This window comes from Rahnella laticis (assembly GCF_015644585.1).
GTDB classification, from domain to species: Bacteria; Pseudomonadota; Gammaproteobacteria; order Enterobacterales; family Enterobacteriaceae; genus Rahnella; species Rahnella laticis.
On record NZ_JADOBI010000012.1, the window covers coordinates 1 to 57671 of the forward strand.

Sequence of the window (57671 nt, forward strand, 5' to 3'; positions counted from 1 at the left end):
GAAACATAGCCAGCGAGCGGAGCGCGTGTTGAGAAAAAGCGTGGGAGATCAAAGAGGGAGGCGCTTTCCTCCCTCTTTGTCGGTTTCGGCGTCAGCCGCTGAGCGATCACTGCTACTAAAAAAACCGAAATATTCTCGATCCAGCCCTCACGGCGAGTGAGAAACCGAAATTTACTCAGTCAGCGGCCAGCCCTCACTGCTTATTTAATATTCATTGCTTCCCGCATGGTATAGAACAAATCCGTCTGGTCGGTCAGCCCGACGACGTTCGCGGCGTGTGGCCCGAACGCGGCGATCCGCAACTGAGTCCCGGTGTGACCCTGCGAGTCATCCTCGGAATTCCCGTAGCTGATGGTCATCGGCGCGCCGTCTTTGGTGGTCAGCGTTTGCGTGAGGCCGGGGGCTTTGGCGTCGGCTTCGATAATCTGGCTGGAATGTGCGTGGTCGGCGGTCACAATCACCAGCGTATTGCCATCCTGACGGGCAAATTCGAGGGCTTTCTGCACCGCTTCGTCCAGATCTACCGTCTCACCAAACTGACCGCACGGATTGGCAGCGTGATCTTGCTTATCAATCGACGCACCTTCGACTTGCAGGAAGAAGCCGTTCTGATTGGTTTTCAGCAGGTCGATCGCTTTTTCGGTCATCGCGGCCAGCGTCGGGATTTCTGCGGTGCGCTGCGGATTGGCTTCGCAGGTAACGGCCGGTTTATCGATATTGCCGTGATACGTGGCTTTCGGACCCTGCCAGCGTACCGGCATGTTGCCGTCGGCGAATAAGCCCAGCAGCGGTTTTTTCTGGTCGGCCAGCGTGATAGCGTTCAACTGGTCGGCGTTTTCTACCCACACATAACCCTGCGCCAGCGCCTGGTCTTTCAGGGATTTACCGCTGAATTCGCCGGCTTTCGCCAGCTGACTGAAGGATTTTTTGCCACCGCCCAGAGTGACGTCGGCGCGGGCCTGCAACAGCTGTTCAGTGATGGAACCGCGTCCGCCATTTTCCAGCGCGTTGCTGGCGCACTTCTCCGCTGTTTCTTCCGGGCCGTAGCATTTACGCGACGTAACATGCGCGATTTGGGCGGCTGGCGTGGCGTCCTGTAATTCTGCCGTCGAGACGTTGCCGGTCGCTTTGCCTGCGGCTTTGGCGATCTCGAGAATGGTCTGGTGATCTTTACCGTTTACGTCCACCCCGATCGCGCCGTTATAGCTTTTTACGCCGGTCGTCCAGGCTGTGGCTGAAGCGGCGGAATCTGTCACATAGCTTGGTTTCTGTGTCTTTTTATCCAGAGAATAATGCGTGTACTGACCGGTCAGCGGCAGGGCATCGATGCCTTTGAAATAACCGCCTGCGCCTTCTGCATAATTTCGTGCGGAAGTGATTTCTGAATCGCCCATTCCGTCGCCAATCAGCAGGATTACGTTCTTCACCGTTTTATCCGAAAGCGAAGCTTTCAGCGCTGCTGTCTGGTCACCGCTCAGACGACGTGCGCCACCCGGTTCAGTCAGCACGCCTTTTGCTGCGCGGTCTGTCAGGGCATCCGGCTCAGCGGCGAAAGCGCTGGCGGATGCGGAAACCAGCAGGGCAGCAGAGAGTGCGCGGGCAAGCAGGGAGAGAGGTTGTTGCATGGTCAAAACTCCTTTTGATAAACCGTCAGAAATAAAAAAACACAGATTGTTGTATTTTGTTACCGGCAGGTTAAGTCAGAGTTATGACGTTTTAATGACAGTTTAGGATGGTGATTAGAGGATTGGGTGATCACGAGTGGAAGGCCGGGATGTGTGTTGGTTTTAGCAACCCAGTGGCCTGCTAAACCCCCTCCCAACCTCCCCCTTCGCAGGGGGAGGAGCAAACCAACCGTTCGCAAATGTTTGCACATTTAGAAAGCTTCCGGCCGCATTCAGAAAGCTTGCCGAGCGAAGTGTTTCGAGACCTGTGGCTCGAAACCGAGTAAGGGAACCGCGCAGCGGCAAGTTTTCGCGGCAATAGCGTTGGCTGCTGAAACATAGCCAGCCAGCGGTAGCGCGCAGTAAAAAAGACGTGGAGATTCAAAAGAGGGGCCGTCTTGCCCCTCTTTTGTCGGTTTCGACGCAGTGAGTTAGGTGAACACAGTTATTGAAAAACCGAAACCTTCTCGATCAAGCTTCGGCTCAAAAAGCGCCAGTGCGGCGCTTCCCGCACAAACACTCACCCGATTGTCATCAGACTCGCATTCCCACCCGCTGCTGCGGTATTCACACTCAGCGAACGCTCATGCAACAGACGCTCCAGCAGGATGTTATCTTCGCCGCGCGCAAACCCTTGTACAGAAATAATCGCGCCCGGGCGCTTGGCGATAAGCTGGCAAAGTTCGCGCAGCTGATCGGCGTCGCCGTGGTAAATCACCGCGTCAAATACCGGTGCATCGTTCTGCCAGTCTTTGGCGAAATCGACACGTTCCTGTACTGCTTTCGGTAACTGGCTGAACAGTTCGCGCTGTAACGGCGCATCTGGCCAGAGAATACGGCAACCGGTCGCGGTGACGGCGGCGAGCTGGGTCAGGGCATCGTCCTGATTGTCTGACAACGCCAGAACACGCTCACGCGGCAACAATGCGTAAGTGTTACGTTCTCCGGTTGGCCCCGGCAGGGTACGCAAAGTGCCGCCCTGACTGGTTTGTGCGAAGCGCTCGCACACGGCAATCAGGTCTTCGCGATGTTTCTGTTCCGCCGCCCATTGTTGCAACGCGCGGTGCGGTGCCAGTAACGCTTCGCGAACAGACGTGTCGAGCGGCAGTTCGCGATCCTGACGCAATAACGTTTGCTGCACGGCGTCCTGCGGGCGGCTGCTCAGCAGGCGGTAAAGGTACAGCGGACCACCGGCTTTCGGACCGGTACCTGATAAGCCTTCACCGCCGAACGGCTGCACACCCACGACAGCGCCGACCATATTGCGGTTCACGTACATGTTGCCGACGTGCGCCTGTTGCGTCACGCGGTGGATGGTTTCGTCGATGCGGGTATGAATACCCAGCGTCAGGCCGTAACCCGCGGCATTAATCTGACCGATCAGCTTATCCAGATCCTGACGGGCATAACGCACCACATGCAGTACCGGGCCGAAGATTTCTTTCTTCATTTCATCGAAGCTTTCCAGCTCGATCAGCGTCGGTTTGATGAAGGTTCCGCGCGTCCATTCCTGCTGATCGGCAGCAAATTCCTGCGTGGCCTGATACACCGTGCGGCCTTTGGCGCGCATGGCATCGATGTGTTTCTCGATACCGGCTTTAGCTTCGGCGTCGATCACCGGCCCGATGTCGGTGCACAACCGCTCAGGGTTGCCCATGCGGCATTCGGCCATCGCGCCGCGCAGCATTTGCAGCGTATGGTCGGCGACGTCGTCCTGAATACACAGAACGCGCAGGGCGGAACAACGCTGACCGGCGCTGTCGAAAGCAGAGGCCACGACATCCGTCACCACCTGTTCGGTGAGCGCGGAGGAATCCACAATCATCGCGTTCAGGCCGCCGGTTTCGGCGATAAGCGGCGTCGGACGCCCCTGCGGATCCAGACGACCGGCGATGTTGCGTTGCAAAATTCCCGCCACGTCGGTGGAACCGGTAAACAGCACGCCGCGAACGCGTTCGTCATTCACCAGCTGTGAGCCCACGGTTTCACCCTGGCCCGGCAACAGTTGCAGCACGCCAGTCGGAACACCGGCTTCATGCAAAATGCCCACGGCCAGCGCGGCAATCAGCGGCGTCTGCTCAGCCGGTTTTGCCAGCACGCTGTTGCCTGCGGCGAGCGCGGCGGCAATCTGGCCGGTGAAAATCGCCAGCGGGAAGTTCCACGGGCTGATACACACAACCGGCCCGAGCGGACGGTGCGAGTCATTGGCAAAATCTTCGCGGATCTGGCCTGCGTAATAGTGCAGGAAATCCACCGCTTCACGCACTTCAGCGATGGCGTTATTAAAGGTCTTTCCGGCCTCACGCACCAGCACGCCAAGCAAGCTTTGCAACTGCGCTTCCATCAATTCTGCGGCGCGTTGCAAGATTGCGGCGCGCTCTTCGGGAGGCGTCGCAAACCAGATGGCACCGGCGGCGGTGGACGCATCCAGCGCACGGCTGATTTCATCCTGCGTGGCTTCACGCACGTAACCGACGATATCGCTGTTTTCAGCCGGGTTAATGACCGGCAGGAATTCGCCTTCATCGGTCTGCGCATCAATCATCGGCTGGGCTTTCACCGGATGGCTGGCACTTTGCAGCAGGGCGCTGGAAAGCGACGCCAGACGGTGTTCGCTCGACATATCCAGCCCGGCAGAGTTCACGCGTTTGTCGCCGTACAAATTGCGCGGCAGCGCGATACGCGGATGCGGCAATCCGACCTGACCTTCGCCGGCGGCCAGCGCTTCGACGGCCAGAACCGGATCGGCAACCAGTTCGTCAATCGGCAAGGTGGCGTCAGCGATACGGTTAACAAACGAGGTGTTCGCGCCATTTTCCAGCAAGCGGCGCACCAGATACGCCAGCAGCGTTTCATGCGTGCCGACCGGGGCATAAATGCGGCAAGGGCGGTTCAGTTTGCCCTCGCTGATTTTGCCGACAACCTGTTCGTACAGTGGTTCGCCCATGCCGTGCAGGCACTGGAATTCGTACTGGCCGGGATAATAGTTGTTACCGGCCAGCTGATAAATTGCCGCCACGGTGTGCGCGTTGTGTGTCGCAAACTGCGGATAAATCAGGTTGGGCACCGCCAGCAGTTTGCGGGCGCAGGCCAGATAGGAAACGTCGGTGTAAACCTTGCGGGTATAAACCGGATAATCTTCCAGGCCGTCCATCTGGGCGCGTTTAATCTCGCTGTCCCAGTACGCGCCTTTCACCAGGCGGATCATCAGGCGGCGACGGCTGCGCTGCGCCAGATTAGTCAGATAATCGATGACCATCGGGCAGCGTTTCTGGTAAGCCTGAATAACGAAGCCGATGCCGTTCCAGCCCGCCAGTTCCGGCTCAAAGCAGAGTTTTTCCAGCAGATCGAGGGAGATTTCCAGACGGTCGGCTTCTTCGGCGTCAATGTTGATGCCGATGTCATAACTGCGCGCCAGCAGTGTCAGGGAAAGCAGGCGCGGATAAAGTTCATCCATCACGCGTTCGTACTGCGCACGGCTGTAGCGCGGATGCAGGGCGGAAAGTTTGATGGAAATCCCCGGCCCTTCATAAATGCCACGCCCGTTTGAGGCTTTACCAATCGCGTTAATCGCCTGCTGATAAGACTGCAAATACGCCTGCGCGTCTTTTTCGGTCAGCGCCGCTTCACCCAGCATGTCGTAGGAGTAACGGAAACCTTTTTCTTCATGTTTACGCGCGTTAGCCAGCGCTTCCGCGATGGTTTCGCCGGTCACGAACTGTTCGCCCATCAGGCGCATCGCCATGTCCACGCCTTTGCGGATCAGCGGTTCGCCGCTTTTGCCGATAATCCGGTTCAGGGATTTCGACAGGCTGGCTTCATTGTGTGTCGCCACCAGTTTGCCGGTGAACAGCAGACCCCAGGTCGCGGCGTTGACGAACAGTGACGGGCTGCGGCCAAGATGTGAATGCCAGTTGCCGTTGCTGATTTTGTCGCGGATTAACGCATCGCGCGTTGGCTTATCGGGAATACGTAACAACGCTTCGGCCAGACACATCAGCGCCACGCCTTCCTGCGAGGAGAGGGAGAATTCCTGCAACAGGCTTTGCACCATACCGGCGCGGCCGTTTGCACTTTTCTGGTTACGCAGTTTGGTGGCGATGTCGGCGGCCAGTTTCAGCGCCGCGTCGTTGAGCGGGGCAGGCAGACGGGCCTGTTCGAGCAGCATGGAAACGGCTTCCGGTTCCGGGCGGCGATAGGCGGCGGTAATGGCTGAGCGGCTGACCGACTGCGGCAAAATCTGCTCGGCGAAATCAAGGAATGGCTGATGCATTTCCTGCACCGGCTGACCGGCGGGATCTTCCGCGTCGCCCGCTGCTGCGCCGTTCAGCGCCGGGATCTCCGGCAGCGAATCGCCATTTTCCAGACGTTCCAGATAGGAAAAAATCGCCTGTTTGATCAGCCAGTGCGGCGTACGGTCAATCTGCTGTGCCGCAATTTTTAGCCTGTCGCGTGTGCCTTCGTCCAGCTTCACGCCCATCGTCGTCATACCCATGCGCAACCACTCCATATGAAAAGGTTCAGGTGAATTCATTATCTTTATGGCAAGCAATATCTTCTATGTTGCAACCTTGTGCAACCCTGTTAATGCACGAAGTATGCCTGATGTGATTTATTTGGCATTTTTAACATTGAATCAACGCAGGAAAGGCGGTTTTTTCCCGGTAACCGCCTTAATAACCTCAACGTTAAAGGTGCAACTTTTAAAAATGTAACGTGCAACCCGCTCTCATCATAAGTGTGATGTGCCGTAAATTTTACGTATCCAAAATGTTAAAACATTTGAAATGTGGCGATCACTCAACCAGTATCGCGACCGACAGTTAATTTGAATAAAAACCACATTAAGTACGCTGAAAAAGAAAAAAAATGGAGAGTCATGCTGCATCCTTCGCGGGTTTCAGCCATCATCTCGCCCCGGCATGATTTTGGCCGCCTTTTAAAAAAGGCGTGTCAGGACAGACAGATGCCGGCCTGCATTGCAAACACGTATCGCAAAAAATAAGAAAGTGGAGAAGGACATGACAATGAACACACCGATGGTGGTGACGTTTTGTGTTTATATTTTCGGGATGATTTTGATAGGGCTCATCGCGTATTTACGGACCAAAAACTTTGATGATTATATTCTGGGTGGCCGCAGTTTAGGCAGCGTGGTGACGGCACTTTCCGCCGGAGCCTCTGACATGAGCGGCTGGTTGTTAATGGGTTTACCGGGCGCGATTTTTCTTTCCGGTATCTCCGAAAGCTGGATTGCCATCGGCCTCACGATTGGCGCGTATCTGAACTGGAAGCTGGTGGCGGGGCGCTTACGCGTTCACACCGAGGCCAACAATAATGCGCTGACGCTGCCGGATTACTTCACGCACCGCTTTGAAGATTCCAGCAAATTGCTGCGTATTATCTCGGCGATTGTGATCCTGGTGTTTTTCACCATTTACTGTGCTTCCGGCATTGTGGCCGGCGCGCGTTTGTTTGAAAGCACCTTCGGGATGTCTTATCAGACCGCGCTGTGGGCGGGTGCCGCGGCAACCATCATTTATACCTTTATCGGCGGTTTTCTGGCAGTCAGCTGGACTGACACCGTGCAGGCCAGCCTGATGATTTTTGCGCTGATCCTCACACCGGTGATTGTCATCCTCGCGGTCGGCGGCATTGACAGTTCAATGATGGTGATTCAGGCGAAAAACCCCGAATACACCGACATGTTCAAGAATATGAATCTGGTGGCGATTTTGTCCCTGCTCGGCTGGGGTTTGGGGTATTTCGGTCAGCCGCATATTCTGGCGCGTTTTATGGCCGCCGATTCGCATCACACTATCCGCAGCGCACGCCGTATCAGCATGACGTGGATGATTTTGTGTCTGGCAGGCACCATCGCCGTGGGCTTCTTCGGGATTGCATATTTCAGTAATAACCCGGCAGTGGCGGGCAATGTGACGCAAAACGGTGAGCGCGTGTTCATCGAGCTGGCGAAAATCCTGTTCAACCCGTGGATTGCCGGGATCTTGCTGTCGGCCATTCTGGCGGCGGTGATGAGCACCCTGAGCTGCCAGTTGCTGGTCTGTTCGAGCGCGATTACTGAAGATTTGTACAAAGCGTTCCTGCGCAAAGGCGCAAGCCAGCGTGAGCTGGTGTGGATTGGTCGTGCGATGGTGCTGGTTGTCGCGCTGGTGGCGATTGCGCTGGCCGCCAACCCTGAAAACCGCGTGCTCGGTTTAGTCAGCTACGCCTGGGCAGGTTTTGGTGCGGCATTCGGTCCGGTGATCCTGATTTCCGTAATGTGGAAACGCATGACCCGCAACGGCGCGCTGGCCGGAATGGTCATCGGCGCCGCGACGGTGATTCTGTGGAAAAGCTACGGCTGGGCAGAATTGTACGAAATCATTCCCGGCTTTATCTTTGCTTCGATCGCCATCTGGGTGGTCAGCCTGATGGGGCGTAAACCTTCCGTGGCCGTCGAAGAGCGCTTCAACGCTGCCGAAGCGGAATACAACACCATCTGATTTTCCCCGCGTTATCGTGATAAACCGGGATCGTCCTGATCCCGGTTTTCTGTTTTTTTGTGCGCATTTCCCCGACAGGTTTCAAAAAAGAGCCCGTCACCTCTTGTATTTCTTTTTCCAGGAATGATAATCAATATCGTTTCTTTTTACCTTTCTTTACAGAGTCCTTACACATCTGTAAGTCTTCAGAATTCAGGGTTCGGGAGTTTCCGCTATGTTCGTTCCGTTTCTCATTATGTTTCGCGAAGGGCTGGAGGCGGCGCTGATTGTCAGCCTGATCGCCAGTTACCTTAAACGGACGCAGCGCGGGCAGTGGCTCGGTGTGGTCTGGATTGGCGTGTTCATTGCTGCGGCACTGTGTCTGGCGCTGGGGCTGTTCATCAACGCCACCACCGGTGAGTTTCCGCAAAAGCAGCAGGAATTGTTTGAAGGCATCGTGGCCGTCATTGCGGTGTGCATTCTGACCTACATGGTGTTCTGGATGCGCAAGGTGTCGCGTTCCATCAAAGTGCATCTGGAAGGCGCGATTGATAACGCGCTCAATTCCGGTCGCGGTCAGGGCTGGGCGCTGGTAGCGATGGTGTTTTTCGCCGTCGCGCGTGAAGGGCTGGAATCGGTATTTTTCCTGCTGGCGGCGTTCCAGCAGGATGTTGGCATTGAAGCGCCCATCGGCGCGTTGCTCGGTCTGGGCGCAGCCATCGTGCTGGGTTTCCTGATTTACTACGGCGGCGTAAAGCTGCATCTGGCGAAGTTCTTCAAGTGGACCAGCCTGTTTATTCTGTTCGTCGCGGCAGGTCTGGCGGCCGGCGCTATCCGCGCTTTCCACGAAGCCGGTTTGTGGAACAGCATGCAGGATATCGCGTTTGATTTCAGCGGCACGCTGTCCACGCATTCCCTGTTCGGTACCTTGCTGGAAGGGATGTTTGGTTATCAGGAAGCGCCGACCGTCAGTGAAGTCGCGGTGTATTTCCTGTACCTGATCCCGGCGCTGTTCCTGTTCTTTATGCCTCAGGGAAAATCAGCCGTCACGGCTCCGGCCGGACAAAAAACACAACGCTGATTTTTAACAATATTGTTGTTCATACATTCTCTATTCACACAGTTTGTCACGGAGTGGTACATGTCATATTCATCCCCGCTGTTTCGCCGTAAAGCTTTACAGGTCGCGCTGCTGTCACTGCCCGCTTTTGCGCTCAGCGCTAACGTGCTGGCGGCCGATGTCCGTCAGGTCAAAATTGCTGTTAACGACAAACAATGTGAACCGATGGCGCTGACCGTGCCGGCCGGTAAAACGCAGTTTGTTATCCATAACAACAGCCAGAAAAACCTGGAATGGGAAATTCTGAAAGGCGTGATGGTGGTGGAAGAGCGTGAAAACGTGGCACCGGGCTTCACGCAGAAAATGACCGCCAATCTGGAGCCGGGCGAATACGACATGACCTGCGGCCTGCTGAGCAATCCGAAAGGCAAGCTGACCGTCACGGCGGAAGGCGCGGCAACCTCCGCAAAACCTGACGCCATGGCGCTGGTTGGCCCGATTGCGGAATACAAAGTGTATGTGACGCAACAGGTTGCTGAACTGGTTTCCCACACCAAAGCGTTCACGGATGCGATTAAGAAGGGCGATCTGGCGAAAGCGCAGGCGCTGTATGCCTCTACCCGCGTTTACTACGAACGCATCGAACCGATCGCCGAGCTGTTCTCTGATCTCGACGGCAGCATTGATGCCCGTGAAGATGACTTCGAGAAGAAAGCCGAAGACCCGAATTTCACCGGTTTCCACCGTCTGGAAAAAATCCTGTTCGCCGACAAAACCACCAAAGGCACCGAACCGTTTTCTGACAAGTTGTATGCCGACACCGTCGATCTGCAAAAACGTATTTCTGAGCTGACCTTCCCGCCAAGCAAAGTCGTGGGCGGCGCGGCAGGCCTTATCGAGGAAGTCGCATCGAGCAAAATCAGCGGTGAAGAAGACCGTTACAGCCGCACCGACCTGTGGGATTTCCGTGCAAACCTCGATGGCGCGCAGAAAATCGTGAACCTGCTGCGTCCGCTGCTGGAAAAAGCCGACAAGCCGCTGCTGGATAAAATCGACGCGAACTTTAAAACCGTGGATACCCTGCTGGACAAATACAAAACCCAAGACGGTTACGAGAACTACGAGAAACTCTCCGACGCCGACCGTAATGCGATGAAAGGGCCGATCACGACGCTGGCAGAAGATCTGGCCAAGCTGCGTGGCGTTTTAGGTTTAGATTAATCTTTGCTCCCTCCCCTGCGAAGGGGAGGGCTGGGGTGGGGTATTAATGGATACACTGTAGTCGCCTGCAATACCCCCTCCCAACCTCCCCCTTAGCAGGGGGAGGAGCAAGACCCCACCTTTTCGCAGGAGTGTTTACCTTTAAGGCATAGCAATGAGCAATAAAAACGATAATAAGTCCGTACAACAGGACGCGACTTCTTCTTCACGCCGCCGTTTACTCAAAGGCGTGGGATTGTTAGGCGGGGCATTTGCCCTCGGCGGCGCGGCCGGTGCGCAGGCAGAAAAAACACCGGGTGCCAAAAAAGAGTACACACCAGGAACCGTTTCTCCCGATGAACGCTGGGGCAAGCAGCCTTATTACGGCGAACATCAGGCGGGGATTTTAACGCCGCAGCAGGCGTCGATGATGCTGGTGGCGTTTGATGTTCTCGCGACCACCAAAGCCGATCTCGAGCGTCTTTTCCGTCTGCTCGATACCCGTTTTGCGTTTCTGACCACCGGCGGCACGGCGCCTTCGGTAGATCCGAAATTCCCGCCGATGGATTCGGGCGTAATGGGCGCGGAAATCTACCCGGATAATCTGACCATGACGCTTTCCGTGGGCGATTCACTGTTTGACGAACGCTTCGGGCTGGCCGCTCACAAACCGCTTAAATTGCAGCGCATGGCGCGTTTCCCGAATGATTCCCTTGATGCCAAACTCTGCCACGGTGATTTGCTGTTGCAGATTTGCGCCAATAACAGCGACACCGTGGTTCACGCGCTGCGCGACATCATCAAGTACACGCCGGATTTACTCAGCGTGCGCTGGCGTCGTGACGGGTTTATTTCTTCCCACGCCGCGCGCAGTCAGGGCAAAGAAACGCCGATTAACCTGCTGGGCTTTAAGGACGGCACGGCGAACCCGGATGCTAAAGATAAACCGCTGATGGACAAAGCCATCTGGGTGACTGCCGATCAGGGCGAACCGGGCTGGACGACCGGCGGCAGTTATCAGGCGGCGCGTCTGATCCCGTTCCACGTTGAGTTCTGGGACCGCACGCCACTTCAGGAACAGCAGACGATTTTTGGCCGCCACAAGGCAACCGGTGCGCCGCTGGGCATGGAAAAAGAGCATGATGTGCCGGATTACAGCAAAGATCCGGAAGGGAAGGTGATCCCGCTGGATGCGCACATTCGTCTGGCCAATCCGCGCACCAAAGAAACCGACGATAACCTGATGCTGCGTCGCGGCTACAGCTATTCGCTGGGCGTCACCAATTCCGGGCAACTGGAAATGGGGCTGCTGTTTGTCTGCTATCAGCACGATCTTGAAAAAGGTTTTCTGACGGTGCAAAAACGCCTGAACGGTGAACCGCTTGAGGAATATATCCGGCCAGTTGGCGGCGGCTTTTTCTTCACGCTGCCGGGTATCAAAGACGAAAATCACTATCTGGGGCAAACCCTGATCGAAGCCTGATTCGTTTTCCTCCTCCGTTCCCCCGGAGGAGGAATATTACCGGTCATCTTTTTTACCGTTCGTTACCGAATTCACGCCCTGTTAATACTCCCGCGCACTCCTGAAAACGTCAGTAATGTCATGATGATAAATCGTTAACGGCTTTATCACGATGCCTGCCCTGAGACTGTTATGACCATCAACCATTCCCGCAGAAAACTGCTGATTTTCGGCATTGGCCTGTCGCTGGCGACACCGCGCCTGTACGCCGCACAAAAGGCCGTACGCGTTTCAATGACGTCAGATGCGCGCCAGATTACCGTATCCTTGCCCGCCGCCGATAAACGCAGCCGCGTATTTATGCTCGGCGCGCCGGAACGGGTGGTGATCGACATGCCGGTGGCGTCATTTCCGCCTGAACTGGAACATGCGCTGACGGTGATCCGCCAGAAATTCCCGTGGATTGAGGAAGGGCGCATTGCCCATTTCAGCCCGGACGTGGCGCGTATTGTGCTGACGGTGAAGGGTAAACCGGTAGTCACGCGCACCACAGAAAACGGCGTGATGAAGGTTGTTATTACCGGGGAAGGCCTCGCTGCACAAACGGCAGCGCAGGCTTTGCCTTTAGCCACCAAAGCGCCACTGGCGGAAAAACCCCTGCTGGTGATGATTGATCCCGGCCACGGCGGAAAAGACCCCGGTGCGATTGGCAACGAAGGCACATATGAAAAACACGTGGTTCTGCACATCGCCAAACGGCTGCAAACCTTGCTGGATCAGCAGCACGGCATTCACGCGGTGCTGACCCGGCAGGATGACGTTTTTATACCGCTTTATCACCGCGTCAGCCTGGCGCATCAGCACGAAGCCGACCTGTTTATTTCTATTCACGCCGACGGATTTACCAACGATCAGGTCTCCGGCGCTTCGGTTTTTGCGCTGTCAGAACACGGCGCAGGCAGCGCGATGGCGCGGTATCTTTCGCAGAGCGAGAACAGCGTCGACGTGCTGTATGACAATGATTTTAAAACCGACGATGAGTATCTGAAGGAAACGCTTTTCGACCTCGATCAGCACGAAACCATTCACCGCAGCATGGATTTCGGCAGCCATCTGGCGGCGAACATTGTCAAAGTGCATCACATGCACAGCCCGCACCCGGAGCAGGCGGGCTTCGCGGTGCTGAAATCCCCGCGCATTCCGTCGGTGCTGGTGGAAACGTCCTTCATCACCAACAAGCAGGAAGAAAAACTGCTCGGCGAACCGGTCTTTCAGGAGAAGATGGCGAGGGCGCTGGCGGAGGGCATTAACAGTTATTTTCTCAACGAAAAGAAAAATAACTTGCTGAGCTGACGTGCGGTTTAACTGATGTTTTGTAAGCTGTTTAGAGAACCCAAACATCAGATATAAATGCGGAGTGCCTGCGTTGAATAATTCCGAAATTTCCAGCCCTTTATGGCGGCTGACGGCAGCGACATTGTGTACCGGCGTGCTGGCCGGTCTCGGTGGCATGATGCTGGCGCTGATCCTGCACTACATCCAGCATCTGGCCTTCGGCTACAGCCCGGATTTCATCATCAGCAGCGAGAGCTTTTTGCAGGGCGTCAGCGAAGCCACGCGCAGCCGGCGGCTGATCGTGCTGATTATCTGTGGTGCAGTTGCCGGCGCAGGCTGGTGGGCGTTGTACCGCTGGGGAAAACCGCTGGTGAGTATTGCCGCGGCGGTCAAATCAGAAAGTCCACGTATGCCGTTTGTCAGCACGACGATTCATGCGTTGCTGCAAATCATCACCGTCGCGCTCGGTTCGCCGCTCGGACGTGAGGTCGCGCCGCGCGAAATCGGTGCGGTCAGCGCAAACTGGCTGTCGCTGCGCTTCAGGCTGACGGCGCGCGAAACGCAAATCATGATTGCCTGCGGTGCAGGCGCGGGGCTGGCGGCGGTGTATAACGTTCCGCTTGGCGGCGCGGTGTTTGTGCTGGAAGTGTTGCTCGGCGCGTTCCGCTGGCCGCTGTTGCTGCCTGCAATAGCGACATCCTCTGTTGCCGCGCTGGTAGCCTGGATCGGGCTGGGCAACGAATCGCAATATCACCTGATGCAGCTGAACACCACGCCCGCCTTGCTGGTCTGGTCAGCGGTCATGGGGCCGGTATTTGGCGTTGCGGCTTACGGGTTTACGCGGATGACCAACCGGGCGAAAGCGCAGGCCCCGCGCGATGCGCGTCTGATTATTTATAACCTGCTCAATTTTGCGTTTATCGGCATTCTGGCGGGCTGGCTTCCGCAATTACTGGGTAACGGCAAAGGCCCGGCGCAGTTAAGTTTTGATAATCAGATTACCGTGGCGCTGGCGGCAACCGTGCTGATGGGGAAGCTGGTGATTACCTGGAGCACATTACGCGCCGGGGCGCAGGGCGGATTACTGACGCCGGGATTATCCAATGGCGCATTGCTGGCCTGTATTTTGGGCGCGCTGTGGAATATTTTCTGGCCGGGAACATCGCTGGGCGCATTTGCCATTATTGGCGCGGCGGCATTTCTGGCGTCCTCAATGAAAATGCCACTAACCGCCATTGTGCTGATAATGGAGTTCACGCGGGTGGATCATGACTTCTTAATTCCGATCCTTTTTGCCGTCAGCGGGTCAGTCGCCTGCTTTACTTTATGCAGTAAAATCACGGATAAAAAATAACCAGTGCGAGGATCTGAAAAAAGATCCTCATGATCCTATTGACGGTGACCACAAATTTTTTTACATTTTGGTAACGCAAATGTTTCAGCTGTCATTATACTGAAATTATATCGCGGTAGTTTTTAAGATGTACGGGATAAGTTTTCACGAGGTGTCCGGCAACTGCCGTTAATAACACTGCGGGGAGCGCGAATGGTAAAGTCCATGTTTGGGCTGTTGATTGAAAATAACATGCTTCACCCACTGACTCGTTGTTGTTGCGTAAAAGCAAACGAGGGCAAGGCTTCCGACTCTCCAATATTAACCAAAACACTTTCAGTATATTCCTACCGCTTTTTAGAGAAGTTATCATCCACGCACCACCAACCCTGTTCTTTAACTGACTCTTTCATCCCTTTTAAAACAACTGCGAAACGCATTGGCTTTTATTCTTGCAATTTCACTGTGCGGGTCAGCGGTTTGTCATTATCGAGGATTTTACTTTCATTGAGAGTTTTATTTTCGGTGGATATGACAATGCCTCCTTGTGAACAGAAAGCAGCCAAAAGATTATCTCTTAATCACTTTGGTCTATTTTCCTCTTCACGATATTCAATGGCTGTACTTGGTCTAAAAGGAGACCAAAACCTCATTTGTTAGTGAAACATAACCGTGCGGGCATTATGCCTTAGCGTTAAGTGAATCAAACTGTAAGGTGCCACTATGGGAAGACAGAAAGCAGTGATCAAAGCTCGTCGTGAAGCAAAACGTGTAATTCGTAATGATTCACGCAGTCACCGCCAGCGCGAGGAAGAATCTGTGACGTCATTAGTACAGATGGGCGGTTTGGAATCGATTGGAATGGCTCGCGACACCCGCGACACGTCCGTCATCGAAGCGCGTACTGAAGCTCAGGGTCATTACTTATCAGCCATAGAGAATAAGCAGTTAATTTTTGCTACCGGCGAAGCAGGCTGCGGCAAAACATTTATCAGCGCTGCGAAAGCGGCAGAGGCATTAATTCACAAAGAAATCGACAGGATTATTGTTACCCGTCCGGTTCTCCAGGCCGATGAAGATCTCGGTTTCCTGCCCGGCGATATATCAGAGAAATTTGCACCTTATTTCCGTCCGGTCTACGACATTCTGTTACGTCGTCTGGGGTCTTCCTTCCTGCAATATTGTTTGCGGCCGGAAATAGGGAAGGTTGAAATTGCGCCATTCGCTTATATGCGCGGGCGTACTTTCGAAAATGCGGTGGTTATTCTGGATGAAGCCCAGAATGTCACGGCCAGTCAGATGAAAATGTTCCTGACGCGTCTCGGTGAAAACGTGACGGTTATAGTTAACGGTGATATTACCCAGTGTGATTTACCACGTGGAGTTGTATCGGGGCTCAGCGATGCACTATCCCGCTTCGAAGAAGACGAGATGGTCGGCATCATTAAGTTTGATAAACAGGACTGCGTCCGCTCTGAATTGTGCCAGAGAACGCTGAATGCCTATTCGTAATTAACCTCATTCCCATCACAATGCATCACATAATGAAAAAGGCCGCTCTTGTGAGCGGCCTTTCTTATGGGTGTTGCCTGCGGTGATAACTTTCTACAACACAATAATCAGACTACAACATAATAATCATCATATAAGCGCAGAATAATGCCAGATGCGCCGTGCCGTTCAGGACATTAGTACGGCCGGTCGAGAAGGAAATCTGGCACAAAATCAGCACCGACAGCATGACCACGATGTTCGCCGGATCCAGCCCGAAAATTAAGTTCTGGCCGGTCAGGGTGGCGATAACGGTCACCGCCGGAACGGTCAGGGAGATAGTCGCCAGCACCGAACCGAAGAACAGATTCATGGCGCGCTGAACCTGATTTTTCAGTACCGCTTTTAACGCACCCAAACCTTCAGGGGAAAGAATCAGCAGTGCCACCAGGAAACCGGTGAACTGCGCAGGTGCGTTCAGTTCAGTCAGCAGGCTTTCCAGCGGATTGGCGTTGAATTTGGTGACGGCAATAACCAGCACCAGATGCACCAGCAACCACAGTGTGTGCGTCAGATTGCTTTTTGAAGAAGGCTTTCCGTGGCCGTCTTCTTCGCCTTCATCTTCATGTTCATAGATAAACAGGCTCTGGTGCGTTTTGGTCTGAATCAGCAGGAATACGCCGTACATGGCGGAGGAAATCACCGCGACAAACAGCGCCTGCGGCGTGCTGAAATTACCGCCCGGTAAGGCGGCGGGCAGAACCAGCACGATCACCGCCAGCGGGAAAATCGCCATCAGATACTGTTTAATGCCGCCCAGATTGACGTATTGCGTCGCAAATTTACGGCCACCCAGCAGCAGGGCGACGCCCACCAGACCGGCGGTCACGATCATGATGATGGAGAATAATGTGTCACGCATCAGCGCGGGCGCGGCGTCACCGGTTGCCATCAGGGCCGAAATCAGACTGACTTCGAGGATGACCACTGAAAGGCTGAGGATGAGCGAGCCGTAGGGTTCACCTAAGCGGTGAGCCAGGACGTCGGCGTGACGCACAACGCTGAATGCGCTGGCGAGAATACCGACCAGCGCAATTAAATTGATGCCAACGACGGAGGCGAAGTTACTGCTGTTGCCCCAGAGGACGAGAACAATCAGGGCGGCAATAGGGAAAATCAGGGAGTATTCCTGATGGCGGGTTTTGATTTTTGGATGTTCCTGTGACGACACCATGATGATTATTCTCCTTATAAACACTCACGAAGTAACAACCGCCTGTCCCCGGTTGTCAGTAAAATGCATAGCAGCATAAAGATGTAACTCATTAAGTATAGTAGATAAATTAATCTGTTAACAGAAAATAATTGATGTTAGTCATAATAAAATCACTTAATCAGTGTTTACAGGTAAATAATTTGCATTAACTGTGGTTTTTTCTTTACTTAACTTTGATTGTTAATATTTTAAATTTATAAATTACAGTGAGTTATGTGTTGTTATGTTTTTAATGACGCGAATGCGTCAGTTTATGTAAATCATCGCCATACCCACAGGGTTATGATGTGAATTTTCACATTTTTGGCCCTGAAGAATTTAAAAAACAGCTTCTTCCGGCGCGATACCCAGAGGGTAGCAGCCGTCGTGATTATTGCGCGCCGGCTGCGCACGTAATGACAGCAACAAACAATTCAGTGGCGAAGATGAACCGTATAAAAAAGGTCGATCACGATAAATGACACCTCAAAAAGTCAACATTCTTACAATGTTCATAAAATAATCACTTTATTTTCGTTTTGTGATCCCCCGCAACCTTGATTGCAACGACAGAAACGAATAAGGTTTCAACAAACACGGGAATACTAAATTTCCTAAAAATTTAAACGGCGGCCTCAGCAAAATGCCGGGCTTGTCCGATAACAGGTATAACTCGCACCCACGACAGCGGAGAACACAGCGTTAACAGCATGGCATGTTCAAAAGTAAGTGGTACAGAAGGGGGAATGAATGTTAACTCGAGATTTCCTGCGTAACGCAGATTGTAAAACAGCATTCGGTAATATCGACGAATCGATGCTACTGACCCCTGAACAACGCGCCGCCTCATTAGGTTGTGCTCTGGCGCGTCGCCCCGACAACAGCCCGGTGTGGATTTTTGGCTACGGTTCACTGATGTGGAACCCGGTCTTTGATTCCGAAGAGGCGCGTCCTGCCACACTGCATGGTTATCACCGTGCATTCTGTTTACGTCTGACTTCCGGGCGCGGAACCCATGCCCAGCCGGGCCGTATGCTGGCGCTGCGCGACGGCGGAAAGACCACCGGTCTGGCGTTCCGTCTGCCGGAAGACAAACTGCATGAAGAGCTTGAGCTGCTGTGGAAACGTGAAATGGTGACCGGCTGCTACCGTCCGACGTGGTGTGAGCTTGAGCTCGACGACGGACGCAAAGTCACCGCGCTGGTGTTTATTATGGATCCGTCGCACCCGCAGTACGAAGCTGACACTGACTATCAGGTTATCGCGCCGCTGATTGCACAGGCCAGCGGACCGCTGGGCACCAACGCGCAATATCTGTTTGCGCTGGAAAAAGAGCTGAATAATTACGGCATGCGCGATGACTGCATGAGCGAGCTGGTTAAACAGGTGAGAATGTTGCTGTCGGTTTCACCCGGCTTTGATGTTCCCGGCCTGAGCTGATTTTTCCTGAAACACGCTTTTCCGCTGTGCAGGCTCCCTGCGCAGCGTTTCCTTTCTCCGCCGTTATTTTTATCTTCCTGAATTCAAACGATTAGCCTTAGTTTCCTGCTGTTATGATTTCCCTATGATACTGAAAACCCCCATTAACATCCTGTTTACTATGATTTTTTAACGAAAAGTCGGTTGCATTTGCAAAACACCTGAGCATAATCCGAATGGTTTTAATAATTATTCTCATTATCGATTGAACTTTTCAGGGAATCCTCAATGCGCGCTCAACGTGAAATTTTTCACACGCCTGTTTTCGCCCGTAAGTTGCTGCCAGTGGTGATCTCTGCCGCACTGGCGGCGGTTACGCTGCCTGCACATGCGGCCACAACAACAACACCTGCGGCTGACGCTGTTAATACGGCGTCGTCTAAAACCGGCGACACCATTACCGTCACTGCCGCACAGACCGATTTTAAAGCGGGCGGCGAGACACCGGTGCCGGCCTATCTTGACGGCGACGTCGCCAACGGCGGGCGTCTCGGCGTTCTGGGCCAGCAGGACGCCATGAATGTGCCGTTCAACGTCATCAGTTTCACCAACAAACTGATTCAGGACCAGCAAAGCCGCACGCTCGGTGATGTGCTTAATAACGACGCCAGCGTTCAGACCGGTTATGGCTACGGAAACTACGCGGAAACCTTCAACATCCGCGGGTTTGCGTTAGACGGCGAGGACATTTCCTACGGCGGCCTGTACGGCGTATTGCCGCGCCAGCTGGTGCCGATGGAACTGGCCGAGCGCGTGGAGCTGCTTAAAGGCTCCAGCGCCTTTCTTAACGGCGTACCGCCGGGCGGCACGGGCGTGGGCGGTAACGTCAACATTGAACCCAAACGCGCCACGGATACGCCAATCAACCGCGTGACTGTCGATTACACCTCATCTTCTCAGGTGGGCGGCGCGGTGGATGTCGGTCGTCGTTTTGGTGATAACAACCAGTGGGGCGTGCGCGTCAACGCCGTGAACCGTGAAGGCGAAACGGCTGTTAATGACGAACATCGCCGCCTGACCATGGGCTCGATTGGCCTCGATTATCGCGGCGATCGTTTCCGCTCTTCCTTTGATTTCGGCGTGACTAAACAGACTGTTCACGGCGGGCGTCCGGTTGTCTATCTGGGCAATGCGACCAAAGTGCCGGATGCGCCTTCAGCGACCAAAAACTACGGGCAGGATTTTGCTTCCAGTAATCTGGAAAATGAATTCGGTATGCTGAAAGCCGAATACGACGTGGCAGACGACTGGACCGTTTACGGCGCGGTCGGTATGAACCATGACCGTGAATACGGTAACTACAGCTCTCCGACGCTGAAAGATGACAACGGCAACGCCACGATGGGGCGCCTCACCGTGCCTTACGTCTCTGACAGCGTTGCCACGCAGGCGGGCGTTCGCGGCAAATTCGACACCGGCTTTATCAGCCACAGCGTGAATCTGGGCATGTCGAGCGTGTACCGTAAATACAAAACCGCGTACACCATGTCGGCATCGTCGATTAATACCAATATTTATGATCCGGTTGACGCCAGCTCTCCGGCCACTTTGTATGCGGGCGGCAGCATGGGCGATCCGGCGCTGCGCAACCGTGTCCAGAACGTCGGCGTGTCGGTTTCCGATACCTTATCGATGCTCGACGACCGTCTGCAACTGATTGCCGGTCTGCGCCGCCAGAACGTCATCGTGAAGGATTACAGCTACACCGGCACCGAAACTGACTCCTTTGAGCAGATGAAAGTCACGCCAGCTTTTGGCCTTGTGGTGAAACCGTGGGAACACGTTTCCTTCTACGCGAATCACATCGAAGCCTTGCAGGCCGGTGAGGTGTCAGGCACCACGTACAACGGCAAAGTTGTCACCAATGGCGGTCAGGCGTCCGGCATTGAAACCTCCAAACAGGATGAAGTTGGCGTAAAAACCGACTTTGGCCGCGTCGCGGGCACATTGTCTCTTTATCAGATTAAGAAACCGGTCGGCATGTACCGCGCCACCGGCGACACCTATGAATACGGCACCTACGGTGAAGTCCGTAACCGTGGCGTAGAGCTGAACGTATTTGGCGAACCGGTGCTGGGCGTGCGTCTGAACGGCAGCGTGACCTGGATGAACCCGGAAATGACCCAAACGCAGGACGGCGCTTACAACGGCAAAGATGCGGTGGGTATTCCGCGTTACCAGTGGGTGCTTGGCGGCGAATGGGATATTCCCGGCGGCAGCGGTGTGACGGCGCTCGGCAAAGTGATCCGCTCCGGGTCGCAATATGCCGATGAAGAAAACAGCCTGAAAGTGGACGGCTGGACGCGTCTGGATCTCGGTTTGCGTTACGTGATGCCGGTCGGCCAGAACACGCTGACATGGCGTGCCAATCTGGAAAACGTCACCAACGAGAAATACTGGGCATCCGCGACGGGCGGTTATCTGACGCAGGGCGACCCGCGTGAATTTAAGCTCTCCGCGACCTACGACTTCTGATTTTGACTCACTCCCTTTCCTGTATCGGGGAAGGGAGTTTTTTCCCGTATTTTGTTCAGTAACAATCCCCGGTCAACGCCCGTCCTGACTCATTAATAACCAATCAGATAACGTTATGCGAAATATGCATAACGATAGTATTTATCAGACTTTCTGGTAGGTTGAAGAAACTTTACACTAATAAGACGTTAGCAATTTCGCTACATTGGAGAGTGTTTCTTGATGAAAGCTTTATTACCGTCCGTCCTGTTTACGGCTATTGCGGCTACTTTCTCTGTGCAGGCTGCCACGCCGCCGGACACCCTGGTTATTGCGCAATCCATTGATGACACCTCCAGTTTTGACCCGGCTCAGGGTTTTGAGCTGACGACGATTCAGGCTTTCAACAGTATTTATCAGCGTCTGGTGCAGTCAGACCCGAATAATCCTATCGATTTAAAACCGACGCTGGCGACCTCGTGGGAAGCGGCGAAAGACAACCGCAGCCTGACGTTTACACTGTCGCCAAAAGCGGTGTTTGCCAGCGGTAATCCGCTGACCGCCGATGACGTTATTTTCTCGCTGTCGCGCGTGGTGAAGCTGAACCTTGAGCCTTCATTCATCCTGACGCAGCTGGGCTGGACCGACAAAAACGTCGATACCTTCCTGACTAAAATCGATGATCATCACGTCAAAATCAGCTGGACCGCCGATGTCAGCCCGTCATTCGTGCTGAGCCTGCTGTCTGCGCCGGTGTCTTCCATCGTTGACAGCAAACTGGTGAAAACCAATGCCGCCGCTGACGATCTCGGTCACCAGTGGCTGAGCAACCATTCCGCCGGTTCCGGCCCGTACCAGATCCGTAACTATATTCCGCATGAAGTGGTGATTCTTTCCGCGAACCCGACCTCACCGGAAGGCGCGCCGAAGCTGAAAACCATTCTGATTAAAAACGTGCCGGATCCGGCTGCACGCCGCCTGCTGATTGAACAGGGTGATGCCGATATTGCGCGTAACCTCGGTTCTGACCAGATGGCCGCGCTCGAAGGCAAGAAGGGCGTGAAGCCGCTGGCGATCCCTTATGCTTCCTTGTATTTCCTGCAATTTAACGCCAAAGCCTCTCCGGCGCTGGGCAATCCGGCTTTCTGGGAAGCGGCACGTTACCTGTTTGACTACAATCATATCGCACATGATCTGATGAAAAATCAGTTCCAGGTGCATCAGGCATTCCTGCCGGAAGGTTACCTCGGCGCGGTAAATGACACGCCGTACACCTATGATCCGGCCAAAGCCAAAGCGATTCTGGCTAAAGCGGGTCTGACGAATGTGAGCTTTACGCTCTCCACGTCCAACCAGCCACCGTATCTGGACATCGCGCAGGCCTTGCAGGCCAGCTTTGCGCAGGGCGGCGTGACCGTGAAACTGGATCCGGGCTTAAGCCAGCAGATTTCTACCAAAGTGAAAGCACACGATTACGACGCCTACATGTCTTCGTGGGGCCCGGATTACTTTGACCCGAACACCAATGCCTCTGCGTTTGCGTTCAACCCTGAAGATGGCAGCAAAACGCTGGCATGGCGTGCTAACTGGTCGATTCCTGCGCTGAACAAACTGACGCTGGCCGCTATTGCAGAGCCCGATCAGGCAAAACGCGTGGCGGATTACCGTCAGCTGCAACTCGAAGTGCAGAAAAACTCACCGTTTGTCGTGGGTTTGCAGGCGAAAAGCCTGATTGCCGTGCGTGACAACATTAAAGGATATGTTCAGGGCATCAACCCGGACATGGTCTTCTACAGCAAGGTCACTAAGTAATGACAGACAGTTCAACGCCCGCCGGATTCGTCCGGCAGGGTTGGCGCTGGTCAGGCCGTTTGCTGACCGGCGTGATTTCGCTGGCGCTGACGTTGCTCGGTTTGCTGGCGTTCACCTTTACGCTTTCCCATCTCGCCCCGATTGACCCGACGTTGCAGGTCGCGGGCGATCACGCCAGTGAAGCCACCTACGCGCAGGTTCGTCGCGATCTGGGGCTGGATCAGTCGGTTCCCGTGCAGTTCGCCAAGTATCTGGATCACCTCGCGCATGGCGATATGGGGATTTCCCGTATCACCGCGCAGCCGGTCGCCAGCGATCTGATGCGTACCTTTCCGGCGACGGTAGAACTGGCAACCTGTTCCATCTTGCTGGGGGGAACGCTGGGAATTTTGCTGGCGCTGCTGGCCGTGTGGAAACCCGGAAGCTGGCTGGATAACATTGCCCGGTTTGTTTCGCTGCTCGGTTATTCCGTGCCGATTTTCTGGTTAAGTCTGCTCGGCCTGCTGCTGTTTTACGCCGTGCTGCACTGGGCGGGCGGCCCCGGACGGCTCGACGATTTGTACATGTACACCATGACGCCGCGCACCGGTTTTGTGCTGATTGATACCTGGCTTTCCGGCGACCGTGACATGTTCTACAACGCGATCAGCCATTTATGGTTACCGGTGACGGTGCTGGCGATGCTGTCGATGGCCGGGATTACGCGCCTTTTGCGTGCGTCCATGCTGGGCGAAATGAACAAAGAATACGTGATTCTTGCGCGCTCAAAAGGCGCGGGCAGGGTGCGCGTGTTGCTATGCCACGTCTTTCCGAACGTGCTGGGTACGCTGATTACTGTGCTCACCTTGTCCTATGCCAGCCTGCTGGAAGGGGCGGTACTGACGGAAACGGTGTTTGCCTGGCCGGGCGTCGGACGTTACCTGACCACTGCGCTGTTTGCGGCGGATACCCCGGCCATTCTCGGCGCTACATTGCTGATCGGCACCTGTTTCGTGCTGCTCAATGCGCTGGCTGACGCCCTTACTTATTTGCTCGATCCGCGGACCCGGTAGTTTTCGCTTATGACTCAACAAATGATCCCTGAACAACCGGCGCAGGTTGACGCCGGGGCTAACGTCTGGAAGCCCGCGCGCCGCATCACTGCGCTCTCGGTCGGCCTGGTGCTGGTGGCGATTCTGGTGCTGACCGCGCTGCTCGCACCGCTGCTTGCGCCTTTTGATCCCAATATTCAGCACATCGAATTACGCCTGCTGCCGCCGTCCGGCGCGCACTGGCTGGGCACGGACGGCTTTGGCCGCGACCTGCTTTCCCGCGTGATTTACGGCGCGCGTCCGACGCTGCTGCTGGTGTCGCTCATCCTGATCCTGACCATTCCGGTGGGGCTGCTCATCGGCATCAGCGCCGGTTACATCGGCGGCTGGTACGAGCGCATTCTGATGCGACTGACTGACATCGTGATGTCATTGCCGAGTCTCGTCATGGCACTGGCACTTGTCGCTATTATGGGGCCGGGGCTGATGAACGGCGCGCTGGCGCTGGCCTTCACCAGCTGGCCGCCGTTTGCGCGTCAGGCGCGGGCGGAAACGCTGGCGCTGCGTCGTAGTGATTATCTGGCGGCGGCGAGAATGCAGGGCATCGGCGGTTTGCGTCTGATGTTCGGCCATATTCTGCCGCTGTGTCTGCCCAGCGCGGTCGTGCGTGCGGCGCTCAGCCTCGGCGGCATCATTCTGGCGTCTGCCGGTCTGGGTTTCCTCGGTATGGGCATTCAGCCACCGACCGCCGAATGGGGTTCGATGGTTGCCGAAGGCAGTAAAGTGATTTTCGACCAGTGGTGGGTAGCGGCTGCGCCGGGTGGCGCAATTCTGTTTGCAAGTCTGGCTTTCAACCTGCTGGGCGACGGCCTGCGTGACAAAATGGATCCACGACATGGCAACTGATGCTCAAACGCTTCATCAGCAACACAATCAACAGAAGACGCAACATACCGACCGGCTGACGGCGAAAGATCTCACCATTTATCTGCCGGGTGAACGCCCGCTGGAACTGGTGAAATCGCTCTCATTCAGCGTCGGGCAGGAACGTGTGGCGCTGGTGGGGGAATCGGGGTCCGGTAAATCCCTGACCGCGCGTGCCCTGATGGGATTACTGCCGCACCCGTGCAAGCTGCGCGCTTCTGAGCTGACGCTCGGTGACCATGATCTGACCACGCTGAAAGAACGCGAGTGGAGCCGTCTTCGCGGGAACCGTGTGTCGATGGTCATGCAGGATCCGAAACACGCGCTGAATCCGACGCAGAAAATCGGCAAACAGGTGGAAGAACCGCTGCGCCTGCATACGCGCCTTGGCCGCAAAGAGCGGCAGGAAAAAGTCGCCGATATGCTGAACGCCGTCGGCCTGCCAAATCCGGCCTTCCTACAACAACAATATCCGCATCAGCTTTCCGGCGGGATGGGCCAGCGCGTGATGCTGGCGATTGCGCTGATCAACGATCCGCAATGGCTGATTGCCGATGAACCCACGTCTGCGCTGGATTTCGACATGCGCGAACAGGTTCTCGGGCTGATTGAACGGCTGGTGGAACAGCGCAATATGGGACTGATTCTTATCAGCCACGACCTGCAACAGGTTGCGCACCACTGCGAGCGCGTACTGGTGATGTACAAAGGCGAGTTGCTGGATGAACTGCCGGCAGACCAGCTGGCGCAGGCCACGCATCCGTATACGCATACGCTGTGGTCATGCCGTCCGAGCAAATTTACGCACGGAGAACGCCTGCCGGTGCTGGATCGCGCACTGCTGGCGTCACTGAAAAAGGAACCTCGCCATGACTGAAATTGTTGCGGAACTGGACAAGCTGAGCGTTTCGCACCGTCAGGGTTACGAAGTGCGTACCGTGGTGCATAACGTCAGCCTGACGATTAACAAAGGCGAATGTTTCGGTCTGGTCGGGCCGTCCGGCTGCGGTAAATCCTCTTTACTGTGGGTGCTCGCCGGGCTGAACGGCAACTGGGATGGCAGCCTGACGCTGCTGGATCACAAAGTGAAACCGGGCAAACCCTTTACCGGCAGTCTGCGCCGCGATGTGCAGATGGTATTTCAGGATCCGTATGCCTCGCTGCACCCGAAACATAAGCTGCTGCGCACGCTGGCGGAGCCGCTGAAAATCCTCAAAGAGCAGGATATCGAACAGAAAATTGCCGAAGGTTTCCGTCAGGTAGGGCTGGATCCGGCGCTGATGAACCGCTATCCGCACCAGCTTTCCGGCGGCCAGCGTCAGCGCGTGGCGATTGTGCGTGCGCTGTTGCTCAAACCCAAACTGCTGCTGCTCGATGAACCGACCTCCGCGCTGGACATGTCGGTACAGGCGGAAATCCTCAATCTTCTCAATGACCTGAAAGCGAACAGCGATCTGACCATGATATTGGTGAGCCACGATGCGGATGTGATTGATCATATGTGTGATCGCGCGGTGCATATGGCGAAGGGGTATGTGTTGAGCTGAAGCTTGAGCCGCCTTGCTCCTCCCCCTGCGAAGGGGGAGGTCGGGAGGGGGTTTAGCAGGCAACTGAGCAGCTAAAACCAACACCCCATCCCGGCCTTCCCCTCGTGAGAGGGGAAGGAGCAAAATCCGTCCTGCTGTTTTTTCTCATCAAGTCTGTTTAAGTCTTCTTAATCTATTTTATTAAAATACATAGCTTTATTTCATGGTTCTGGCCTTGACGTTGCCCCTCTACACTCGAAAAAACTGTCTTTTCACCTGTGGAGATCGACCTCAATGAAAGTACGTGTTCCTTCCCTGTTATTCCTGCTGATGATGGCCGTGACCCGCGTGGATGCGGCGACGCCAAAAGATACGCTGGTCGTTGCGGGTTCGCTTGAAGGCATTATCAGCCTCGATCCGGCGGAAAGTTTTGAAACCGTCAGCTCCGGCAATCTGGTTAACCTTTATCAGCAACTGGTGCAGTCCGACCGGCAGCATCCCGATAAGCTCGACCCGGACGCCGCTGCCAGCTGGCAGCCGGGGCCGGACGCGCACAGTCTGATCTTCACCCTCAAGCCTGGCCAGAAATTTTCCAGCGGCAATCCGGTGACGGCCGACGATGTGATTTATTCGTTTACCCGCGTGGTGAAACTCAATAAAAGCCCGTCGTTTATTCTCGGTGAACTGGGCTGGACGCCGGATAACGTGGACGGCAATCTGAAAAAAATCGCGGACGACAAAGTGCAGCTTAGCTGGCCGGCCGATATCGGCAGCGGGCTGGTGCTGAGCATTCTTTCCGCGCCGGTCGCCGGGATTGTGGACAGCAAATTGCTGAAAGAGCACGTCGATCAGAATGATTTCGGCAACAGCTGGCTGCGTTCACGCTCTGCGGGCAGCGGCGCGTTTGAAGTGCGTAACTATGTGCCGCACGAAGCACTGATCTTCAAACGTAACCCGAATGCCAAACCGCTGGCGAAGATTGAGAATGTGCTGTTTAAAAATGTGGGCGATCCGTCAACGCGCCGTCTGCTGGTGCTGAATGGCGATGCGGACGTGGCTTACGATTTGGGGGCGGATCAGTTCAGCTCGCTGCAAAAAGAGAAGGGCGTTCATGTGGCGCAATTCCCGGCGGCCAAAGTGTTCTATCTGGCGTTTAACGTGGGCGATACCACACAACCCGCGCTGGCAAACCCTGCGCTGTGGGAAGCGGCACGCTGGCTGGTCGATTATCAGGGGATTTCGACCGACCTGCTGAAAGGCCAGTACGGTATTCATCAGACTTTCCTGCCGGACGGTCTGGCGGGCGCGATTGACGATCAGCCGTTTAAATACGATGTCGCCAAAGCCAAAGCGATTCTGAGCAAAGGCGGGATTGCGCCGGGCACCAAAATCGATTTAATCGTGATCAACCAGCCGCCGTATTCAGATATTGCGCAGGCATTGCAGGCCAGTTTTGCCAAAGCGGATGTCAATTTAGTGGTGCATCCGCTGGTGGAAAGCGACGTGCTGACCCGCATGCGTGCGCATAAATTCCAGTCGATCTTCACCTACTGGGGCGCGGATTACCTCGACCCGAACACTAACGCCAGCACCTTCGCTTATAACGTGCCAAACGGCCCGAAAACGCTGGCGCAACGTATTCAGTGGGTGATCCCGGAAATCAGTAAACAAACGCGTGCCGCAGCGGCGGAATCTGATCCGACCAAACGCAAAGCGCTGTACGCCGGTTTACAACGCGAACTGCAAAAGAACTCGCCGTTTGTGGTGGCGCTGCAAAGCAAATTGCTGGTGGCCATCCGCGATAACGTGAAAGGCGCAAGCCAGAACGTGGCGGGGAGCCAGTTGTATCTGGATACAGTGACGAAGGAATAAGGGGGGCCTTATGATCCCGTGTTCCTGAATATTGTGAAAATTTCGGTTTCGCACGAACGGTGATTACTCGGCAACAATGGTCGAAACCGACCAAAGGAGGAAAGTGCTTTTCCTCCTTTGGATTCCTCCACGCTTTTTTACTCCGCGTTACCACCATCACGACGGACATGTTCCTTTGCATTTGTGAGTGGCGCAAATCCTGGCGCTCCGCGCTGCCTTCTCTCGGTCCCCAAGCCTGAAGTCTCGGGGCCGCTCCGTTCAGCAGGATTTTGAGCGCGCCATTAAGCTTTAAAAATGCGAAGCCTGAAGCTCTTTTGTCCTAGTATTATCTCATTCCCCGAAAGTCTTAAGGCTTCAATGCAAATCAACCTGATATGGCAAAAAACCGGCGCGGTGTGCTTCGCCCTCGGCGGAATTCTGTATTTACTGGCGGAAAAAATCAGTTCCACGGGCTGGCAGGATCCTTCCTATTCTTATCTGCATAATTACATCAGCGATTTGGGTATTGCCTCGTGTGGCATGACGCCCGACGGGCGCGACATTTGCTCACCGCTGCATAACGTGATGAACGCCGGTTTTGCGGCAGAAGGCATTCTGTTCTTTATAGCTTGCTGGCTGCTACGCCCGTTATTCAGCGCTCCGGGTCGCCACGTATTTCTCTTTTCAGGCTTTCTGCATGCCATCGGCGGCGTGCTGATTGCACTGTTCCACAGCGGTGGCAGTACGGGCGGCGTGACGGTTCATCAGGCGGGCGCGGTGCTGGCGATTGCGGGCGGCAATGTGTGTTTGCTGTCAGCGGGCTGGATGAAATTGCACAGTACAGGATGGCGGGCATTTTCACTTTTCAGCCTGGCGCTGGGCTGTACCGGGCTGATCAGTATGGTGACAATCTCGTTCGACATTCTGCCCACCGGGCTTATCGAGCGGATGTCCGTTTATCCCATCACGTTCTGGCAGATATTCACCGGATTGTGGATCCCGACGTTCAGAAAGCAAAGCGCGTGAAAACCAAAAATTTCACCGTTTCGTTGTAAATTGATACTCTTAGCCCGCCAATGTTCAGACCACTGAGACCCTATGAGCCTGAAAGCCCTCAATCTTGAAACCCTGCAAAAGAGCGACCTGATTAATTTGCTGATTGCCATTCCCGCCGGGATTGTCGCCGCGCTGGTCACTATTGCGTTTCGTGGGGCGATTTCCGGCATCAACGGTCTGATGTTTACCGACGGCGGCGATATCACCAAAGCGTTCAGCGAATACCCGCGAATAGTCTGGCCGGTGATCACCACGGCGGGCGGTGTGATTGCCGGATTCATTTTGCTGTGGGCGCTGCGCCACGAAAGCAAGCACGGCAAGATGCCGGATTATCTCGATGTGATTGACCGGCGTTTACCGGGGATCCCGGTGGTCAGCACACTGCTGCGCGGGTTCTCGTCACTGGCGAGTATTGCCAGCGGCGGTTCTATCGGGCGTGAAGGCGCGATGGTGCAGCTTTCCGCGCTGAGCGGCAGTCTGCTCGGGCGGTTCTCGCGTTTTCAGGGCGTTCATCAGTCCGACATTATTGCCATGGCCGCCGCGGGCGGGCTGGCGGCGGTGTATCACGCGCCTTTCGCGGGTGCGTTGTTTGTGGCCGAAATCGCGTTTGGCGTGACTGCCGTTCAGCGGCTGATCCCGCTGTTTATTTCCGCGTCGGTGGCGGTGCTGACCGTGCGTTCCCTGACCGATTACGCACCGCTTTATCTGTATTCTTCCGTGTCGTTCAGCCCGTCGTTTGGCGCGATTTTCACGGTGCTGTTTATCGGTGTGGCGACGGGCATTCTCGGGCCGTTATTCATTTCATCCATCGATAAAGTCCGCGACTGGATGAAACCCATTTCGCATCCGGCGCTGCGCCTCGGGCTGGGGGGGCTGGGCGTCGGGCTGGTGGCGATGATCTCGCCGCTGGTGCTGGGAAACGGTTTTGAAGTGATCGATTTGATCCTCAATAACGGCGATTTACAGACGCCGCTGCTGGTGTTGCTGGTGCTGAAAATCGTGGCGACGGCGATCACTATCGGTTCCGGTGCGGTCGGCGGTTTGTTTACGCCGTCGCTGCTGATCGGCGCGGCGGGCGGGGCGCTGGTGTGTACTTTTCTGCAATGGCTGGGGTTTGATCCCGGTCCTGTCGGGTTATATGCCGCCATCGGCATGAGCGCACTGCTGGCGGCGACCAGCCATGCGCCGCTGATGTCGATCATGATGGCGTTTGAAATGACGCTCAACAGTTCGCTGTTATTCCCGCTGATGCTGGCAACGGCGATTTCTTACGTGGTCGCCTCGCGGCTGAAAGTGGGCGGAACCTATCCGGTGCTGGCGCGGCACAACGCGCGCTTTGCCGCCAAAAATGCGTTTGAATACAGCACGGTGGCCTCGCTGATTACGCCGTGCTCAAAAATGTACGTCGACGCCACGCTTTCGGAAGTGGTGAGTGAAGGGCTGAAACAGCGCACGCGCTATGTGTACGTGGTGGACAGAGAAGAGCGTTTTCTCGGCGTGGTGCCGACCAACGTGGTCGCCAGCGGGATTATTGACGGCAGCCTGAAAGCCGGCAGCGCGATTGATCCGTTTATCGAACAGGAATTTACCACGCTCTTCCAGCACGCCAGTTACGAACAGGCCTGGGCGATGTTCAGCAATTCACCGCTCGAACGCCTGCCGGTGCTGGAAAACGCCGAATCACGCCGTTTGCTGGGCGTGATCACCAAAGCCGCATTGCTTAATAAAGCCAAAGACTTCCTGTAACCGCGCCATCAGCTAACCGTCGTCGCGGCGTTTAAACGCGTACCAGCCCGCAAGCAGGGTGAATAACCCGACAATCACCACCAGCAGGATAAAACCGTGGTGATTGCCGGCGAGCGGAATTCCTCCCACGTTCATGCCGAAAAAGCCCGCCACAATGTTGATGGGCAACGCCAGCACGGTAATGACAGTCAGCACATACAGCGTCCGGTTGCTTTGTTCCATCTGGCGCGAAGTGATCTCTTCCTGAAGCAGGCGGATACGCTCGGTCAGCGCAATCAGGTCATTGAGTACAACGGAAAACTCTTCGGCAAACTGACGTAAATCCTGCACCACGCCGGGCGCAATCCAGGCCGGAGGGCGGTTGAGCAGGCGGAAAAGCGCCGTCGGTTCCGGGGCGAGTAAACGCTGGAAGCGCAAAAGCATCCGCCGTAAACGCCCCAGATTGGCGCGGTTCTTTTTGACGTGATGGCTCAGCAGACGCTCTTCGATGGTGTCCACGTACTGATTGGCGCGGCGTACGATCTGTTCCAGCAAATCTTCCTGTTCTTCCAGCAGATGCACCAGCAGCGCGGTCGGCGAACCGATGTTCAGCGTTTCCAGCCGTTTAAACAAACGCTCGATGAGCCTCACCGGTTTATGCCGCGCCGTCACCACCAGTTGCTGATGGCAACTGAGCCACAGCGTCGAGGATTCATCGCTGGTTTCGTTGGGGTGAAAAATGACGTCGTTGAGCACGGCCAGCAGGGTGTCATCAAGCCGCTCTATGCGCGTACTGCGCGACCCTTCGCGGATTTCTTCAAAGAAAACCTCGCCGACGGCGAAGTGTTTTTTCAGCCATTTTTCTGACATGGCGTGGTTGAGATTGACGTGGATCCAGACAAATCCTTTGTCGTGACAGATTTCCTGATAGGCCTCCTGCACCTGTTTGGAAGAAACGCGTTCGGGTTGCCTGTCGGGGCGAAAAACGAAGCCGTAAATCATACCGGTCACTTCATCGTTGAAATTAAGTACGGCGGGTTTTTCTGTCTGCATGAAGAGGTTCTGGTGGCTAAAAACAGGTGTCCCCATTACGCCAGCAATCCGGATAAATACAATAACCGGACTGCTAATTTCACAATTCTGTCATATTCCCCGCGCCTTACCCCCAATTTTCCAGTCCGGCCTCAAAGTTGACTGATTTCCCAAAGTTATTAATTTTATTTATTAATAATCAATGAATTATACAAAAACCAAAGAGTACCTCTTTGGGGGTATTTCTCGCTGTATAAATATTTACATGACGGCGGGGCGTTGATCGCAATCAAGTAGCACGCCCCCGCGCGTGAATACCCTGAGGCTACTTTGAGCAATGAAGTTGTATTCCCCGCCATTCACATAATGACAAAGCGCCTCAGGCCTTTGCACAGGAGAGTCCCGGATGAGCAAGTTTCTTGACCGGTTTCGCTATTTCAAACAGTTAGCTGAACCTTTCGCTGACGGCCACGGCCAGACGCTGAATACCAATCGTGACTGGGAAGACGGCTACCGCAGCCGCTGGCAGCACGACAAAGTGGTCCGTTCCACGCACGGTGTTAACTGCACCGGTTCATGCAGCTGGAAGATTTACGTCAAAAACGGCCTGGTCACCTGGGAAACCCAGCAGACCGATTATCCGCGAACCCGTCCGGACCTCCCGAACCACGAACCCCGTGGCTGCCCGCGCGGTGCCAGCTATTCCTGGTATCTCTACAGCGCCAACCGCCTGAAATATCCGCTGATGCGCAAAAAGCTGATTCAGCTGTGGCGCGAAGCCAAACTGACCTACAGCGATCCGGTGGATGCCTGGGGTTCGATTGTTAATCAGCCTGAAAAAGCCAAAGAATACAAAGCGGCGCGCGGACGCGGCGGTTTTGTCCGTTCGAGCTGGCAGGAAGTGAATGAGCTGATTGCGGCGTCCAACGTCTATACCGCCAAAACCTTCGGCCCTGACCGCATTATCGGTTTCTCGCCAATTCCGGCGATGTCGATGGTGTCTTACGCGTCCGGCGCGCGTTATCTGTCGCTGATTGGCGGCGTGTGTCTGAGCTTCTACGACTGGTATTGCGATTTGCCACCGGCTTCGCCGATGACCTGGGGCGAGCAGACCGACGTGCCGGAATCCGCTGACTGGTACAACTCTTCTTATATTATTGCCTGGGGTTCCAACGTTCCGCAGACCCGTACGCCGGACGCCCACTTCTTCACCGAAGTGCGCTACAAAGGCACCAAAACGGTGGCGATCACCCCGGACTACGCTGAAATCGCCAAACTGTGCGACCAGTGGCTGGCACCAAAACAAGGCACCGACAGCGCGCTGGCGCTGGCAATGGGCCATGTGATCCTCAAATCCTTCCACGTTGACGCGCCAAGCCAGTATTTCACCGACTACGTGCGCCGTTACACCGACATGCCGATGCTGGTGATGCTCGAACCGCGCGAAGACGGCTCTTATGCCGCAGGCCGTATGCTGCGTGCGTCCGATCTGGTGGACAACCTCGGGCAGGAAAACAACCCGCAGTGGAAAACCATCGCCTTTGATGAAAACACCGGCGAGCTGGTTTCTCCGCTGGGTTCTATCGGTTACCGCTGGGGCGAAAAAGGCCAGTGGAATCTGGAATCACGCGAAGGCAAAGACCATAAAGACGTCAGCCTGCAACTGAGCCTGCTGGATAATCACGATGAAGTCGTGAACGTTGGTTATCCGTACTTCGGAGGCGAAGTCAGCGAACATTTCAACAGCGTGGCGCTGGATGAAATTCTGATGCACAAACTGCCGGTGAAACGCCTTCAACTGGCGGACGGCACCACCGGTCTGGTGGCGAGCGTTTATGACCTGACGCTGGCGAACTACGGCATCGAACGTGGCCTGAATGATGAAAACTGCGCGCAAAGCTTTGACGAAATCAAAGCCTACACGCCAGCCTGGGCAGAAAAAATCACCGGCGTTTCGCAGCAAAACATCGTGCGTATCGCTAACGAATTTGCCGATAACGCCAACAAAACTCACGGTCGTTCGATGATTATCGTGGGTGCCGGGATGAACCACTGGTATCACCTCGACATGAACTACCGTGGCCTGATCAACATGCTGATTTTCTGCGGTTGTGTCGGTCAGAGCGGCGGCGGCTGGGCTCACTACGTCGGTCAGGAAAAACTGCGTCCGCAAACCGGCTGGCAGCCGCTGGCGTTTGGCCTCGACTGGCAGCGTCCGCCACGCCACATGAACAGCACCTCGTTCTTCTATAACCACTCCAGCCAGTGGCGTTATGAAACCGTCGCGCCGCAGGAACTGTTGTCCCCGCTGACGGATAAATCCAAATTCACCGGCAGCATGATTGATTTCAACGTGCGCGCCGAACGTATGGGCTGGTTGCCGTCTGCGCCGCAGCTCAACGTTAACCCGCTGCACATCGCGGAACAGGCGAAAGCCGCCGGTCAGTCTCCGGCAGATTTCACCGTCGCAGCCCTGAAAGACGGCAGCGTGCGTTTCGCCGCGGAGCAACCGGACAATCCGCAGAACTTCCCGCGTAACCTGTTCGTCTGGCGCTCTAACCTGCTGGGTTCTTCCGGTAAAGGCCACGAGTACATGCTGAAATATCTGCTGGGCACCGAACACGGTATTCAGGGAGAAGATTTGGGCATTCAGGGCGGCGTGATGCCGGAAGAAGTCGAATGGCAGGCGCAGGGCGGTGAAGGCAAACTGGATCTGGTGGTGACACTCGATTTCCGTATGTCCAGCACCTGTCTGTATTCCGACATCGTTCTGCCGACCGCAACCTGGTATGAAAAAGACGACATGAATACCTCGGATATGCATCCGTTTATTCATCCGCTGTCTGCGGCGGTGGATCCGGCGTGGGATTCTAAAAGTGACTGGGAAATCTACAAAGGCATCGCCAAAGAGTTCTCACGGGTGTGCGTCGGGCATCTGGGCGTGGAAACCGACGTGGTCACGCTGCCAATCCAGCACGATTCTGCCGCCGAACTGGCGCAGCCGCTGGGCGTGGAAGACTGGAAAAAAGGCGAATGCGACCTGATCCCGGGACGCACCGCGCCGCATCTGATGACCGTTGAACGCGATTATCCGAATACGTACGAACGTTTCACCTCAGTCGGACCCTTGCTGGAAAAACTCGGTAATGGCGGTAAAGGCATCAGCTGGAACACCGACAGTGAAGTTGAGCTGCTGAAAAAGCTGAACTACACCAAGGCCGATGGCGCAGCGAAAGGGCGTCCGTGCATCGAAACGGCCATCGACGCGGCCGAAGTGATCCTGACGCTGGCACCGGAAACCAACGGTCAGGTTGCCGTGAAAGCCTGGGCGGCGCTGAGTGCCAACACCGGCCGCGACCACACGCATCTGGCGCTCAATAAAGAAGACGAGAAAATCCGCTTCCGCGATATTCAGGCTCAGCCGCGCAAAATCATCTCCAGCCCGACCTGGTCTGGTCTGGAAGACGAACACGTTTCTTACAACGCCTGTTACACCAACGTGCATGAGCTGATCCCATGGCGCACGCTGTCAGGCCGTCAGCAGATTTATCAGGATCACGAATGGATGCGTGCCTTCGGTGAAAGCCTGCTGGTTTACCGTCCGCCAATCGACACCCGCGCGGCGCAGCCGTTGCTGAATGCGAAACCGAACGGTAACCCGGAAATGGCGCTGAACTTCCTGACGCCGCACCAGAAATGGGGCATTCACTCCACCTACAGCGACAACCTGCTGATGCTGACCTTAGGTCGCGGCGGCCCGATTGTCTGGCTCAGTGAAGACGATGCGACAAAACTGGGTATCGAAGACAACGACTGGATTGAAGCTTTCAACGCCAACGGCTCACTGAGCGCCCGTGCGGTGGTCAGCCAGCGCGTACCGGCAGGGATGACCATGATGTATCACGCGCAGGAACGTATCGTGAACATTCCGGGCTCCGAAATCAGCCAGCAGCGCGGCGGTATTCACAACTCCGTGACCCGCGTTTGTCCGAAACCGACGCACATGATCGGCGGTTACGCGCAGCTGTCTTACGGTTTCAACTATTACGGCACCGTCGGTTCTAACCGCGATGAGTTCGTGATTGTTCGCAAAATGAACCGCATCGACTGGTTAGACGATGAAGGTAACGATTACGTGCAGGCCGCAGTGCTCCCTAAAAAAGGTCAGGAGAAAGCCCAATGAAAATTCGTTCACAAGTCGGCATGGTGCTGAACCTCGACAAATGCATTGGCTGCCACACCTGTTCTGTGACCTGTAAAAACGTCTGGACCAGCCGCGAAGGGATGGAATACGCGTGGTTCAATAACGTCGAAACCAAACCGGGCCTGGGTTATCCGCACGACTGGGAAAATCAGGAAAAATGGAAGGGCGGCTGGATCCGTAAAATCAACGGCAAATTGCAGCCGCGTATGGGCAACAAAGCCAACCTGCTGCATAAGATTTTCGCCAACCCGCATATGCCGGAAATTGACGATTATTACGAACCGTTTGATTTCGATTATCAGCATCTGCACACCGCGAAAGACGGTAAACATCAGCCGGTGGCGCGTCCGCGCTCCCTGCTGACCGGCAAACGCATGAAGAAAATCGTCGGCGGCCCGAACTGGGAAGACGATTTAGGCACCGAGTTCAGCAAGCGTTCTGCCGACCAGAACTTTGCCAATATGCAGAAAGAAATGTACGGCGAGTTCGAAAACACCTTCATGGCGTACCTGCCACGTTTGTGCGAACACTGCCTGAACCCGGCGTGCGTGGCGACCTGTCCGAGCGGTGCGATTTATAAACGCGGCGAAGACGGCATCGTGCTGATTGATCAGGACAAATGCCGCGGCTGGCGCATGTGCCTGACCGGCTGCCCGTACAAAAAAATCTACTTCAACTGGAAAAGCGGCAAATCAGAAAAATGTATTTTCTGTTATCCGCGCATCGAAGCCGGCCAGCCAACGGTCTGTTCCGAAACCTGCGTAGGCCGCATCCGCTACCTCGGCGTGGTGTTGTATGACGCCGACCGTATTGCAGAAGCCGCCTCGGTAGAAAACGAAAAAGACCTGTACGAAAGTCAGATGAGCATTTTCCTGGATCCGAACGATCCGGAAGTGATTGCGCAGGCTGAGATCGACGGCATTCCGCTCTCCGTGATGGACGCCGCGCGTCAGTCACCGGTTTACAAAATGGCGATTGAGTGGAAGCTGGCGCTGCCTCTGCACCCGGAATACCGCACGCTGCCGATGGTCTGGTATGTGCCACCACTGTCACCGATTCAGTCCGCCGCCGACGCGGGCGCATTGCCGCACAGCGGTGTGTTGCCGGACGTCGAAAGCCTGCGTATTCCGGTGGAATATCTGGCGAATCTGCTGACCGCGGGCGATACCGCGCCGGTGCTGCGCGCCCTGAAACGTATGCTGGCCATGCGCCATTTCAAACGTGCAGAAAGCGTGGAAGGCGTGGTGGATACCAGCGCGCTGGAGCAGGTCGGGCTGACGGCTGCCCAGGCGGAAGAAATGTACCGCTATCTGGCGATTGCTAACTACGAAGACCGTTTCGTTGTGCCATCAAGCCACCGCGAACAGGCGCGCGAAGCGTTCCCGGAAGCGAAGGGCTGTGGTTTCAGCTTTGGCGACGGTTGCCACGGCAGCGATACCAAATTCAACCTGTTTAACAGCAAACGCATCGATGCCATCGACATTGGCGCGAAAACCGAAAGGAAAGGCTAATGAACAGTTTACGACTGATTGGTTTATTGCTGGATTATCCGTCGGAAGATCTCTGGACGCACAAGATGGAACTGCTTGAAGCCGTGACCACGTCGCCGGAACTTAACCCTGAACAGCGCCTGGATCTGGCGCTGTACATCACGGATTTCTGCCAGAAAGATTTACTCGACGCACAGTCGGCGTACACCGGTTTATTTGACCGTGGCCGCGCCACCTCACTGCTGCTGTTTGAACACGTTCATGGCGAATCCCGTGACCGCGGGCAGGCGATGGTTGATCTGATGGGACAGTACCGCGAAGCCGGTCTGGAAATCGACAGCCGCGAGCTGCCGGATTACCTGCCGCTTTATCTGGAATATCTGACCACGCGTGATGAACAGGAAGCCCGTGGCGGCCTGCGTGATATCGCACCGATTCTGGCGCTGCTGAGCGCCCGTTTGCAGGAACGCGACAGCCATTATGCGGAGCTGTTTGATCTGCTGCTGGCGCTTTCCGGCAGCGACATCGCCACGGAAAACGTGCGCGAAGGGATTAAACAGGAAGCGCGTGACGATACCCCGGCTGCGCTGGACGCGGTCTGGGAAGAAGAGCAAATCAAATTCCTCGGCGAGCAAAGCTGTGCGGGCGGTGAAGAAGCTGCGCGCCAGAAACATTTCGCCGGTGCGGTTGCGCCACAGTATCTGAACCTTGATGACACGAATGCGGGGGAACCACGCAAATGACTGAATTCCTCAACAACTTTTTCTTCAATATTTATCCGTACCTGTGCGGCACGGTCTTTCTCGTCGGCAGCTGGTTGCGCTATGACTACGGTCAGTACAGCTGGCGCGCGGGCTCCAGCCAGTTGCTGGAGAAAAAAACCTTACGCATCGCTTCACCGCTCTTCCACGTCGGCATTCTCGGCATTATCGCCGGTCACGCCTTCGGGATGCTGACGCCGCACTGGATGTACGAATCCTTCCTGCCGGTGCCGGTGAAACAGCAAATGGCGATGTTTGCCGGTGGCGCGTGTGGCGTGATGACCTTAGTCGGCGGCGGCATGCTGCTCTGGCGTCGTCTGAGCAATGAGCGCGTACGTGCAGCATCCAGCTTCGGCGACATCATGATCATCGCGCTACTGGTGATCCAGTGCGCGCTCGGCCTTGGCACCATTCCGTTCTCCGCCCAGCATATGGACGGCAGCGAAATGATGAAACTGGTCGGCTGGGCGCAGTCCGTGGTGACTTTCCACGGCGGTGCGGCCGCACATCTGGACGGCGTAGCGTTTATTTTCCGCGTGCATCTGGTGCTCGGTATGACGTTATTCCTGCTGTTCCCGTTCTGCCGTCTGGTGCATATCTGGAGCGCGCCGGTGGAATATCTCACCCGTCGCTACCAGCTGGTGCGCAACCGTCGCTGAAAACTGGCTGAAGTTGTGAGCAGTCTGTTTTGACATAAAAATCAGGGGCGCTATTATGCGCCCTTATCATTATTTTTTTGCTCAAGGACGCACTGATGGCCACTCCAAGACAACCTATGACTGTCGCCCGTCGTTTATTACGCAACAGCCTGATTTTACTGGTAATCGGCGTTGTCGCCACGCTTCACGGCCTGATTGTGGGCAGCCCTGAAACCCCGCCGGGTGAAATGGCGCCGCAGCTGATGCTCGGCATCTGGTTCATCTTTATTGGTGTGGTGATGGCGCTGATCAGCTGGCTGGTGATCCGCAATAAAAAGAAGAAAGGCGAAATGTGACACCTTCGGGTGACTTTCCGAAAAGCGCTCAACGGAGCGCTTTTTTTATGCGCCGGAGACCAGAAACCTGCGTTATGTCAACATCGCCCGTTCAGTTTTCACGCAGTTTATTCCTGTGACTCAGGTAAGCTAATAAAAATCCTATTTCAATTTGGCCAGGAAAAATAACATGACCAGAACGGTATACCTCAACGGGGAGTTTGTTGCCGAGCAGGATGCGAAGGTGTCTGTCTTTGACCGCGGTTTCTTATTTGCGGATGCGGTGTACGAAGTGAGCGCCGTCCTGAATGGCCGGTTGCTGGATAACGCCGCCCATCTGGCCCGGCTGGTGCGGTCGTGTCAGGCGCTGGATCTGCGGTTACCTTGCGCGCCGGGGGAAATCGAAATCCTGCAAAACCGGCTCATCGCCGAAAACAATTTGCGCGAAGGGGCGGTTTATCTGCAAATCAGCCGTGGAAACAGCGGCGACCGTGACTTTGATTTTCCCGGCGAAACTGTCAGCCCGACTTTCCTGATGTTCACGCAGGCCCGTCCGCTTATTGATCATCCGAAATCCAAAACCGGCATCCGCATGGTTTCCGTGGATGATATCCGCTGGCAGCGTCGCGACATCAAAACCGTCGGGCTGTTAGCCCCGTGCCTCGCCAAAGAGTACGCGCATAAACATGATGCGGACGACGCGCTGCTGGTCGAAAACGGCCTGATCACTGAAGCCAGTTCCAGCAATGCCTGGATCGTCGATGCCGACGGCACGCTGATCACCCGTCCGCTTAGCACGCACATTTTGCACGGGATCACGCGTCAGGCATTACTCGAACTGGCGAAACAAAACGATTTGCGATTCGAAGAACGTCCGTTCACGCTGGAAGAGGCGCAGTCTGCGCGGGAAATTTTCATCAGTTCCGCCACAACCTTTATCTGGCCGGTGGTGAGCCTGAACGGGAAGGCGATCGGAGATGGGAAACCGGGGGAGATTACCGGGAAATTGCGGGAGATATATGTGGCGAAGGCGGTTGAGGCAACCGGGGGAGTTGGGAGTTAAATTCAACTTCAACTTCAACTTCAACTTCAAGGTCGTGGGCGTCGGCCCACACCGACCAAAGACCCGGTAACGCGCGGGTCTCTGGACTCTGCGCTTTTTTAACTGCGCGCTATCGCTGGCTGACTATGTTTCAGGCACACCGGCTAATGCCGCAAAATCCCGCCGCTGCGCGGTTCCCTTCACTCGGGTTACAAACCGCGCGAACAGATACGCGGTTTTCCACCTCTCCTTACGGCGTGATTTTTGAAAGCGGCTGGAGGATTTTTTTTCATTCATAACAGTAAGTTGGTTTGCTCCTCCCCCTGCGAAGGGGGAGGTCGGGAGGGGGTTTAGCAAACAACTCACCTTCAAAGTTGCCATTTCGAACCCCATCCCAACCTTCCCCTTGCCAAGGGGAAGGAGCATAAACACCAGCATTATTCTTCCGAATTACATAGCCAGTGGTCGCTTTCAGAAAGCTTGCTGAATGAGTGTTTCGAGACCGAAAGGCTCGAAGACCGAAATGAAGGTACCGCGCAGCGGCAAGTTTTCGCGGCAATCACTATTGTGTCTGAAACATAGCCTACGAGCGGCAGCGCGCAGTGAAAAAAGCGTGGGAGATCAAAGAGGGAGGCGCTTTCCTCCCTCTTTGTCGGTTTCGGCGCAGCGTGTTAAGTGAACACAGTTATTGAAAAACCGAAATATTCTCGGTCAGCGCTCAGCCTCACGGCAAGTGAAAAACCGAAATGTTCTCAATCCGTTGGGCCCGTTTGGGCGGCGAGCCCATGAACATCACTCTTCCCCCAACGGCAGTTGGTTCCTCTTCATTCCCTCGATCCCAATGAGCATCTGATACAACGGCGCTATGCGCAGAAAATCAGCCCTTAAAATCCCCACCAGTTCACTGCTCAAAACCGGCTCCATATCCATGTGGGAACTCATCAGCGCAAAGGATTTTTTGTTGTACCAGGCCGCCAGCGCCGGATCCTGATCTTTAATCAGCGGGCGTTTATAGCTATCGCCTTCGATGGTGAAATTCGGCTCGATGCATTTCGCCATTTTCAGAAATTCTGCGGGCTTTTTCAGAAGCTGCTGGCGGAAAAGATCCATCGTGGTTTTTGAGGCGCTGTAATAACCCAGCCCGTAACGCCACCAGTCCTGACCGAATTCAAAGAAGTATACCGGCGCATCGGTCCAGTTTTTACGTGACCGTTTGAACGTCAGCCAGAGGTTGCAACGATAAATAGATTTGTCGTGAGAGAAGCGTGTATCGCGGTGCATTCTGGAAATGGTTTTCCCAATCGCCGGACGCGTTTCGAACAAATCATCAATGATGACCATATCTTGACTCAAATCTTCGACCAGCTTGCGCATCGGATCGAGAAGATGTTCCTGATAAATATCACGATTTTCGTCGAACCACTCTTTATTGTTGTTCTGGCGCAGCGCCTGCAGGAAGTTCAGGCCTGACTGCGTGAAACCGGTAAATTCTCCCATGACGTGCCCTTATTCTTTCGCTATGATTGTTTACTGTGTATTTAAACAGTATCTCCGATTTTTTTAACCAGATCAAAAGAGAATGCCGGTTTGCCTGGAACGCGTCTCACACGCAGGCACATAAAATTCTCTGATTGATAACAATTTTCATCTAGACTGGTCGCTTCGCCTTTACAGGCTGGTATTCTTAATTAGAGGATGCATGATGCTCCGCCGTTTTTTCTCTTATTACGCGCCTTATAAAAAACTGTTCTTCCTCGACTTCGGATGCGCGATCCTCGCCGGATTGCTGGAACTGGGTTTTCCGATGGCGATCAAAACGTTCATTGATAAGCTTCTGCCTGCCCACGACTGGGTGCTGATCATCGGTGCAACGGTCGGCTTGCTGCTGATCTATCTGTTTAACACCGCGCTGATGGCGATTGTGAACTACTGGGGTCACGCGCTGGGCGTCGGGATTGAAACCGACATGCGCCGTCAGGCTTTCAGCCATTTACAGAAACTCTCTTTCCGTTATTACGACAATACCAAAACCGGCCATATCATTACGCATGTGACCAAAGATCTGGAAGAGGTCGGGGAAGTCGCGCACCACGGGCCGGAAGACGTGTTTATTGCGGTGATGACCTTCATTGGGGCCTTTATTCTGATGGCAACCGTGCATATGCAACTGGCGCTGATGACCATCATTATTGTGCCCGCGATGACCTGGATGGTCAGCCGTTACGGGGCGCAAATGACGGAAACCTGGCGGCGGCTGTTCGGGCAGGTGGGGAATTTCAACGCCCGTATAGAAGAAAGCATCGGCGGTATCCGCGTGGTGAAAGCCTTCGCCAACGAAGAGCATGAACAAAAACTGTTCGCGCATGACAACGATAAATACCGGACGACGAAGCTGAAAGCCTATCAGATCATGACCGCCAGCCTGACGCTGAGTTATCTGAGCACGCGTCTGGTCCAGCTGATCGTGATGGTCGCGGGCACCTGGTACGTAATCAATGACCAGCTGACTTACGGCGGCTTCGTCGGTTTCCTGCTGCTGGTGGAAGTATTTTTCCGCCCGGTGGCGAAAATCAGCTCGGTTCTGGAAAGCTATCCGAAAGGCATTGCCGGTTTTAAACGCTTTACACAACTGATCGACACGGCGCCGGATATCGTTGATCGCCCGGACGCGCAGGTCGTCAGCCATCTGCGCGGCGACATACATTATGAGAATGTGGTGTTTGGCTATACGCCTGCCAGCAAAATTCTGAACGGGATCACGCTGTCGATTAATGCCGGTGAAACGCTGGCGTTTGTCGGGCCGTCCGGTGCGGGGAAGACCACGCTGTGCTCGCTGCTGCCCCGTTTCTATGAAATTGACAGCGGCAGTATCACCATCGATGGCATTGATATCCGTGATATGACGCAAACCTCGCTGCGCCACAACATCGGCATTGTGCAGCAGGACGTCTTCCTGTTTGGCGGCACAATCCGCGAGAACATTGCTTATGGCAAACTGGATGCCAGCGAAGAAGAAATCCGTCTTGCCGCCAGCCGTGCGCGCCTTGATGATGTGATTGACGCGCTGCCACTGGGGATGGACACGGTAATCGGTGAGCGGGGCGTTAAACTGTCCGGCGGCCAGAAACAGCGGCTTTCCATTGCTCGTATCTTCCTCAAGAATCCGCCGATCCTGATCCTTGATGAAGCGACCTCCGCGCTGGATACCGCAACCGAACAAGCCATTCAGCAATCGCTGGCTGAGCTTTCCGAAGGGCGAACCACGCTGGTCATCGCGCACCGCCTGGCGACGATCCAGAATGCCGACCGCATTATCGTGGTCGACAAAGAAGGCATCGTCGAGCAGGGAACGCACGAATCCCTGCTGTCCCTTCAGGGACGTTACGCACAACTCCACGCCGCACAGTTTCGTTAATTATCCCGCCTTCTTAGCCCCTTTTCAGTAACCGGAAGGGGCTGCATTCTTGCTTTAATGTTCAATCCTCCGAAGAAAGACGTACTTTTTTACAACAGTTTTTTCAGTAAACACCGATAAATATCTTTATGGTTTTCTGAAAAAAAGGTATGTAAAAGAATATGTTAAATAGATTAAAGGTAGTGACTAGTTTTGTAATTATTCTGTGCTTATTTGGATTTCTGCAACTCAGTTCCGGCGTGTTGTTCTTTAAATCTCTCAAGCATGAAAACGAAAATATCATGACTTTTCAGATAATCCGGCAGCAACAATCGGCCCTTAACAACACCTGGGTAGCGCTTCTGGAAGCGCGCGCCACCATCAGTGTGGCAGCGATCCAATTTCTGGTTGAAGGTCAGAAAGGGGATGTGAACATTGATGTCAATGATGTCCTCAATCAGGCCAGCCAGTCGCTTAAGCAGGCAGAGAAAAACTGGAATTCCTATTTGTCGCAGTCGAAACAAGTGGGAAATGACTCAGCAGAAATTCAGCGTCAGTACGACATATTTCACGGGGCACTCGTCGAGCTGATTGGTTATATGCGTGAGGGGAATATTGCTGCCGCTAACAGCCAGCCGACGGGAAGTTACCAGAATGGTTTTAGTGCTGAATACGATCGCTATCTGAAGCATATTGACGACCGTTACCACAAGGCCAGGGAGGGCAGCGCCCGTTCTTACCGTACCGCAATCTGGATCACGGCGGGTATGCTGCTGGTCGTACTGATCATGTTCGTTATCGTCTGGAAAGGCATCCGCATCTCCCTCATTACGCCTCTTAATAAAAGTATCGAAGCGATTCGCCAGATTGCAGCAGGGAAACTGAACACCAGGATTGATGTGCAGGGCACCAATGAAATCGGCCAGCTTGCCGATACATTGCGGCATATGCAGGATGAGCTTTCGAATACCGTCGGCAAAGTGCGATTGAGTGCTGACGTTATCCTTACGGGTGCCGTTGAGATTTCGACAGGCAATAAAGATCTCTCTTCCCGTACCGAGCAGCAGGCCGTCGCCCTGGAAGAAACGGCGGCCAGCATGGTTGAGCTGACGGCGACAGTGAAACAGAATGCCGAAAATGCCTCTCAGGCAAGCAGCCTGGCACTCAATGCGTCAGAAATTGCCCGCCGGGGCGGCAAGGTCGTTGATAACGTTGTGCTCACCATGGTCGAAATTACCGACAGTTCGCAGAAAATTGCCGACATCACCAATGTCATCGACAGCATTGCATTCCAGACCAACATTCTTGCACTCAATGCGGCAGTTGAAGCCGCGCGGGCCGGAGAAGAAGGGCGCGGGTTTGCCGTGGTCGCCGGGGAAGTTCGTAATCTGGCGCAACGCAGTGCAGAAGCGGCAAAGCAGATCAAAATGCTGATCGACGATTCTGTTGAAAAGGTTGGAACAGGTTCTGAGCTGGTGGAAAGCGCCGGTGAAACCATGAGTGAAATCGTCAATGCGGTCACCCGGGTAACGGATATCATGGCTGAAATTGCCTCGGCATCAGATGAGCAAAGCCGTGGGATTGATCAGGTGGGCACCGCTGTTACAGAGATGGACCGCGTTACGCAGCAGAATGCCTTGCTGGTGCAGGAATCGGCTACGGCAGCGATCGCGCTGGAAGAACAGGCCAGCCATCTGACGCAGGCTGTCTCCGTGTTTCAAATAAACCCGCAGACCCTGCCGGTCACGCATGAAGACAAAAAGGTGAGTGGAAAACGTCCTGAGCAGAAAATCCTGCCGCAAAAAAACAGTTTTGCGGGAACAGAGGAAACCTGGGAGACCTTTTGATCAGCACAGAAGCATGATAAATGTGCTTTCGCCGCAAAATAAAATTGTCTGATAATTAAACATACGCCCGTTTTGAATAGAAAAAAATCAAAACGGGCAGTAATAAATTCCCCGCTTTGTTCAATTCAATCACCCGCGAAATTATTTTCAGATTCAATTTGGCTTTATTTCACTCAGGTCTTTTATTAAAAGTCCGAATGCGGATGAAATTGCGTAGTACAAAAATCTTATGGTCGCATTTTCTATTTATTCGCTAATGAACTTATCAGTAAAATAATTACTCTGCTATGCACTATTTAAATGCACTACTCATTTTCCTATTGTGAATTCATTAACGATTGTTAACAGTAAAAAACCTTTTGAGAAAGGTGATCCCGCTTGCAACTGCTTTACAAAAGTAAACTTCAAGTGCACCAAAATAATGCGTGGCACCATAATGGTGCAAAACGTTATGCGAAAACCGCATATAATCAGGGGGTTAGAGACTTATAATAGAAATATATTGTTACATCTCTTTACTCAAAAAAGACTTAGTGTGGCGAACTTTTCCATTTTAACTTTTTGTGCTCAGTGTTAAGGTTCAAATCGTTTTACAGACAGACGCATTTAAAAACATGTACAAATACTCACAGCCCGATATTCAGATATTTAAATAAAGCGGGCATGAGAAATCCTTTATAAAAAAATCAAGGAATCTTAAATAATGATGAAGCGCAGTGTGCTGGCCTTAGCGGTCTCTTTAATTGCAGTGGGTTCTACCGCAAATGCAGCCGAAATTTATAACAAAGATGGCAATAAACTGGACCTTTACGGTCGTGTAACCGCTAAGCATTATTTCTCTGATGACACCGGTTCAGACGGCGACAAAACTTATGCGCGTCTGGGCTTTAAGGGTGAAACTCAAATTAATGACACACTGACCGGTTATGGTCAGTGGGAATACAACATTCAGGCTAACCACACTGAAAGCACATCAACTGTGGTTAATAAAGATGGTTCAACCAGCAGCTACGGCGGGACTGAAGGAACTAAAACTCGTCTGGGCTTTGCGGGTCTGAAAATCAAAAACTTCGGTTCAATTGACTACGGCCGTAACTACGGTGTGGTTTATGACGCACTGGGCTTCACCGATATGCTGCCAGAGTTTGGTGGTGATACCGCTAACTCCGACAACTTCATGGTGGGTCGTTCTAACGGCCTGGCCACTTACCGTAACCAGGACTTCTTCGGTCTGGTCACCGGTCTGAACGTTGCCCTGCAATATCAGGGTAAAAACGAAAATGACGGTCGTGCAACGTCTAAAGGCAACGGCGACGGTTATGGTGCATCTATCGATTATGAAGACATCGCTGGTTCCGGTATCGGTGCTGTTATCGCGGGTTCTTCTTCAGACCGTACAAATGCACAAACCAACGGGACTTACGGTAAAGGCGACAAAGCTTCTGCATGGGCAACTGGCCTGAAATACGATGCAAACCAGGTTTACCTGGCAGCAATGTATAACGAAACCCGCAATCAGGCACCAATCAAAGTTTCTGGTACCAGTGGTTTTGCCAATAAAACTCAGGGTTATGAGTTAGTTGCACAGTACCAGTTCGAAAACGGTCTGCGTCCGTCAATCGGTTACGTTCAGTCTAAAGCGAAAGATGTTGAAGGCGTGGGCGATGCTGACCTGGTCAAATACTTCGAAATCGGTGCGACTTACTACTTCAACAAAAACATGTACACCTATGTTGACTACATGATCAACCAGATCGATGACAACAACAAACTGGGCGTAAGCTCTGACGACATCGTTGCTGTAGCACTGACTTACCGCTTCTAAGTTAGTGAACAAAATTATTACCCCATTCTGTGTCTGAAAAAGGTAATCGCAAAGGCAGAGTTCATTGGCTCTGCCTTTTTTTATTGCTGTTTTTCCGTGAATTCCCCGCTCTTAGCTCACTGTTCTTCTCTCCCTGTACGTCATAAATAACCCCATAAATTCAATAAACTGAAACCTATAGCCTGAGGTTATACCCCAGCGCTAAACAAGTATTCGCCGGGTTGAGTCGCCCGTGGAATAGTGATCTCCGGCCTGACTTAAAACACATTCTAAAATTCATTTCCGGAGAAACTGACATGCAGCAAATACCCAAGCCTTACCTGTTATTCCTGGGCGATGTAATGGATCCGCTGGCGGCGAAAACGGCGCGCGGCATACACGTCTGGCGCCCTGAAGCGTGCGTCGGGCAAATTCGTCTGGCGACGGACTCTGTCTCCCTCGGGCTGCCGGATCTGGATATCGACGCAGCGGTCGCGCAGGGCGCAAAAACCATGGTGCTGGGTACGGCGAATTCGGGCGGAAAATTACCTAAACACTGGCTTGATTCCATTAAAACGGCGATCCGCGCCGGGCTGAACGTGGCGAACGGTTTGCATCAGGGGTTGAACGATATTCCTGAGCTGGTGGAACTGGCCGCTGAGCATAACGTGCAACTGTTCGATGTTCGCCATATGCAGCCTGAGCTGGATACCGGCACCGGTAAGAAGCGCAGCGGCAAACGTATTCTGACCGTCGGCACGGACTGTTCCGTCGGCAAAATGTATACCTCGCTGGCGCTGGAATCTGCCATGCGTGAACTGGATTTGAAAGCCGATTTCCGCGCAACCGGCCAGACCGGCGTGCTGGTGGCCGGTGCGGGTATTGCGATTGATGCCGTGATCGCTGACTTTATTTCCGGTGCAGTAGAAGCGCTGGCACCTGCCAATGACGACGATCACTGGGACATCATTGAAGGGCAGGGTTCGCTTTATCATCCGTCATTTGCAGGCGTCAGCATGGGCCTGATCCACGGCGCGCAGGCGCATTTGCTGGTGATGTGTCATGAACTTGGCCGCCCGCACATGCGCCATCTGCCGCATCAGTTTATGCCGACGCTGCGCCAGTGTCTGGACACCAATCTGGCGGCGGCCAGCCTTACCAGCCCGGACGTCAGAATTGCCGGTTTCTCGCTGAACACCTCTGCCGTGAGTGAAGAAGAAGCCAAAATCGCGCTGGCTGAAATCAGTGAAGAATTTGGCGTTCCGGCGACCGATCCGGTGCGGTTCGGCATCAAAAACATCGCGCAATGGATCAGGGATAACGGCTGATGACTCAGATGACTTTCCTGTCAGCCGAACTGCCGCTGGCTAAGCCTTTTGCGATTTCACGCGGCACCCGCACCGCGGTGACGGTGGTGCGTGTGACCCTGACGGACGGTGAATTTACCGCAACCGGCGAATGCACGCCCACTGCGCATTATCAGGAATCCCCGCAAAGTGTCTGCGAACAGCTGGATTTAATCCGTCCGCTGGTTGAAGAGGGGTTAACCCGTGAAGCGTTGCAGGAAGTGATGCCGATCGGTTCTGCGCGCAATGCCCTCGACTGTGCAATGTGGCGTCTCGATGCGGCAAAACAGGGCAAAACTTTGTGGCAACTGCTTGATATGCCGAAACCTGTTTCGGTGATTACGGCTGAAACGCTGAGCCTGGATTCTCTGGAAAACATGGAGAAAGCGGCCGGAATTGCCGTGGCCGGTGGCGCGCAGTTGCTGAAAATCAAACTCGATCGCGAGCAGATTATCGAGAAGGTCGCGGCTATCCGCGCGGCGGCACCGCTGGCGACGCTGGTCGTGGATGCCAACGAAGCCTGGCAGGGTTTAGATCTCGGCAGCCTGTTTCAGGCGCTGCACGAATTTAACGTGGCGATGATTGAACAACCGCTTCCGGCAGGCAATGACAAAGATCTGGTGCGTTGTTTGCATCCCATTCCTGTCTGCGCCGACGAAAGCTGTCACGAACGTTCGGATATCGCCGGTCTGCGCGACCGTTACGAGATGATCAACATCAAACTCGATAAGTGCGGGGGGCTGACCGAAGCGCTGGCGATGACCGAAGAAGCCCGCCGTCTGGGGTTGCGGATTATGGTCGGGTGCATGCTCGGTTCTTCCATTGCAATGGAGGCCGCGCTGCCGGTGGCGGTTCAGGCCGAACGTGTCGATCTGGATGGCCCGATCTGGCTGGCGCAGGACGCCGAACCGGCATTGCGCTACGAGAATGGCGAAGTCTGGCTCTGATTTTTAACTGCTATATAAAGGAGACGTTTTTTGATTAATGAACAGCCATCGCCAATCTTGCAGATTAACGATTTGTCGGTCACGTTTTCCGGCCGTCAGGGCAAAACTCAGGCGCTGAAGGGCGTTTCCTTTTCTATTAATAAAGGTGAAGTCGTCGCCGTGGTCGGCGAAAGCGGCTCCGGTAAATCCGTCACGTCGCTCAGCGTGATGGGCCTGCTGCCGGATTCCGCCCATATCAACGGCGGCAGCGTAAATTTTTTCGGGCGCGACGGCACACGCCACGCGCTCAATTCCCTTTCGGCAGAATCGCGGCGCAAACTGCGTGGCCGCGAAATGTCGATGATCTTTCAGGAACCGATGACGTCGCTGAACCCGGTCTTACGGGTCGGCGATCAGCTCACGGAAGGGCTGATTGACCACGGGATGGCGACAAAAGCCAATGCACTGAACAAAGCCCGCGAACTGCTTAAACAGGTGCGTATCCCCGACGTTGAACGCATTCTCAAATGTTATCCCCACGAACTTTCCGGCGGTATGCGTCAGCGCGTGATGATTGCGCAGGCGCTGGCCTGTGATCCGGCATTACTGATTGCCGACGAACCCACCACGGCGCTGGATGTCACCGTGCAGGCGCGCATTCTGCAAATCCTGCGTGACCTGCAACAGGGCACCGACATGTCTGTTCTCTTCATTACGCATGACATGGGCGTGGTCGCTGAAATTGCCGACCGCGTAGTGGTGATGTATCAGGGCAATGTGGTGGAACAGGGCAGCGTGACCGAAATTTTTGCTCATGCGCAGCATCCTTATACCCGCGCGCTGCTGGCCGCCGTGCCGAAACTGGGCGACATGCGCGGGCTCAAATGGCCACGCCGTTTTCCGCTGCTCGGCGCGGCTAAAAATGGTGCAAATAAGCAATCGATTGCAGGTGATGAGGCTCACATTTCAGCCGCAGACGGCGATCAGAAAACCGCGAATTACGACGCGCCGCCGCTGCTGGATGTGCGCGGGCTGCGGGTCTGTTATCCGATTCGTTCCGGCGTGCTGTCGCGTGTGACCAAAGAAGTTCACGCCGTTGAGCAAATTGATTTTTCAATCTGGCCGGGCGAAACGCTGGCGCTGGTCGGGGAAAGTGGCTGCGGAAAATCCACGACCGGGCGCGCGATTTTGCGTCTGGTCGGCAGCGAATCTGAAAGCATTCATCTGGAAGGCAAAGAAATCACGCTGATGCGCGACACGCCGTTTCAGGCCGTCCGCCGTCAGATCCAGATGGTGTTTCAGGATCCCTATGCGTCGCTGAACCCGCGTCTGACCGTCGGTTTTTCGATTGCTGAACCTTTATTACTGCACGGCCTGAAAAAATCACTGGCAGATGCCACGCCGGTGGTGAATCAGCTGCTGAAAAGCGTCGGGCTGGATCCCTCTTTTGCGCGCCGCTATCCCCATGAATTCTCCGGCGGCCAGCGGCAGCGTATTGCCATCGCACGCGCCATGGCGTTGCAGCCGCAGGTGATTATTGCCGACGAAGCGGTGTCGGCGCTGGATGTTTCTATTCAGGCGCAGGTGGTGAATCTGATGATGGATTTACAGCGCGACACCGGCGTGGCGTGGCTGTTTATCTCGCACGATATGGCAGTGGTGGAACGCATCGCCAACCGGGTTGCGGTGATGTACAGCGGTCAGATTGTGGAGATTGGCCCGCGAGACTCCGTGTTTAGTAATCCTCAACACTCTTACACCCGTCGCCTGCTCAGTTCGGTGCCGGTGGCGGATCCGACGCAGCGTGCATTGCGCAATTTTGATGATGTGGAAGTGAAATCGCCGGTGCATCCGGCCGGTGTACAGATAGAAAAACTCAGGTACAGCCAGGTTTCGCCGCACCACTGGGTGGCTGAACAACAGGCATAACGTTAATTTTTTTCTTTTTTGGAATACACAGGAGAAGTTCATGCACTCAACGTTCCTACGTAAAAGCCTGCTGGCCGCAGGGCTGGCGCTGTGTTTTGCCGCCTCCGCACAGGCGAAAGATCTGCGCATTTCCATGTATGCCGACGTGACGGGTTTTGACCCGCACGACACCACGGATACGCTGAGTTATTCCATTCAGAGCGGCATTTTTGAACGTCTGTTCCAGTTCGATAACAAAATGGCCGTCGTGCCGGTGCTGGCGACCGATTACACCAGTAACAGCGACGCCACAGAATTTACTATTAACCTGCGTCACGACGTGACCTTCCAGGATGGCACGCCGTTTAACGCCGATGCGGTGAAAGCGAACCTCGATCGCCTGGCGAACCCGGCCAATCATCTTAAACGTAACTCACTGTTCAGCATGATTAAATCGGTAGATGTGGTCAGTCCGTATCAGGTCAAAATCACGCTGAATAAACCGTTCGGCGCGATGATTAACACGCTGGCGCACCCGTCTGCGGTGATGCACAGCCCGGCATCGCTGAAACAGTATCCGAACGAGCAGGATCTGAGCGTGCATCCGGTCGGAACCGGTCCGTTTAAATTTGTCGAATGGCAGCAGGGCAAAGACGTGAAGCTGGTGAAATACGACAACTACTGGCAGAAAGGCTGGCCGAAAGTCGATTCCGTAACGCTTTACCCGACGCCGGAAGATTCTACGCAGGTGGCAAAACTGAAATCGGGCGGCGTGGATGCGGTGTATCCGCTGCCGTCTGATCTGGTGGAAACCGTGAAAAGCGACCCGAAACTCGATATTGCGCAGGACCCTGGCATCTACCTGTATTACATCGCCTTCAACACGCAGAAAAAAGAGTTCTCCGACGTACGCGTCCGTCAGGCAATCAACTACGCCATCGACCGCAATCTCTGGCTGAAAGTGGGCTTCGCCGGTTTAGGTTCGCCGTCCACGTCGCCGCTGCCGAAAAACGTCCAGTTCTATCAGAAGCAAACTACGCCGGATTACAGCTACAACATCGCCAAAGCGAAAGAGCTGATGAAAGAAGCCGGGTATGAAAAGGGCTTCGACGTGGAAATGTGGAGTTCGAATAAAACCGACCGCATTCGCAGCGCGCAGTTCCTGAAACAGCAACTCTCGCTGATAGGCGTGCGCGTGAAGCTGGTGCCGATGGACGCCGGAACCCTGACGCAGCGTCTGTGGAGCACGCCGAAACCGGCAGATGCGAAAGTTGAAATGTATTACGGCGCATGGTCTGCCTCGACCGGTGATGCTGACTGGGCACTGCGTCCGCTGTTCGCGACCGAATCGTGGATCCCGTCGGCGTACAACGTGTCGTACTACAGCAACAAACAGGTCGATGCGGCGATCACCGCCGGGCTGCAAACCGCCGACGTTGAAAAGCGTAAAGCGGCCTATGCCGATGCGCAGAAACTGCTGTGGGCCGATGCGCCGATGGCGTATCTGGGCGTACCGGACAATCTGGTCGGTAAGAGCAAAGCGTTGTCCGGCGTCTACATGCTGGCCGACGGTTCTCTGATTTTCAATCAGGCACAGTTTAAGTAACAGAGGTGCTGTTTTACTCCCTCCTTTTTATCGGGGAGGGAGTTTACTGAATTCAGGGAAACACATTTATGCTGACTTATTTTCTCCGCCGGATACTGGAAATGATCCCGGTTTTACTGGTGGTGTCCTTACTGGTATTTGGATTTATCAAGCTGCTGCCGGGTGACCCTGCGCGTATTTACGCCGGTCAGGATGCGCCGATTGAGGCGGTTGAGTCAGCGCGGCAACTGCTTGGCCTGAATGATCCGCTTCCGGCGCAGTACTGGCACTGGCTCAACGGCATGGTGCATGGCGATCTGGGCACGACATACCGCACGCGTCAGCCTGTGCTAAGCGTGATTGAAAGCGGATTTATGCCCACGTTGCTGCTGGCGCTGGCCGGTTTCGCCTGGTCGGTGGTTCTGGGGCTGGTGATTGGCGTGGTCTCGGCGCTTAAACGCGGCAAGTGGCAGGACTGGACGCTGATGAGTATGGCGGTCGGCGGGATTTCCATGCCGCCGTTCTGGCTCGGATTGCTGCTGATTCAGTTTGTTGCCATGCCGTTTGGGCTATTTGCCGTCAGCGGATTTAACCAGCCAACCGACATCATTTTACCGGCGATTACCCTCGGTTCTTCGGTCGCAGCGGTTATGGCGCGTTTCACCCGTTCGGCGTTTCTCGATGTCGCGCAGGAAGATTACGTACGCACGGCCAACGCGAAAGGCTTACGTGCGCGGCTGGTGACCTGGAAACACATCATGCGCAACGCGCTGATCCCGATACTTACCATGCTCGGCTTGCAGTTTGGTTTCCTGCTGGGCGGTTCGATTATTGTCGAAAGCGTCTTCAGCTGGCCGGGGCTGGGCTGGTTACTGATTGAATCCATCAAAACGCAGGATCAGCCGGTTATTCAGGCGCTGGTGATGCTGTTCGTCTTTGAATTTATTCTGATTAATCTGCTGGTTGACCTGCTTTATGCGGTGGTTAATCCGGCGATTCGTCTGCGCTAGGAGCTGCATATGACCGATCCTGTCTCAGTGCCCGGAGAAAATCCACCGGCAGCGGTTGCCCCGCACAGCGATGATATCCGCTCGCCGTGGTACGACTTTTTCCAGACGTTTATCCGTCATCCGATGGCGCTGGTGTCCGGCGGATTTATTCTGCTGCTGATCCTGGTGGCCATTTTTGCACCGTGGCTCGCGCCTTATGATCCGATGACGCCGGACTGGATGGCGCTGGGCGTCGGTCCGACGCCGGAACACTGGTTTGGCACCGATGATTTAGGCCGCGACGTGCTCAGCCGCATTATTTATGGCGCGCGGATTTCGCTCTACGTCGGCATTTTCTCGGTCACGCTGGGCATGATTGCCGGTGTTTTGCTCGGGTTACTGGCGGGCTATTATGGCCGCTGGGCGGACATGCTGATCATGCGCGGATCCGACGTTCTGTTTGCGTTTCCCGGTATGTTACTGGCGATAGCTGTTGTCGCCATTCTCGGCCCCGGCCTGAATAACGTGATTATCGCCGTGGCGGTGTTCAGCGTACCGGTTTTCGCCCGCATCGTGCGGGCGGCAACGTTATCCATCAAACAAAGTGCCTACGTAGAAGCGGTGCGCTGCGTCGGTGCGCCTGACCGCGTGGTGATTTTGCGCCACATTCTGCCGGGCACGCTTTCGAACGTGATTGTCTATTTCACCATGCGCATCGGCACCAGCATTCTCACCGCCGCCAGCCTGAGTTTTATCGGCCTTGGCCCGGAACCGGACGTGCCGGAGTGGGGCAATATTCTGGCGATGAGCCGTAACATGATGATGGCGGGCAAATGGAACGTCAGCGTTTTCCCGGGTCTGGCGATATTCCTCACGGTTCTGGCGTTTAATTTGCTTGGCGACGCGCTGCGTGACACGCTCGATCCTAAACTGAAGAAGTAAGTTCTGACTGAACTCATGACATGAAACGGAAGACTGATGCACCCGCAAGATAATCAAGACGAATTCACGCAGCAGGCGCTGGCGGCCTTGCTGCAACGCTGGCGCAAAACGCGTCAGATCTTTCACCCGCGTTTTCCCTGCGGGCCAGCCAATTCCATCACCGACGTTGCAGGCGTGACCGTCGGCCACAGCACGCTGGCGGCGGGGGATATCCAGACCGGCGTCACCGCGATTGTGCCGCCGGGCGACAACCTTTATGAAACCCCGTTGCCGTGCGGCGCGGCGGTGCTGAATGGATTTGCTAAACCGATGGGGATTACCCAGATAATGGAACTGGGCGAACTGCAAACGCCCATTCTGCTCAGCAACACCTTCGCCACCGGCACCTTGTTCAACGCGCTGGTGAAACGCAGTTGCGCACAGTTCCCGCAAATTGGCCGACCGGACGCGACCATTAATCCGGTGATCCTCGAGTGTAATGATTTCTATCTTAACGATATTCAGGCGATGGCGGTCAGTGAAGACGACGCGCTGACCGCACTCGACGGCGCGACAACAACGTTCTCCCGTGGCAGCGTGGGAGCCGGGCGTGGCATGAGCAGTTTCGGCCTTAAAGGTGGGATCGGCACGGCGTCGCGCTGGTGTGAAGAACTGAACGCAACGCTCGGCGTGCTGGTGCTGGCGAATTTCGGCAAGTTGTCCGAACTGACGCTAGACGGCGTGCGTGTCGGGGACGCTATCGCGCAAATCCAGCCACAACTCGCTCCGCAGGTGGACGCCGGTTCTGTCATTATCATCATGGCCTGCGACCGTTATCTCGACAGCCGCCAGCTCGGACGGATCGCCAAACGCGCCGGCGCCGGGTTAGGGCGCCTGGGCAGCTACTGGGGTCACGGTTCGGGTGATATCGCGCTGGCATTTTCCACTCAGCGTGACGGTGTCACGTTGGCGGATGCAAAATTAGAACCGCTGCTGGCGCTCGCAGCAGATTCTACAGAACACGCTATTATTGATGCCTTACTGAGTGCAGAAACCGTCTGTGGATTCGACGGACATTACCGGCTGGGGCTGACTGAAATTCTGGACAACCTCGCAAATTTAAAAGGGAACCCATTATGAAAATCTTTATCTCTGCTGACATCGAAGGTATTGCGGGCGTGATGCGCCCCGAGCAATGCAGCCCGGGCAATGCGGATTACGATGCCGCGCGGGCGCTGATGGAAGGCGAAGTGAATGCGGCCATCGACGGTGCATTTGCCGGTGGCGCAACCGAAGTCACGGTCGCTGACAGCCACGCGATGATGCAGAACCTGCGTGCAGACAAAATCGACCCGCGCGCCCGTCTGGTGCAGGGTAAACCTCGCGGATTATCGATGGTTGAAGGCCTGCAACAGCAGCAGTACGACGGCCTGATGTTTGTCGGTTATCACACTGCCGCCGGAGAAAACGGCGTACTGGCGCACACCATTAATGGCCGCGCCTTTTACCGCGTCAAACTCAACGGCAACGTGGTTGGCGAAAGTGATTTGTATGCCGCCGCCGGGGCCGAACTGAGCGTTCCGCTGTGGCTGGTGACCGGCGACGATCATCTCGAAACCTGGATCCGCCGTCATTACCCGGAATCACAGTACGTCTGCGTAAAACGCGCGATTTCCGCCAATGCCGCCGAATCCGACAGCCCGTCAATTGCCTGCGCCAAAATCCGCAAACAGGCGACGATTGCCGTCAGCAAACCCGCGCCGCTTACCGCCGGAAGATTCAGCGGGCCGTACCATCTGGAGCTGATGGCCGCCAGACCGGTTCTGGCCGACTTGTTCAGCCTGATCCCGGGGGTTGAGCGCATCGACGCCGTCACCGTGGGTTATCACAGCCCGAACGTCGCCAATATTATCAGCCTGTTAAGCGCGTTTTCTTATCTTGCGACGACGCAGAAATAAATGCGCTTACGCCACATTGAAGTCTTTCAGGCGGTCTTACAGGCGGGCAGCGTCAGTGGCGCGGCACGTCTGCTTAACGTTTCGCAGCCCAACGTCAGCCGCGTACTGAACCACGCCGAGCAGCAACTGGGTTTCACGCTTTTTGACCGCACACCGCAGGGGCTGATCGTCACGCCCGAAGGCCGCCGCCTGATGCCGGAAGTCGAGGCGTTGTTCAGTCATATTCAGGCGATTGGCGAACTGGCGGAACAGTTGCGTCAGGGCGAAGGCCAGCATGTGCGCATCGGTTCAGCGCACGCGCTGGGGCACAGCGTTATGGCTCCGGTACTCGTGGATTTTCGCCGCCAG

The 57671-nt window shown here is 54.8% G+C and carries 41 protein-coding genes (1 of these 41 running past the window's edge); 36 read left to right on the forward strand and 5 right to left on the reverse strand.

Annotation, left to right across the window (positions count from 1 at the left end):
• Positions 1 to 200: 200 nt before the first annotated feature.
• Together phoA and putA are read right to left on the reverse strand one after the other, a co-directional pair.
• Complete coding sequence (gene phoA, locus IV433_RS21070; RefSeq protein ID WP_195815785.1) at positions 201 to 1625, reverse strand: alkaline phosphatase; 1425 nt, start codon at positions 1623 to 1625, stop codon at positions 201 to 203.
• A 559-nt stretch (positions 1626 to 2184) separates the two neighbouring features.
• Entirely contained in the window at positions 2185 to 6159 is a 3975-nt protein-coding gene (putA, locus tag IV433_RS21075; protein ID WP_195815786.1) for a trifunctional transcriptional regulator/proline dehydrogenase/L-glutamate gamma-semialdehyde dehydrogenase, read from the reverse strand.
• A 526-nt stretch (positions 6160 to 6685) separates the two neighbouring features.
• Between putA and putP the strand changes: the two genes are divergently transcribed.
• The 8 genes from putP to phoH all read left to right on the forward strand — a co-directional run bounded on the left by putP (position 6686) and on the right by phoH (position 16051).
• Positions 6686 to 8170: a sodium/proline symporter PutP gene (gene putP / locus IV433_RS21080; RefSeq protein WP_195815787.1), complete on the forward strand. Its 1485-nt coding sequence runs from the start codon at positions 6686 to 6688 to the stop codon at positions 8168 to 8170.
• Positions 8171 to 8384: 214 nt separating this feature from the next.
• Positions 8385 to 9230, forward strand: a complete 846-nt coding sequence (efeU, locus tag IV433_RS21085; RefSeq protein WP_152326996.1) for an iron uptake transporter permease EfeU — start codon at positions 8385 to 8387, stop codon at positions 9228 to 9230.
• 60 nt (positions 9231 to 9290) lie between these two features.
• On the forward strand, positions 9291 to 10430 hold the full coding sequence (gene efeO / locus IV433_RS21090) for an iron uptake system protein EfeO (protein ID WP_195815788.1): 1140 nt from the start codon (positions 9291 to 9293) through the stop codon (positions 10428 to 10430).
• A 154-nt stretch (positions 10431 to 10584) separates the two neighbouring features.
• The gene (gene efeB, locus IV433_RS21095) at positions 10585 to 11892 is read left to right on the forward strand and encodes an iron uptake transporter deferrochelatase/peroxidase subunit (protein WP_195815789.1); all 1308 of its coding nucleotides are present in this window, start codon (positions 10585 to 10587) and stop codon (positions 11890 to 11892) included.
• Positions 11893 to 12165: 273 nt separating this feature from the next.
• Positions 12166 to 13224, forward strand: a complete 1059-nt coding sequence (locus tag IV433_RS21100; protein WP_255534132.1) for an N-acetylmuramoyl-L-alanine amidase — start codon at positions 12166 to 12168, stop codon at positions 13222 to 13224.
• A gap of 73 nt (positions 13225 to 13297) precedes the next feature.
• Positions 13298 to 14560: a chloride channel protein gene (locus IV433_RS21105; protein WP_229893610.1), complete on the forward strand. Its 1263-nt coding sequence runs from the start codon at positions 13298 to 13300 to the stop codon at positions 14558 to 14560.
• A gap of 192 nt (positions 14561 to 14752) precedes the next feature.
• Positions 14753 to 15199, forward strand: a complete 447-nt coding sequence (locus tag IV433_RS21110) for a hypothetical protein (protein WP_195815791.1) — start codon at positions 14753 to 14755, stop codon at positions 15197 to 15199.
• Between the two features lie 63 nt (positions 15200 to 15262).
• A complete protein-coding gene (gene phoH, locus IV433_RS21115; protein ID WP_152327001.1) occupies positions 15263 to 16051 on the forward strand; it encodes a phosphate starvation-inducible protein PhoH in 789 nt (262 codons plus the stop codon).
• Between the two features lie 112 nt (positions 16052 to 16163).
• Here phoH and chaA read toward each other — a convergent pair whose 3' ends face one another.
• Positions 16164 to 17264, reverse strand: coding sequence for a sodium-potassium/proton antiporter ChaA (gene chaA, locus IV433_RS21120; RefSeq protein WP_195815792.1), 1101 nt, complete (start codon positions 17262 to 17264; stop codon positions 16164 to 16166).
• Between the two features lie 771 nt (positions 17265 to 18035).
• On the opposite strand from chaA, the gene IV433_RS21125 reads away from it, so the two are divergent.
• The 10 genes from IV433_RS21125 (at position 18036) to IV433_RS21170 (ending at position 31164) form a co-directional block, all read left to right on the forward strand.
• The gene (locus IV433_RS21125) at positions 18036 to 18725 is read left to right on the forward strand and encodes a gamma-glutamylcyclotransferase (protein ID WP_152327004.1); all 690 of its coding nucleotides are present in this window, start codon (positions 18036 to 18038) and stop codon (positions 18723 to 18725) included.
• 267 nt (positions 18726 to 18992) lie between these two features.
• A complete protein-coding gene (locus IV433_RS21130) occupies positions 18993 to 21239 on the forward strand; it encodes a TonB-dependent receptor (RefSeq protein WP_195815793.1) in 2247 nt (748 codons plus the stop codon).
• Between the two features lie 222 nt (positions 21240 to 21461).
• Complete coding sequence (locus IV433_RS21135; RefSeq protein ID WP_195815794.1) at positions 21462 to 23030, forward strand: ABC transporter substrate-binding protein; 1569 nt, start codon at positions 21462 to 21464, stop codon at positions 23028 to 23030.
• A complete protein-coding gene (locus IV433_RS21140; RefSeq protein WP_152327007.1) occupies positions 23030 to 24082 on the forward strand; it encodes an ABC transporter permease in 1053 nt (350 codons plus the stop codon). Before IV433_RS21135 ends, IV433_RS21140 begins: the two co-directional genes overlap by 1 nt.
• 21 nt (positions 24083 to 24103) lie before the next feature.
• Positions 24104 to 24967: an ABC transporter permease gene (locus IV433_RS21145; protein ID WP_370530273.1), complete on the forward strand. Its 864-nt coding sequence runs from the start codon at positions 24104 to 24106 to the stop codon at positions 24965 to 24967.
• Positions 24957 to 25862 carry an ABC transporter ATP-binding protein gene (locus IV433_RS21150; protein WP_229893612.1) on the forward strand — a complete coding sequence of 302 codons (906 nt, stop codon included), beginning with the start codon at positions 24957 to 24959 and terminating at the stop codon, positions 25860 to 25862. The genes IV433_RS21145 and IV433_RS21150 overlap by 11 nt, the downstream gene beginning before the upstream one ends.
• The gene (locus tag IV433_RS21155; RefSeq protein WP_195815796.1) at positions 25855 to 26532 is read left to right on the forward strand and encodes an ABC transporter ATP-binding protein; all 678 of its coding nucleotides are present in this window, start codon (positions 25855 to 25857) and stop codon (positions 26530 to 26532) included. Before IV433_RS21150 ends, IV433_RS21155 begins: the two co-directional genes overlap by 8 nt.
• Before the next feature lie 273 nt (positions 26533 to 26805).
• On the forward strand, positions 26806 to 28383 hold the full coding sequence (locus IV433_RS21160) for an ABC transporter substrate-binding protein (RefSeq protein WP_195815797.1): 1578 nt from the start codon (positions 26806 to 26808) through the stop codon (positions 28381 to 28383).
• 357 nt (positions 28384 to 28740) lie between these two features.
• Positions 28741 to 29388: a DUF998 domain-containing protein gene (locus IV433_RS21165; RefSeq protein WP_195815798.1), complete on the forward strand. Its 648-nt coding sequence runs from the start codon at positions 28741 to 28743 to the stop codon at positions 29386 to 29388.
• A gap of 72 nt (positions 29389 to 29460) precedes the next feature.
• The gene (locus tag IV433_RS21170) at positions 29461 to 31164 is read left to right on the forward strand and encodes a chloride channel protein (RefSeq protein ID WP_195815799.1); all 1704 of its coding nucleotides are present in this window, start codon (positions 29461 to 29463) and stop codon (positions 31162 to 31164) included.
• 12 nt (positions 31165 to 31176) lie between these two features.
• Here the strand turns inward: IV433_RS21170 and IV433_RS21175 are convergent, their stop codons facing one another.
• The gene (locus IV433_RS21175) at positions 31177 to 32196 is read right to left on the reverse strand and encodes a transporter (protein ID WP_195815800.1); all 1020 of its coding nucleotides are present in this window, start codon (positions 32194 to 32196) and stop codon (positions 31177 to 31179) included.
• 385 nt (positions 32197 to 32581) lie between these two features.
• On the opposite strand from IV433_RS21175, the gene IV433_RS21180 reads away from it, so the two are divergent.
• The 6 genes from IV433_RS21180 (at position 32582) to IV433_RS21205 (ending at position 40666) form a co-directional block, all read left to right on the forward strand.
• Complete coding sequence (locus tag IV433_RS21180) at positions 32582 to 36358, forward strand: nitrate reductase subunit alpha (protein WP_195815801.1); 3777 nt, start codon at positions 32582 to 32584, stop codon at positions 36356 to 36358.
• Entirely contained in the window at positions 36355 to 37890 is a 1536-nt protein-coding gene (narH, locus tag IV433_RS21185) for a nitrate reductase subunit beta (protein WP_101076686.1), read from the forward strand. The genes IV433_RS21180 and narH overlap by 4 nt, the downstream gene beginning before the upstream one ends.
• A complete protein-coding gene (narJ, locus tag IV433_RS21190) occupies positions 37890 to 38612 on the forward strand; it encodes a nitrate reductase molybdenum cofactor assembly chaperone (RefSeq protein WP_195815802.1) in 723 nt (240 codons plus the stop codon). The genes narH and narJ overlap by 1 nt, the downstream gene beginning before the upstream one ends.
• A complete protein-coding gene (gene narI / locus IV433_RS21195) occupies positions 38609 to 39289 on the forward strand; it encodes a respiratory nitrate reductase subunit gamma (RefSeq protein ID WP_195815803.1) in 681 nt (226 codons plus the stop codon). The genes narJ and narI overlap by 4 nt, the downstream gene beginning before the upstream one ends.
• Positions 39290 to 39384: 95 nt before the next feature.
• The gene (locus tag IV433_RS21200; protein WP_152327018.1) at positions 39385 to 39624 is read left to right on the forward strand and encodes a hypothetical protein; all 240 of its coding nucleotides are present in this window, start codon (positions 39385 to 39387) and stop codon (positions 39622 to 39624) included.
• A gap of 169 nt (positions 39625 to 39793) precedes the next feature.
• Positions 39794 to 40666, forward strand: a complete 873-nt coding sequence (locus tag IV433_RS21205; RefSeq protein WP_195815804.1) for a D-amino-acid transaminase — start codon at positions 39794 to 39796, stop codon at positions 40664 to 40666.
• Positions 40667 to 41437: 771 nt separating this feature from the next.
• Here IV433_RS21205 and IV433_RS21210 read toward each other — a convergent pair.
• Entirely contained in the window at positions 41438 to 42142 is a 705-nt protein-coding gene (locus IV433_RS21210; protein WP_195815805.1) for a DUF2461 domain-containing protein, read from the reverse strand.
• Positions 42143 to 42347: 205 nt separating this feature from the next.
• Here IV433_RS21210 and IV433_RS21215 point away from each other — a divergent pair, with 205 nt between their 5' ends.
• The 12 genes from IV433_RS21215 to IV433_RS21270 all read left to right on the forward strand — a co-directional run.
• Positions 42348 to 44060: an ABC transporter ATP-binding protein gene (locus tag IV433_RS21215; protein WP_195815806.1), complete on the forward strand. Its 1713-nt coding sequence runs from the start codon at positions 42348 to 42350 to the stop codon at positions 44058 to 44060.
• Between the two features lie 161 nt (positions 44061 to 44221).
• Positions 44222 to 45886, forward strand: coding sequence for a methyl-accepting chemotaxis protein (locus IV433_RS21220; protein ID WP_195815807.1), 1665 nt, complete (start codon positions 44222 to 44224; stop codon positions 45884 to 45886).
• Positions 45887 to 46589: 703 nt separating this feature from the next.
• Positions 46590 to 47711 (forward strand): porin, encoded by a 1122-nt coding sequence (locus IV433_RS21225; RefSeq protein ID WP_305079906.1) that lies wholly within the window; start codon positions 46590 to 46592, stop codon positions 47709 to 47711.
• A 296-nt stretch (positions 47712 to 48007) separates the two neighbouring features.
• Positions 48008 to 49018, forward strand: coding sequence for an N-acetyltransferase DgcN (gene dgcN / locus IV433_RS21230; protein ID WP_195815808.1), 1011 nt, complete (start codon positions 48008 to 48010; stop codon positions 49016 to 49018).
• Positions 49018 to 49983 carry an N-acetyl-D-Glu racemase DgcA gene (dgcA, locus tag IV433_RS21235; RefSeq protein WP_195815809.1) on the forward strand — a complete coding sequence of 322 codons (966 nt, stop codon included), beginning with the start codon at positions 49018 to 49020 and terminating at the stop codon, positions 49981 to 49983. The genes dgcN and dgcA overlap by 1 nt, the downstream gene beginning before the upstream one ends.
• 30 nt (positions 49984 to 50013) lie before the next feature.
• On the forward strand, positions 50014 to 51891 hold the full coding sequence (locus IV433_RS21240) for an ABC transporter ATP-binding protein (protein WP_195815810.1): 1878 nt from the start codon (positions 50014 to 50016) through the stop codon (positions 51889 to 51891).
• 40 nt (positions 51892 to 51931) lie between these two features.
• Positions 51932 to 53476 (forward strand): glutathione ABC transporter substrate-binding protein, encoded by a 1545-nt coding sequence (locus IV433_RS21245; RefSeq protein ID WP_165057831.1) that lies wholly within the window; start codon positions 51932 to 51934, stop codon positions 53474 to 53476.
• Positions 53477 to 53544: 68 nt separating this feature from the next.
• Complete coding sequence (locus IV433_RS21250; RefSeq protein WP_195815811.1) at positions 53545 to 54465, forward strand: ABC transporter permease subunit; 921 nt, start codon at positions 53545 to 53547, stop codon at positions 54463 to 54465.
• Between the two features lie 9 nt (positions 54466 to 54474).
• Entirely contained in the window at positions 54475 to 55386 is a 912-nt protein-coding gene (locus IV433_RS21255; RefSeq protein ID WP_195815812.1) for an ABC transporter permease subunit, read from the forward strand.
• A 36-nt stretch (positions 55387 to 55422) separates the two neighbouring features.
• Positions 55423 to 56505 (forward strand): P1 family peptidase, encoded by a 1083-nt coding sequence (locus IV433_RS21260; protein WP_195815813.1) that lies wholly within the window; start codon positions 55423 to 55425, stop codon positions 56503 to 56505.
• Entirely contained in the window at positions 56502 to 57323 is an 822-nt protein-coding gene (locus IV433_RS21265; RefSeq protein WP_195815814.1) for a M55 family metallopeptidase, read from the forward strand. Before IV433_RS21260 ends, IV433_RS21265 begins: the two co-directional genes overlap by 4 nt.
• Positions 57324 to 57671: the beginning of a LysR family transcriptional regulator gene (locus IV433_RS21270; RefSeq protein ID WP_195815815.1), read on the forward strand. Its footprint extends 558 nt past the window's final position; only the first 348 of its 906 coding nucleotides appear in the window; its start codon is at positions 57324 to 57326; its stop codon lies off the right edge, out of view.

What these genes read in the sequence shown, in the direction of transcription:
- efeO (WP_195815788.1), top strand. Translation starts at nt 9,291, where the DNA reads ATGTCATATTCATCCCCGCTGTTTCGCCGTAAAGCTTTACAGGTCGCG.
- narI (WP_195815803.1), top strand. Translation starts at nt 38,609, where the DNA reads ATGACTGAATTCCTCAACAACTTTTTCTTCAATATTTATCCGTACCTG.
- IV433_RS21225 (WP_305079906.1), top strand. Translation starts at nt 46,590, where the DNA reads ATGATGAAGCGCAGTGTGCTGGCCTTAGCGGTCTCTTTAATTGCAGTG.
- IV433_RS21150 (WP_229893612.1), top strand. Translation starts at nt 24,957, where the DNA reads ATGGCAACTGATGCTCAAACGCTTCATCAGCAACACAATCAACAGAAG.
- IV433_RS21215 (WP_195815806.1), top strand. Translation starts at nt 42,348, where the DNA reads ATGCTCCGCCGTTTTTTCTCTTATTACGCGCCTTATAAAAAACTGTTC.
- IV433_RS21125 (WP_152327004.1), top strand. Translation starts at nt 18,036, where the DNA reads ATGTTAACTCGAGATTTCCTGCGTAACGCAGATTGTAAAACAGCATTC.
- phoH (WP_152327001.1), top strand. Translation starts at nt 15,263, where the DNA reads ATGGGAAGACAGAAAGCAGTGATCAAAGCTCGTCGTGAAGCAAAACGT.
- IV433_RS21165 (WP_195815798.1), top strand. Translation starts at nt 28,741, where the DNA reads ATGCAAATCAACCTGATATGGCAAAAAACCGGCGCGGTGTGCTTCGCC.
- IV433_RS21145 (WP_370530273.1), top strand. Translation starts at nt 24,104, where the DNA reads ATGATCCCTGAACAACCGGCGCAGGTTGACGCCGGGGCTAACGTCTGG.
- IV433_RS21140 (WP_152327007.1), top strand. Translation starts at nt 23,030, where the DNA reads ATGACAGACAGTTCAACGCCCGCCGGATTCGTCCGGCAGGGTTGGCGC.
- IV433_RS21265 (WP_195815814.1), top strand. Translation starts at nt 56,502, where the DNA reads ATGAAAATCTTTATCTCTGCTGACATCGAAGGTATTGCGGGCGTGATG.
- IV433_RS21175 (WP_195815800.1), bottom strand. Translation starts at nt 32,196, where the DNA reads ATGCAGACAGAAAAACCCGCCGTACTTAATTTCAACGATGAAGTGACC.
- IV433_RS21135 (WP_195815794.1), top strand. Translation starts at nt 21,462, where the DNA reads ATGAAAGCTTTATTACCGTCCGTCCTGTTTACGGCTATTGCGGCTACT.
- narJ (WP_195815802.1), top strand. Translation starts at nt 37,890, where the DNA reads ATGAACAGTTTACGACTGATTGGTTTATTGCTGGATTATCCGTCGGAA.
- IV433_RS21210 (WP_195815805.1), bottom strand. Translation starts at nt 42,142, where the DNA reads ATGGGAGAATTTACCGGTTTCACGCAGTCAGGCCTGAACTTCCTGCAG.
- narH (WP_101076686.1), top strand. Translation starts at nt 36,355, where the DNA reads ATGAAAATTCGTTCACAAGTCGGCATGGTGCTGAACCTCGACAAATGC.
- IV433_RS21160 (WP_195815797.1), top strand. Translation starts at nt 26,806, where the DNA reads ATGAAAGTACGTGTTCCTTCCCTGTTATTCCTGCTGATGATGGCCGTG.
- IV433_RS21260 (WP_195815813.1), top strand. Translation starts at nt 55,423, where the DNA reads ATGCACCCGCAAGATAATCAAGACGAATTCACGCAGCAGGCGCTGGCG.
- IV433_RS21130 (WP_195815793.1), top strand. Translation starts at nt 18,993, where the DNA reads ATGCGCGCTCAACGTGAAATTTTTCACACGCCTGTTTTCGCCCGTAAG.
- IV433_RS21170 (WP_195815799.1), top strand. Translation starts at nt 29,461, where the DNA reads ATGAGCCTGAAAGCCCTCAATCTTGAAACCCTGCAAAAGAGCGACCTG.
- putA (WP_195815786.1), bottom strand. Translation starts at nt 6,159, where the DNA reads ATGGGTATGACGACGATGGGCGTGAAGCTGGACGAAGGCACACGCGAC.
- putP (WP_195815787.1), top strand. Translation starts at nt 6,686, where the DNA reads ATGACAATGAACACACCGATGGTGGTGACGTTTTGTGTTTATATTTTC.
- dgcN (WP_195815808.1), top strand. Translation starts at nt 48,008, where the DNA reads ATGCAGCAAATACCCAAGCCTTACCTGTTATTCCTGGGCGATGTAATG.
- IV433_RS21205 (WP_195815804.1), top strand. Translation starts at nt 39,794, where the DNA reads ATGACCAGAACGGTATACCTCAACGGGGAGTTTGTTGCCGAGCAGGAT.
- IV433_RS21180 (WP_195815801.1), top strand. Translation starts at nt 32,582, where the DNA reads ATGAGCAAGTTTCTTGACCGGTTTCGCTATTTCAAACAGTTAGCTGAA.
- IV433_RS21200 (WP_152327018.1), top strand. Translation starts at nt 39,385, where the DNA reads ATGGCCACTCCAAGACAACCTATGACTGTCGCCCGTCGTTTATTACGC.
- efeB (WP_195815789.1), top strand. Translation starts at nt 10,585, where the DNA reads ATGAGCAATAAAAACGATAATAAGTCCGTACAACAGGACGCGACTTCT.
- IV433_RS21250 (WP_195815811.1), top strand. Translation starts at nt 53,545, where the DNA reads ATGCTGACTTATTTTCTCCGCCGGATACTGGAAATGATCCCGGTTTTA.
- IV433_RS21110 (WP_195815791.1), top strand. Translation starts at nt 14,753, where the DNA reads ATGGTAAAGTCCATGTTTGGGCTGTTGATTGAAAATAACATGCTTCAC.
- dgcA (WP_195815809.1), top strand. Translation starts at nt 49,018, where the DNA reads ATGACTCAGATGACTTTCCTGTCAGCCGAACTGCCGCTGGCTAAGCCT.
- phoA (WP_195815785.1), bottom strand. Translation starts at nt 1,625, where the DNA reads ATGCAACAACCTCTCTCCCTGCTTGCCCGCGCACTCTCTGCTGCCCTG.
- IV433_RS21255 (WP_195815812.1), top strand. Translation starts at nt 54,475, where the DNA reads ATGACCGATCCTGTCTCAGTGCCCGGAGAAAATCCACCGGCAGCGGTT.
- IV433_RS21155 (WP_195815796.1), top strand. Translation starts at nt 25,855, where the DNA reads ATGACTGAAATTGTTGCGGAACTGGACAAGCTGAGCGTTTCGCACCGT.
- IV433_RS21245 (WP_165057831.1), top strand. Translation starts at nt 51,932, where the DNA reads ATGCACTCAACGTTCCTACGTAAAAGCCTGCTGGCCGCAGGGCTGGCG.
- efeU (WP_152326996.1), top strand. Translation starts at nt 8,385, where the DNA reads ATGTTCGTTCCGTTTCTCATTATGTTTCGCGAAGGGCTGGAGGCGGCG.
- IV433_RS21220 (WP_195815807.1), top strand. Translation starts at nt 44,222, where the DNA reads ATGTTAAATAGATTAAAGGTAGTGACTAGTTTTGTAATTATTCTGTGC.
- IV433_RS21100 (WP_255534132.1), top strand. Translation starts at nt 12,166, where the DNA reads ATGACGTCAGATGCGCGCCAGATTACCGTATCCTTGCCCGCCGCCGAT.
- chaA (WP_195815792.1), bottom strand. Translation starts at nt 17,264, where the DNA reads ATGGTGTCGTCACAGGAACATCCAAAAATCAAAACCCGCCATCAGGAA.